Annotated in this window: 53 protein-coding genes and 1 pseudogene (1 of these 54 only partly in view); 30 read left to right on the forward strand and 24 right to left on the reverse strand. The window is 65.8% G+C overall.

The window, feature by feature from the left end; all coding sequences use genetic code 11:
* Positions 1–155: 155 nt before the first annotated feature.
* Together CKO40_RS15020 and CKO40_RS15025 are read right to left on the reverse strand one after the other, a co-directional pair.
* Entirely contained in the window at positions 156–2,123 is a 1,968-nt protein-coding gene (locus CKO40_RS15020) for a sensor histidine kinase (protein WP_200347069.1), read from the reverse strand.
* Between the two features lie 36 nt (positions 2,124–2,159).
* Entirely contained in the window at positions 2,160–2,312 is a 153-nt protein-coding gene (locus CKO40_RS15025) for a hypothetical protein (RefSeq protein ID WP_200347070.1), read from the reverse strand.
* Here CKO40_RS15025 and CKO40_RS15030 point away from each other — a divergent pair.
* Positions 2,311–2,943: a LysE family translocator gene (locus CKO40_RS15030; protein ID WP_200347071.1), complete on the forward strand. Its 633-nt coding sequence runs from the start codon at positions 2,311–2,313 to the stop codon at positions 2,941–2,943. The two genes, CKO40_RS15025 and CKO40_RS15030, sit on opposite strands and share 2 nt — an antisense overlap.
* A gap of 145 nt (positions 2,944–3,088) precedes the next feature.
* On the opposite strand, the gene CKO40_RS15035 is transcribed toward CKO40_RS15030, so the two are convergent.
* The 5 genes from CKO40_RS15035 to nrfH all read right to left on the reverse strand — a co-directional run bounded on the left by CKO40_RS15035 (position 3,089) and on the right by nrfH (position 9,185).
* Positions 3,089–4,561: a hypothetical protein gene (locus CKO40_RS15035; protein ID WP_200347072.1), complete on the reverse strand. Its 1,473-nt coding sequence runs from the start codon at positions 4,559–4,561 to the stop codon at positions 3,089–3,091.
* The gene (locus CKO40_RS15040) at positions 4,558–5,883 is read right to left on the reverse strand and encodes a KGGVGR-motif variant AAA ATPase (RefSeq protein WP_200347073.1); all 1,326 of its coding nucleotides are present in this window, start codon (positions 5,881–5,883) and stop codon (positions 4,558–4,560) included. Before CKO40_RS15040 ends, CKO40_RS15035 begins: the two co-directional genes overlap by 4 nt.
* 3 nt (positions 5,884–5,886) lie before the next feature.
* Positions 5,887–6,267, reverse strand: a complete 381-nt coding sequence (locus CKO40_RS15045; RefSeq protein WP_200347074.1) for a hypothetical protein — start codon at positions 6,265–6,267, stop codon at positions 5,887–5,889.
* Positions 6,268–6,722: 455 nt separating this feature from the next.
* Entirely contained in the window at positions 6,723–8,516 is a 1,794-nt protein-coding gene (locus CKO40_RS15050) for an ammonia-forming cytochrome c nitrite reductase subunit c552 (protein ID WP_200347076.1), read from the reverse strand.
* A gap of 144 nt (positions 8,517–8,660) precedes the next feature.
* Positions 8,661–9,185, reverse strand: coding sequence for a cytochrome c nitrite reductase small subunit (gene nrfH, locus CKO40_RS15055; RefSeq protein WP_200347078.1), 525 nt, complete (start codon positions 9,183–9,185; stop codon positions 8,661–8,663).
* A gap of 565 nt (positions 9,186–9,750) precedes the next feature.
* Here nrfH and CKO40_RS15060 point away from each other — a divergent pair.
* The 3 genes from CKO40_RS15060 (at position 9,751) to CKO40_RS15070 (ending at position 14,958) form a co-directional block, all read left to right on the forward strand.
* Entirely contained in the window at positions 9,751–11,232 is a 1,482-nt protein-coding gene (locus CKO40_RS15060) for a SulP family inorganic anion transporter (RefSeq protein ID WP_200347080.1), read from the forward strand.
* A 47-nt stretch (positions 11,233–11,279) separates the two neighbouring features.
* A complete protein-coding gene (locus CKO40_RS15065; protein WP_476702804.1) occupies positions 11,280–12,155 on the forward strand; it encodes a universal stress protein in 876 nt (291 codons plus the stop codon).
* Positions 12,156–12,327: 172 nt separating this feature from the next.
* A complete protein-coding gene (locus tag CKO40_RS15070) occupies positions 12,328–14,958 on the forward strand; it encodes a sensor domain-containing protein (protein WP_200347082.1) in 2,631 nt (876 codons plus the stop codon).
* 19 nt (positions 14,959–14,977) lie between these two features.
* Here the strand turns inward: CKO40_RS15070 and CKO40_RS15075 are convergent, their stop codons facing one another.
* A complete protein-coding gene (locus CKO40_RS15075; RefSeq protein WP_200347084.1) occupies positions 14,978–15,574 on the reverse strand; it encodes an SAM-dependent methyltransferase in 597 nt (198 codons plus the stop codon).
* 148 nt (positions 15,575–15,722) lie between these two features.
* Between CKO40_RS15075 and CKO40_RS15080 the strand changes: the two genes are divergently transcribed.
* The 6 genes and pseudogenes from CKO40_RS15080 (at position 15,723) to CKO40_RS25400 (ending at position 18,194) form a co-directional block, all read left to right on the forward strand.
* Positions 15,723–15,962, forward strand: coding sequence for a hypothetical protein (locus tag CKO40_RS15080; protein ID WP_200347085.1), 240 nt, complete (start codon positions 15,723–15,725; stop codon positions 15,960–15,962).
* Between the two features lie 154 nt (positions 15,963–16,116).
* The gene (locus tag CKO40_RS15085) at positions 16,117–16,350 is read left to right on the forward strand and encodes a DUF433 domain-containing protein (protein ID WP_200347087.1); all 234 of its coding nucleotides are present in this window, start codon (positions 16,117–16,119) and stop codon (positions 16,348–16,350) included.
* Positions 16,347–16,751, forward strand: coding sequence for a DUF5615 family PIN-like protein (locus CKO40_RS15090; RefSeq protein WP_338074188.1), 405 nt, complete (start codon positions 16,347–16,349; stop codon positions 16,749–16,751). The genes CKO40_RS15085 and CKO40_RS15090 overlap by 4 nt, the downstream gene beginning before the upstream one ends.
* A 190-nt stretch (positions 16,752–16,941) precedes the next feature.
* A pseudogene (locus CKO40_RS25390) lies at positions 16,942–17,637 on the forward strand (DNA methyltransferase); the annotation flags it as partial.
* A 187-nt stretch (positions 17,638–17,824) separates the two neighbouring features.
* On the forward strand, positions 17,825–18,004 hold the full coding sequence (locus CKO40_RS25395) for a hypothetical protein (protein ID WP_200347093.1): 180 nt from the start codon (positions 17,825–17,827) through the stop codon (positions 18,002–18,004).
* Positions 18,005–18,029: 25 nt separating this feature from the next.
* The gene (locus CKO40_RS25400) at positions 18,030–18,194 is read left to right on the forward strand and encodes a hypothetical protein (RefSeq protein ID WP_200347094.1); all 165 of its coding nucleotides are present in this window, start codon (positions 18,030–18,032) and stop codon (positions 18,192–18,194) included.
* An 86-nt stretch (positions 18,195–18,280) separates the two neighbouring features.
* Here CKO40_RS25400 and CKO40_RS15110 read toward each other — a convergent pair whose 3' ends face one another.
* The 3 genes from CKO40_RS15110 to CKO40_RS25175 form a co-directional block, all read right to left on the reverse strand.
* On the reverse strand, positions 18,281–18,703 hold the full coding sequence (locus CKO40_RS15110; protein ID WP_200347095.1) for a PIN domain-containing protein: 423 nt from the start codon (positions 18,701–18,703) through the stop codon (positions 18,281–18,283).
* Entirely contained in the window at positions 18,693–18,911 is a 219-nt protein-coding gene (locus CKO40_RS15115; protein ID WP_200347096.1) for a hypothetical protein, read from the reverse strand. Before CKO40_RS15115 ends, CKO40_RS15110 begins: the two co-directional genes overlap by 11 nt.
* Before the next feature lie 64 nt (positions 18,912–18,975).
* Positions 18,976–19,059, reverse strand: a complete 84-nt coding sequence (locus CKO40_RS25175) for a helix-turn-helix domain-containing protein (RefSeq protein ID WP_338074190.1) — start codon at positions 19,057–19,059, stop codon at positions 18,976–18,978.
* A gap of 405 nt (positions 19,060–19,464) precedes the next feature.
* Here CKO40_RS25175 and CKO40_RS15120 point away from each other — a divergent pair, with 405 nt between their 5' ends.
* The 3 genes from CKO40_RS15120 (at position 19,465) to CKO40_RS15130 (ending at position 21,500) form a co-directional block, all read left to right on the forward strand.
* Positions 19,465–19,977: a hypothetical protein gene (locus CKO40_RS15120; protein WP_200347097.1), complete on the forward strand. Its 513-nt coding sequence runs from the start codon at positions 19,465–19,467 to the stop codon at positions 19,975–19,977.
* A gap of 231 nt (positions 19,978–20,208) precedes the next feature.
* Positions 20,209–20,496, forward strand: a complete 288-nt coding sequence (locus CKO40_RS15125; protein ID WP_200347098.1) for a sll1863 family stress response protein — start codon at positions 20,209–20,211, stop codon at positions 20,494–20,496.
* A gap of 17 nt (positions 20,497–20,513) precedes the next feature.
* Positions 20,514–21,500, forward strand: coding sequence for a universal stress protein (locus tag CKO40_RS15130; RefSeq protein WP_200347099.1), 987 nt, complete (start codon positions 20,514–20,516; stop codon positions 21,498–21,500).
* Positions 21,501–21,580: 80 nt separating this feature from the next.
* On the opposite strand, the gene CKO40_RS15135 is transcribed toward CKO40_RS15130, so the two are convergent.
* The 4 genes from CKO40_RS15135 to CKO40_RS15145 all read right to left on the reverse strand — a co-directional run bounded on the left by CKO40_RS15135 (position 21,581) and on the right by CKO40_RS15145 (position 27,782).
* On the reverse strand, positions 21,581–23,296 hold the full coding sequence (locus CKO40_RS15135) for a cation:proton antiporter (RefSeq protein WP_338074189.1): 1,716 nt from the start codon (positions 23,294–23,296) through the stop codon (positions 21,581–21,583).
* Positions 23,297–23,410: 114 nt separating this feature from the next.
* The gene (locus tag CKO40_RS15140; RefSeq protein WP_200347100.1) at positions 23,411–24,211 is read right to left on the reverse strand and encodes a BON domain-containing protein; all 801 of its coding nucleotides are present in this window, start codon (positions 24,209–24,211) and stop codon (positions 23,411–23,413) included.
* Positions 24,212–24,459: 248 nt separating this feature from the next.
* A complete protein-coding gene (locus CKO40_RS24960; RefSeq protein WP_276570822.1) occupies positions 24,460–24,582 on the reverse strand; it encodes a hypothetical protein in 123 nt (40 codons plus the stop codon).
* A gap of 191 nt (positions 24,583–24,773) precedes the next feature.
* Entirely contained in the window at positions 24,774–27,782 is a 3,009-nt protein-coding gene (locus CKO40_RS15145; RefSeq protein ID WP_200347102.1) for a transketolase, read from the reverse strand.
* A gap of 544 nt (positions 27,783–28,326) precedes the next feature.
* On the opposite strand from CKO40_RS15145, the gene CKO40_RS15150 reads away from it, so the two are divergent.
* The 4 genes from CKO40_RS15150 (at position 28,327) to CKO40_RS15165 (ending at position 33,385) form a co-directional block, all read left to right on the forward strand.
* A complete protein-coding gene (locus CKO40_RS15150) occupies positions 28,327–29,316 on the forward strand; it encodes a DUF2333 family protein (RefSeq protein WP_200347104.1) in 990 nt (329 codons plus the stop codon).
* 300 nt (positions 29,317–29,616) lie between these two features.
* Positions 29,617–31,074, forward strand: a complete 1,458-nt coding sequence (locus tag CKO40_RS15155) for a hypothetical protein (protein ID WP_200347106.1) — start codon at positions 29,617–29,619, stop codon at positions 31,072–31,074.
* A gap of 211 nt (positions 31,075–31,285) precedes the next feature.
* Positions 31,286–33,055 (forward strand): B12-binding domain-containing radical SAM protein, encoded by a 1,770-nt coding sequence (locus CKO40_RS15160; RefSeq protein ID WP_200347108.1) that lies wholly within the window; start codon positions 31,286–31,288, stop codon positions 33,053–33,055.
* A gap of 177 nt (positions 33,056–33,232) precedes the next feature.
* On the forward strand, positions 33,233–33,385 hold the full coding sequence (locus CKO40_RS15165) for a DUF2256 domain-containing protein (protein WP_200347109.1): 153 nt from the start codon (positions 33,233–33,235) through the stop codon (positions 33,383–33,385).
* Between the two features lie 699 nt (positions 33,386–34,084).
* On the opposite strand, the gene CKO40_RS24425 is transcribed toward CKO40_RS15165, so the two are convergent.
* Both CKO40_RS24425 and CKO40_RS15175 read right to left on the reverse strand, forming a co-directional pair.
* Positions 34,085–34,855 (reverse strand): fasciclin domain-containing protein, encoded by a 771-nt coding sequence (locus CKO40_RS24425; RefSeq protein ID WP_242477074.1) that lies wholly within the window; start codon positions 34,853–34,855, stop codon positions 34,085–34,087.
* Positions 34,856–35,069: 214 nt separating this feature from the next.
* Positions 35,070–37,256 (reverse strand): patatin-like phospholipase family protein, encoded by a 2,187-nt coding sequence (locus CKO40_RS15175; protein ID WP_200347110.1) that lies wholly within the window; start codon positions 37,254–37,256, stop codon positions 35,070–35,072.
* Between the two features lie 77 nt (positions 37,257–37,333).
* Here CKO40_RS15175 and CKO40_RS15180 point away from each other — a divergent pair, with 77 nt between their 5' ends.
* Entirely contained in the window at positions 37,334–38,158 is an 825-nt protein-coding gene (locus tag CKO40_RS15180; RefSeq protein ID WP_338074191.1) for an AraC family transcriptional regulator ligand-binding domain-containing protein, read from the forward strand.
* On the opposite strand, the gene CKO40_RS25405 is transcribed toward CKO40_RS15180, so the two are convergent.
* Positions 38,082–38,273, reverse strand: coding sequence for a type II toxin-antitoxin system RelE/ParE family toxin (locus tag CKO40_RS25405; protein ID WP_420827385.1), 192 nt, complete (start codon positions 38,271–38,273; stop codon positions 38,082–38,084). The two genes, CKO40_RS15180 and CKO40_RS25405, sit on opposite strands and share 77 nt — an antisense overlap.
* 521 nt (positions 38,274–38,794) lie before the next feature.
* On the opposite strand from CKO40_RS25405, the gene CKO40_RS15190 reads away from it, so the two are divergent.
* The 7 genes from CKO40_RS15190 to CKO40_RS15220 all read left to right on the forward strand — a co-directional run bounded on the left by CKO40_RS15190 (position 38,795) and on the right by CKO40_RS15220 (position 45,676).
* Positions 38,795–39,043, forward strand: a complete 249-nt coding sequence (locus CKO40_RS15190) for a type II toxin-antitoxin system prevent-host-death family antitoxin (protein ID WP_200347113.1) — start codon at positions 38,795–38,797, stop codon at positions 39,041–39,043.
* Positions 39,043–39,468 carry a type II toxin-antitoxin system VapC family toxin gene (locus CKO40_RS15195; protein WP_200347114.1) on the forward strand — a complete coding sequence of 142 codons (426 nt, stop codon included), beginning with the start codon at positions 39,043–39,045 and terminating at the stop codon, positions 39,466–39,468. The genes CKO40_RS15190 and CKO40_RS15195 overlap by 1 nt, the downstream gene beginning before the upstream one ends.
* 795 nt (positions 39,469–40,263) lie before the next feature.
* Positions 40,264–40,539, forward strand: coding sequence for an AbrB/MazE/SpoVT family DNA-binding domain-containing protein (locus tag CKO40_RS15200; protein WP_207173670.1), 276 nt, complete (start codon positions 40,264–40,266; stop codon positions 40,537–40,539).
* 4 nt (positions 40,540–40,543) lie between these two features.
* Positions 40,544–40,906, forward strand: a complete 363-nt coding sequence (locus CKO40_RS15205; protein ID WP_200347115.1) for a type II toxin-antitoxin system PemK/MazF family toxin — start codon at positions 40,544–40,546, stop codon at positions 40,904–40,906.
* 401 nt (positions 40,907–41,307) lie between these two features.
* Positions 41,308–43,263 carry a DUF4914 family protein gene (locus CKO40_RS15210; protein WP_200347117.1) on the forward strand — a complete coding sequence of 652 codons (1,956 nt, stop codon included), beginning with the start codon at positions 41,308–41,310 and terminating at the stop codon, positions 43,261–43,263.
* Between the two features lie 11 nt (positions 43,264–43,274).
* Positions 43,275–44,222 (forward strand): hypothetical protein, encoded by a 948-nt coding sequence (locus CKO40_RS15215; protein WP_200347119.1) that lies wholly within the window; start codon positions 43,275–43,277, stop codon positions 44,220–44,222.
* Positions 44,219–45,676, forward strand: coding sequence for an L-lactate MFS transporter (locus CKO40_RS15220; RefSeq protein ID WP_200347121.1), 1,458 nt, complete (start codon positions 44,219–44,221; stop codon positions 45,674–45,676). The genes CKO40_RS15215 and CKO40_RS15220 overlap by 4 nt, the downstream gene beginning before the upstream one ends.
* 102 nt (positions 45,677–45,778) lie before the next feature.
* Here the strand turns inward: CKO40_RS15220 and CKO40_RS24430 are convergent, their stop codons facing one another.
* Positions 45,779–47,209, reverse strand: a complete 1,431-nt coding sequence (locus tag CKO40_RS24430; protein ID WP_242477075.1) for an amylo-alpha-1,6-glucosidase — start codon at positions 47,207–47,209, stop codon at positions 45,779–45,781.
* The gene (locus CKO40_RS15230; protein ID WP_200347123.1) at positions 47,206–47,760 is read right to left on the reverse strand and encodes a superoxide dismutase family protein; all 555 of its coding nucleotides are present in this window, start codon (positions 47,758–47,760) and stop codon (positions 47,206–47,208) included. The genes CKO40_RS24430 and CKO40_RS15230 overlap by 4 nt, the downstream gene beginning before the upstream one ends.
* Before the next feature lie 815 nt (positions 47,761–48,575).
* Here CKO40_RS15230 and CKO40_RS15235 point away from each other — a divergent pair.
* The 4 genes from CKO40_RS15235 (at position 48,576) to CKO40_RS15250 (ending at position 52,462) form a co-directional block, all read left to right on the forward strand.
* Complete coding sequence (locus tag CKO40_RS15235; RefSeq protein WP_200347125.1) at positions 48,576–49,004, forward strand: YeeE/YedE family protein; 429 nt, start codon at positions 48,576–48,578, stop codon at positions 49,002–49,004.
* Complete coding sequence (locus CKO40_RS15240) at positions 49,004–49,456, forward strand: DUF6691 family protein (protein ID WP_200347127.1); 453 nt, start codon at positions 49,004–49,006, stop codon at positions 49,454–49,456. Before CKO40_RS15235 ends, CKO40_RS15240 begins: the two co-directional genes overlap by 1 nt.
* Positions 49,449–50,282 (forward strand): MBL fold metallo-hydrolase, encoded by an 834-nt coding sequence (locus tag CKO40_RS15245; RefSeq protein WP_200347128.1) that lies wholly within the window; start codon positions 49,449–49,451, stop codon positions 50,280–50,282. The genes CKO40_RS15240 and CKO40_RS15245 overlap by 8 nt, the downstream gene beginning before the upstream one ends.
* A 146-nt stretch (positions 50,283–50,428) precedes the next feature.
* Complete coding sequence (locus CKO40_RS15250) at positions 50,429–52,462, forward strand: diguanylate cyclase (RefSeq protein ID WP_200347131.1); 2,034 nt, start codon at positions 50,429–50,431, stop codon at positions 52,460–52,462.
* 37 nt (positions 52,463–52,499) lie between these two features.
* Here CKO40_RS15250 and CKO40_RS15255 read toward each other — a convergent pair whose 3' ends face one another.
* Positions 52,500–53,006: a GNAT family N-acetyltransferase gene (locus tag CKO40_RS15255; protein WP_200347133.1), complete on the reverse strand. Its 507-nt coding sequence runs from the start codon at positions 53,004–53,006 to the stop codon at positions 52,500–52,502.
* Positions 53,007–53,011: 5 nt separating this feature from the next.
* Positions 53,012–53,284: a type II toxin-antitoxin system TacA family antitoxin gene (locus CKO40_RS15260; RefSeq protein WP_200347135.1), complete on the reverse strand. Its 273-nt coding sequence runs from the start codon at positions 53,282–53,284 to the stop codon at positions 53,012–53,014.
* Between the two features lie 68 nt (positions 53,285–53,352).
* On the opposite strand from CKO40_RS15260, the gene CKO40_RS15265 reads away from it, so the two are divergent.
* Positions 53,353–53,754, forward strand: coding sequence for a sensor histidine kinase (locus CKO40_RS15265; RefSeq protein WP_200347137.1), 402 nt, complete (start codon positions 53,353–53,355; stop codon positions 53,752–53,754).
* A 38-nt stretch (positions 53,755–53,792) separates the two neighbouring features.
* On the opposite strand, the gene CKO40_RS15270 is transcribed toward CKO40_RS15265, so the two are convergent.
* Both CKO40_RS15270 and CKO40_RS24435 read right to left on the reverse strand, forming a co-directional pair.
* Positions 53,793–54,797, reverse strand: coding sequence for a hybrid sensor histidine kinase/response regulator (locus CKO40_RS15270; protein WP_338074192.1), 1,005 nt, complete (start codon positions 54,795–54,797; stop codon positions 53,793–53,795).
* Positions 54,709–56,922, reverse strand: the 3' portion of a protein-coding gene (locus tag CKO40_RS24435; RefSeq protein WP_242477076.1) for a CheR family methyltransferase. 576 nt of this gene lie beyond the right edge of the window; only the last 2,214 of its 2,790 coding nucleotides appear in the window; the start codon falls outside the window, past its right edge; its stop codon occupies positions 54,709–54,711. Before CKO40_RS24435 ends, CKO40_RS15270 begins: the two co-directional genes overlap by 89 nt.

A 56,922-nucleotide genomic window follows, 5' to 3' on the forward strand; every position in this document is an offset into this window, starting at 1 on the left:
TCTTTTCGCTCGCCTTCTTCGTCGCGCCGCCGGTCACATAGCCCGGCTATGCTCCCGGCGACGCTCCTCGAAGGCAAACGACAATCCTGCGCAATTCGGTACGAGCTTTTCCGGCAATCGCCTAAGTCCACCTGCCGCTCGCAAGCATCGGCGCTTCAATCGATCCAGCGCGGCAGGTCGATCTCGATCGTCGTGCCCGCCTCCACGCTCGAGCGAATTGCGAGCCGACCGCCATGCTGCTCGACCAGCCGCCGGACGATGGCCAAGCCCAGACCGGTGCCGTTCGATTTCGTGCTGAAGAACGGCTCGGTGAGGCGCGGCAGGAGCTCCGACGGGATCGGCTCGCCCTGATTGTGCACCGAAAGCCGTACCTCCCCGGGCTCGTCATCGGTTCCCAGATCGACGAGACGCCAGCGGATCACAGCCCCCTCGGGTGCCGCCTCGCAGGCGTTGTCGGTCAGGTTGGTCAGCACCTGTCGCAGCCGATCGCGATCGGCCATGACTTCCAGCTCGCCTGCGGGTGACGCGCACTCGAGGCGGTAGCCGGGGTGACGCTCGGCGGCTGCGGCCACGTGCTCGGCCAACAGTGCTCCGAGCGCGAGCGGGCGCAGCTCCAAGCTCAGCGGCTTGGCATAGAGCAGGATATCGTCCAGCAGCCGACGCATGCGCTCGGCCTCGCCCACGGCCAGATCGACGCGACGCTTGGCCCGCGGCTCCTGCTCGTGCTCGGCCAGATAGCCGAGTGCCATGGCGATGGTCGTCAACGGCGAGCGTAGCTCGTGCGCGATGCCGGAGGCGAACTCCCCGATGGCGGCTAGCCGGGCCTGCTCGGCCAGGCGCGCCGTGCGGCCGACGCCCTGGGTGAGCAGTTGGGCGATGTTGCCGAGCAGACGCCGCCGGGCGCCGCCGAAGCCATCCGGATCACGGGTCGCAAAGACCACCACCGCAGGCACCGGGGTCTGGGTCTGGGGCGTCAACGGCAGGAAGATCGCGTCCTGCATCCCGAGCGCAACCAGGTGGCGCAGCAGCTCATAGGCCGGGTTCTCGCGTGCGCGCTCGACCATCCCGTTCACGTGCAGCGGCGCCTCTTCGGCCAGGACCTGCTCGAGCAGGGTCCCCTTGAGACGATAGCGGCGCTGATCACCGGGCTGGGGTGCGCCATCGAGCCAGCTGGTCTCGACGCGGGCGTTGGCGCGGCGCTCGTCGATGAACAACAGACCGCTCCAGTCGCAGCCCAGCAGCGGCCGGAACTCGGTGTTGAGCAACCCCATCAGCTGATCCAGGTCCTGTCCCTGCTGCAGCCCCTGGATCAGCCGATAGAGCAGATCGAGCCGCTCCGAGAGGCGATTGAAGCTGGCGGTCAGATCCTGGATCTCGGTGGTGCCGGCAACCGGCAGCCGGTGGCCGAAGTCGCCGTCGGCCACGCGCTGGAACCCGGCCGTGGCGCGTCGCAGCGGCCGCAGCACCTTCCATTGCAGCAAGGCGAGCAGCAGCACCGCGATCACCAGGGACACCGCGGCGACGACGAGCGTGCCCTGCGTCATCACCCGGTACTCGTCCTCGGCCCAATCGCGCAACGCCTGAGCGAAGGCGTCGACCGCCGCCATCAGCCGATTGTGCGCCTCGATCACATGCTCGGCCGCCCACTCGAGGCGCGGCTCGTCTTCGTCATCGCCCAGTGCCGCAAACAGCTCGGCGCGCCATTGCTCCCAGGTGCGCTCCAGCGCAATGGTTGCCGCTTCGGCCTTCGCCCCCAGATGCGGCTGCAGCCAGCTCGGCAGCCACATCGGCAGTGCACCGCGGAAATCACCGCTCATGAAGGTGGCAACGATCGCGTCGATCGTCTCGACCTGAGCCAACAGGTCCTGATAGTAGAGTCGGACGTCGCGGTAATAGGTCGGATAGTCACGGGGGGCGTTCTGCCAGTAGTTCATCCCCTGCGCATGCATCTGCTCGACCGTCAGTTCCAGCTGCGCGGCCTGATTCACCAGCCCGATCGAGCCCAACTGACGCTGGAAGGCGCCGATCGTATAGAGGCCGGCCGCAGCCAACAGGAGGCCGAGCGCGAGATAGGCCGCGGTGACCTGTACGCTCAAGCTCGCCAGATAACGGGATAGCAACATGGTGATTGGCGGCTACTCTGCGAGCGCGAAGCAGACCTATTGGTCATCTTGGTCGTGCAGATCGGCTGACGCCGGGATCTCTATCTCGACCAACGGCCCTGCCCCCTTTGCCATCTCTTGAGCGCTGACCACAGTACCTGCGGCATACTCGAACGGGCGCTGATGCAGGAACCGGGGTTGCACGAACATGTTACTGGAAGCCTGGCTCTCGCTTGCGCTGCTCTGCTTGCTTGGCGCCATGACGCCGGGCCCGAGCCTGGCGGTGGTGCTCGGCAGCATGCTGCGCAGCGGGCCTCCGGCAGGGCTTGCCGCCGCCATCGCCCATGGGCTCGCGGTCGCGCTCTACGCGGCGCTCACGGTGGCCGGACTGGCGGCACTGCTCACTGCATCCCGCACCCTCTTCGCCTTGCTGCAACTGGCTGCAGCCGGCTATCTGTTCTATCTCGCGCGCGGCGCGCTCCGTCAGCGTGCCGCCACGCGGGCGCCGAACGGCAGGACGCGCAGCGATGCCGGCATCGGCGCGGCGGCCCGCGACGGCTTCATGATCGCCTTCCTGAACCCGAAGCTCGCTGTATTCATGCTGGCGCTGTTCGCGCCCTTCATCACCCCCGATCAGGGGCTAGGGACCAAGACCCTGCTGGTGCTCACCATCGGCAGCATCGACGCCCTCTGGTATTCGAGCGTCGTGTTGGTGATGGTTCGCACCGGACTGCTGGCAATGCTGGAACGGCACGCCGTCTCGGTCCAGCGCCTGTATGCAGCGCTGCTGACGGCGCTGGGCCTGTTCGTCTCGAGCCGCGCCCTATCCACCTTGCTGTAGTTCCCTAGTGGCCTTGCTGGTCGATCACCTGGCTCCAACGCGGCGACATCCAGAGTTTTGACTTTGAACGGACTCATCGTGCGCGAGTGTCGATACAAACCACGATAACATGCATACGCAGCTGGACTGATTTGCAATTCGGCTTTTACCTGGGGGGGCGTACCCCCCCTTTACGACGGATTCCAAAGCCCACACGAAAGATATCTGGGATGTTGATGCGGCCGTCGTCGGTTCGATAGAGGACGCCGAGCGCCTCTAGGTCGCCGACGAGAAGTTCAATACTTCGACCGTTCTCCGCCGTAGACGCGTAGCGGCGCGGCGGCAGCTTTTCATTCGAGACCCGCAGCACTTCATGTAAGACCAAGGTCGTCCATTTCTCTCCCAATTCGCGGATCTCTAGCGGGACCGCCATACCGTGCAGCTGCCTCAGTAACGGTGCCACCCAGGGGTAGTCCTCCCGGCTCAGCTCGTCGACACGGATCGCGGATGCCTCGGCCACGCCGCGCTTGATTGCCTCATAGTGCAAGGGATGGTCGTGCCCCGAATGCTTTTCGTGGGTGATATCCGCGGCCTTGCGAAGGGCAAGCAACAGACTACGCGGGGCGATTCGGCCGTAGGCGTCGGCCAGATGGCCCGTGATCCAGGTATAGGTATAGCCACGCCGGGGGTTGGTTCCCATATAAGGGCCGGCAATGGCTTCCAGGATCGGCCGTTGGTTCTCCTCGTTGCCCCTCATCGCATCCGGCGCCCGCCAAAAACCGTCCGCCGACTTCCACCGCAGTCTAGTGATTCGTTCGGCCAACTGCCGGAAGTGATCGCCCGCGGAGCCATTCGCCAGGGTGTGGAAGAGCAAGCCGTAGAGATCCACCGGCCGCCAGACGAGATCTACGCGATTGTGCCGAAGTTTTGAGCTATCTCGGACGTCGAAGACCCCCTCGTCCTCCTCCATGTCGGGACGGATGAAGAACTTCAGCCGAATGTTCGGGTACGGCCGGCAGGCCAAGGCAACTTCGAGTGCTCCACGTGCCAGGGCGCGGACCTCCTTCCAGCTCCCCGGGACCGTCGTGTCGAGGGAATCGAAAATCAGGAGCAGGTACCTCCCATTCTGCTTCAGGGAAGTCGCCGCTTTGCCGAGCAGTTCGTTGAAGGACTCGGGGTCTTCCCGTGCCCATTGAGCTGCCTGATCGAAACGATTGGACGAGAACGGAAGTCCACAAACATCTGCCAACTGCCGCGCCAGTACACCGCGCCAAATATGCCGGGGCTCCAGCCCTCGGTCCAGCAGCATGCCCAGACTCTCCGAGTCGGGATGCCCCCCCTGATACGGATCATTACTGAAGCCGACCCGAACATGGGTATCCTTCAGCGTTTTCGGAGCCCCGGCGCCCACCAAACGCTGCCGAGCCGCATCGTCGAACAAAGCCGCCGTCCACACCGACTTGCCGGCCCCCCGCATACCAACCACCACGGTGGTGTCCAGGTTGAGCGCCTTGGTGTGACTCTCGGGCACATAGAGCTCGCCGGGCCCGGGCGGTGTCAGGCCCTCTTGCGCAGAGACATCCGGCAGCTCACCAATAGCGGCACGCAGCGCGAGACCGGCATCGCGATCGGGTTTCATGGGTTGCCTTCCCCATCATCCGTGAGCAGTTGCCGCGTCGCGGTGTCGAAAAAGCCCTCAAACGCACGCTCCATCACATGCCGCGCCGGCGCCAGGTCTGGTTCCTGGAAGGATGCCCCACGCAAATCGTCGACCGAATACACCGGCAGCGGCCAGTGGGGCATACCCTCGTCGGTCTCTTCCGGGGTTCCCGGAGTCGGCTCCTGCTCCTCATCGTAGAGCGATTGCCAGGTGGCATAGGAATGCCCCCGCAGCGCATCGAAATCGCGCTCCATCCCCCCTGACATGGCGCCCACCGTGGTCAACCGCCAGCGCAGATCGCGGTCCGGCATGCCGTATTCCACAGCCGGAGACCACCGCAGGTGCTTGAACAAGTGATCGTAGGCGGTCCAGGTCTGGGAATCGTCCCGAGCGAAGAGAAAGGCATGGGCTCCCAGCCGCGTGACCGCCGCCGCACCGATGTCGTGCATACCGGCCCGGGCATCGAGTAAGGCCACATCGAAGGGCTCGGCCCGGCCCTTTCCGGCCTTCAACAGTTCCAGCACCGCCTCCGCGAAGCCCCGCTCTGCACCGTCCGCGCCCATCACCGGCAGGTAGGCACGGCCCAGCTTAGCCACATAGTCCCGGGTTTTCTTGCCGAAGGCCGGAATTACTCGAATCTCCCCGGGGGTGCCCGGCGCCAGGTCGACTCTGCCGAGCATTTCCTCGAAAAGGTCGGGGTCGGCCTGTCCGACGCGGCCCTCCACCAACCAATCCACCACGCCGTAGTCGGGGCGAAGATCTCGGCGGGGGTCCTCCGGCGCCTCGCGCAATAGCAGGCTCTGCAGGCCGGGTGCCTCCAGGTCGAGATCGACGACGAGCACCTTGTATGCCAGACCCGCCAGGTAGTGCGCCCACGCGGCAAAGGTGGTGGAGCGTCCCACTCCTCCCTTGAGGCTGAACGCCACCGCGGTTGGCAGCGGCGCCCGATCTACAAGCGGCGTTCGCAGCCAGTCCTGGTTGTTCATTAGGCGGTCCACGAGATAAACCGCCAACGGCTCATCATCAAGGCGGATCGACTCGCTGCCCCCAAAAATCTCCTCCGGCAGGAGCAGGTCATCACGGGTTTGCACTGCCTCGTCCGGGCCTGGGCCGAAGGCGCCGAGGCTGTGATGCAAGGCCTCGGACAGGGTGGCTCGTGCTTCCAGGTGCGCACGGGGAACATCGACAGCGACCGAGACCCGACCGACCAAGTCACGGATCAGGTAGACGGGGCCGAATCCGGCAAGCTTCTCCTTGGCGAAATCCCGCGCGATATCGAGGGCGTCGTGAAAGCGGACCATAAGCTATCCTCGGAAAAGGCCCACGGCGCGCAACAGGCGATGGGCACAGTCCCGATGAACCTTGATAGCTTCCTCGGTTACGGCGCCATCACCGTGATAGCGCTGCTCCACATCCCAATCGTCGAAGCGATTGCTACCGGCAAGCAGCCCTACGAGGCCGGGAAACCGGTGCTGAAAGGCCGTTGCCTGCATCCTGTTCCACAGCACATTGATATGCTTACGGTGTGCCTCCTCGCGAAAGTACCCCATAGCCTGCAGCGCCGACTTCAACGCGCACTCCGCCGCGAAGCCGTAGTGGTGATCGGCGTTTTGCCGCCTTTGCTCCCGGTCCAACAGCTGGGCATCCGCCCAGTGGCGCCTGGCTGCCGCAGTATAGTCCTCCATAATGATGCCCCCTACTCGCGTGCTCTCCATCCACTTCGTGAGAAACGAAAACCGAGCAAAACTCCGGGAAGCCTCCAGGCATTCCTCGCCTTGCGGTCACATGTACTCACATGGAATCGCGGTCGTCCGGACCTGGAGGGCGCTGACAGCTTGGACACGAAACCACCGCTCAGGCGCACCGACTGCTCTCTTCACCAACATGGACGCACCCGCCGGGAGAGTGAATGCGCAGCTATTGGCGAGGCTCCCGTCTAACGTTCATGGCACGGCGCCACCCCGGACGATGAATTCCGCGTGATCACGGTAAACGTTCAGCACAGCTTCTGCTGCTGAGCAAGGTCACCGACGACCGCATGCCACCAGGTTCCCACAGGATTGGATGCGGCGCCAGACCGCGCGCCGGGTCAGGGGGCGGGAAGTCGATCACGCCGAGCAGCTAAGAGGAGCTGGCTCCCTCACTCGCTTCGCACCGGCGCCTGCTCGGTCGGCGTCACCCCTTGGACCGGCTCGGTCGGCAGGGCCTCGGTGCTCGGGGCGGCGGGAGCACGCAGGCGCAGGGCCGCGGCCTGGGCCTGGCGGCTGTAGTCGATCGACTCGGCGAGCAGCCGCGCCGATTCCTGATCGGCATGGAAGCCCTTGGAGTTCTCGCTGCTGATGTAATCGAGCCGCCACATCGCCTTGCGCTGAAGCTCGAACACCTCGTCGAGCTCGGCCTCGCCGGCACCGCCGGCCTTGGCCTCCATGATCGCATCGAGCATCGCGGTCATCGCCTCGCCGGCGCGCTCGGTCAGCGCCATGGTGCGGCTTTGGATCGCACCGACCCGGGCGCGTAGCTCGGCCTCGGGCACGTTGTGGCAGGTCTGGCAGGCGCTGTTGATGTTCTCCATCGGGCTGCGCACGTTGTGATTGCTGACCTTCATCGCGCCTTTGCGCTCATAGGGCATATGGCAGTCGGCGCAGCTCACCCCGCTGCGGGCGTGGATGCCCTGGCTCCAGAGCTCGAACTCGGGGTGCTGGACCTTGAACACCTCGGCTCCGGTCTCGCCGTGCTGGTAGTCATAGAAGCCAGTGCCGTCCGGGAAGGTCGCCTCCTCCCAATAGGCCTCCGCGTCGTCGGCGCTCAGCCCCTTGCCCCAGGGGAAGGTTAGGGTGTCCCGGTTAGCGCAGTAGTACTCGACGTGGCACTGGCCACAGACGAACGAGCGCATCTCCTGCGGCGTCGCCAATTCGTTGGGGTCATAAGGCTCGCTGCGGCTGCCCTGGCGCCACTGCTGGATGCTCGGCAGGTGCGGCACCGCGCCCTCGCCCGCGGCCAGCTCGGCGACACCGAGCAGGAAGCCCGGGCGGGTCACCCGGATCTGCATGGTCTCGGGATCATGGCAGTCGATGCAGCTGACCGGATGCGCCTCGCCGAGCATCTGCGCATGCTCCTCGGAGATGGCCTCACCGGCATACTCGCCGGTGTATCCGCCGGGCGGCGCCTGCGGAAACACCGGCTCGTTCTCGCCCGGGGTGCCGTCCGGCGTGGCATAGAGCATCGCCAGCACCTCCTGATAGGGCTCCTGGCTGAGTTCCTTGAAGCCGCGGATCACCGCTGGCTGATTGAACTCGGCAGCGAGCTTCTCGTCGGTGATCTCCTCGCCCATTGCCTCCAGACCGACACGACGGTAGAGCACGTTCATCGATGCATGGCAGTGGAGGCAGGCGCCCGCCTGCGGCTTCTGGGTGACGCGTTCGGTCACACCCTGATCGTAGAGCATGTAGGCGTGGCCGCGGGCCTCGCGGTAATCGATACTGAAGGCGTAGCCGGCATAGAGCCGCTTGAGCCAGGGGTGGGTCTCGAGCTTGCTCTGCGGCATCGCGCTGCTGCCGCCATAGAACTCGCCGCCCGAGGTCGACTTCCAGCCCGCGAACTGATGCGGCCAGTTCTTGCCCCAGGGCTCGGGATCGGTCGTCAGCTCATCGACCTCGACCACCCGAACGAACGGCTGGCGGGCGTCCTGCTTGTGCGTGAACATCGTGATCAGCACGTAGGTCACGATGAGCGTCGCGACGGCGGCACCGACGAAGACCAGGCCAAGGACGAGCGCGCGGCCTGCTTGCGGGCTGCGGCGGGCCCGATGCCGCCCCGAAGCGAGCAAAGGCTGCCGGCGCGCCGGCCGGCGGCCTGACCCGATGCTTGGGCGGATGCGTGGAGCCTCAGCATGCGGATGCGCCGGTTGCTCGGTGTCGTGGGAAGGCGGCGTCATCATGAACCTCTCAATCGGTTGATTCAGGATAGATTGCGGCCCGCTTTGCGGCCGATCAGCAGCAAGTCCGTGATCGACAGCGAGTGACCGTGAAACCACGGCGACGAGCGCTTCATTCTCCAGCGTGGCGCGCCGCTATGGTCGCTAGCGCCGCTGCGCATGGCCAACGTCACTGTGACAGTGGACGCATTGCTGCATCCCGGCGCCTGGCTCGGCCGGAAGCAAGTGATCGACGAGCGCGCGGTGGCAATGCAGGCACGCGGCCTGCGCGACCCGCTGATTGCGCGCCTTGATCTGGATCGGCTCGTGGAACGCGCCGGTGGTGAAGGCCAGCGCATGGAAGAAGCCGTTGTCGGCCTTGGTCAGCCATTTACCGATGAAATCATGGGGCAGATGGCAGTCGTTGCAGCCGGCGACACCGTGGTGGCTCGACTTGACCCAGGCATCGTAGTGGTCCTGCATCACGTGACAATTGATGCAAGCGGTCGGGTCGTTGGTCAGATAGGACAGCCCGTTGCCGTAGCCGAGCGTGAACAGCCCGACACCGCCGAGCACGCCGAGCATCGCGGCGACGCCCACAGCGAGCGCACCGCGTTGCGTGATCGAGTGGCCGCGGTCGGACTGGGGGCTTTGGCTGCTAAGGTCATTCCGGCGGCGGTGCGTCTTCATCGACCTGTCTGGCGGACCTATGGGCTGAGGGTGCTGCCCCGAACTCCAATGCGAGACGGAACCCTCAGGATAGCAGTGCATCCGACGGCTCGCTGGCAGGCGCCCCGGACGCGACCGACGAATCGTTCAGCGCTGCCGCCTGCAGCGCCATCTTGCTCGGCTAAACGACCAGCTGGATCAGCATGCGGCGCTCCCCGCCGGCCGAGGGACTCGCGCCTGAGCGTTCACCCAAGACTTGTTCCTGCGGCATCCAATCCCGCCTATTGCTGCTGACGAAGCCTATGAGCCGACCATCAGGTCTGCCCGGAGCCGGCCGGCGCCGTTTCAACCGGAGGCGGTTCCCTGTATACTCGCCACCCGTTTCCCAAGTCGGACCACCAGACCGCCCGCCGGAGAGACCCCGCCGATGTAGGCACCAAGCGCCACTCGAGTCCGTCGGACTCCCGCCGTTACCCCACCGCGATGCCGCGCGCTTGATGCTGACGTCCTCGTCTTAGCCGTACTCCACGGCTCTTGACCCTTATTCGCAAGCCGCATTGCCGTCGCGACTGATTCCATTGCCGCTATGAAATCACTTCGCAAGGACTGGCTTTCCAACATCCCCAACGACCTGCTCGCCGGACTCGTCGTCGCGCTCGCGTTGATCCCAGAGGCGATCGCCTTCTCGATCATCGCCGGCGTCGATCCCAAGGTCGGGCTCTACGCCTCGTTCTGTATCGCCGTGGTCACCGCGTTCGTCGGCGGACGGCCGGGCATGATCTCGGCGGCGACCGCAGCGATGGCGGTGCTGATGGTCGATCTGGTCGCCGATCATGGCCTGCAATACCTGCTCGCCGCGACCGTGCTGACCGGTGTGCTGCAGGTGCTGGCCGGCTGGCTCAAGCTCGGCAATCTGATGCGCTTCGTCTCGCGCTCGGTGATCACCGGCTTCGTCAATGCGCTCGCGATCCTGATCTTCATGGCGCAACTGCCCGAGATCACCGGCGCGAACCTGACCTGGGAGGTCTATGGGGTGCTCGCGGCCGGGCTCGCGATCATCTACCTGTTCCCGTACCTGACCAAGACCATCCCGTCGCCGCTGGTCGCGATCGTCGCGCTGACCGCGGCAGCGCTCTACCTGGGCCTGGACATCCGCACCGTCGGCGACATGGGCCAGATGCCCGATACCCTGCCGGTCTTCCTGATCCCGGACATCCCGCTCAACCTCGAGACCCTGCAGATCATCCTGCCGGTCTCGGCGACCATGGCCGTGGTCGGCCTGCTCGAGTCGATGATGACAGCAACCATCGTCGATGACCTGACCGACTCCAAGAGCAACAAGAACCGCGAGTGCGTCGGTCAGGGCACCGCCAATGTGGTCACCGGCTTCTTCGGCGGCATGGCCGGCTGCGCGATGATCGGCCAGACCGTGATCAACGTGAAATCGGGCGGCCGCGGGCGCCTGTCGACCCTGACCGCCGGTGTCTTCCTGCTGATCCTAGTGGTCTTCGCCAATGACTGGGTCGCGAAGATCCCGATGGCGGCGCTGGTCGCGGTGATGATCATGGTCTCGATCGGCACCTTCAACTGGGCCTCGTTCAAGAACCTGCGTGAGCATCCGTTCGACGCCAACATCGTGATGCTCGCCACCGTCGCCGTCACCGTCTTCACCCATGACCTGGCCCAGGGCGTGCTGGTCGGGGTGCTGCTCTCGGGCTTCTTCTTCGCGCAGAAGGTCAGCCGAGTGCTCTATGTCGGCTCCACCCCGACGCGCGAGGGGCGCGAGCGCGTCTACCAGGTCGTTGGCCAGGTGTTCTTCTCGTCGGCCGATCGCTTCGTCGCCGCCTTCGACTACAAGGAGGTGATCGAAAAGGTCGTCATCGACGTCAGCCGCGCGCACTTCTGGGACATCACCGCGGTTACAGCCCTCGACAAGGTCGTGCTCAAATTCCGCCGGGAGGGCACCGAGGTCGAGGTCGTCGGGCTCAACGAGGCCAGCCGCACCCTGGTTGACCGTTTCGCAGTGCATGACAAGCCCGATGCGGTCGAGAGCCTGATGGGCCACTGATCGGCCGCTGATGGACCCTTAACCGGCGCGAACGAGGACCGATCCCGATGCAAGACCCCATGCAGGCACAAGACAAGGTGTTGGCCTGTGTCGATCATTCGCACTTTGCCGATTACGTCACCGATGCCGCGTCCTGGGCGGCACGGCAGATGGGCGTCCCACTGGAGCTGCTGCATATCCTCGACCGCGACGCCGAGGTTGCGATCGGGAAGGATCACAGCGGCGCCATTGGCGTCAATGCCCAGCAAAACCTGCTCAGCGAGCTAGCCGAGCGCGATGAATCGCGCAGCAAGGCCAACCGCGAGCGCGGCCGCGAGCTGCTCAACAGCCTGCGCGAGCGGGCGATCGAGCTCGGCGTCGAGTCGCCCGATGTGCGCCAGCGCTACGGCGATCTTGAGGAGACGCTGGTCGGCGCTCAGGACCAGGTCAGGTTATTCGTGCTCGGGCGCCGCGGCGAGTCGGCCGAGACCACCCAGCGCGACCTCGGGCGCAATGTCGAGCGGATGATCCGCTCGCTGAGCAAGCCGATCCTCGCCGTCACCGATCAGTTCAGCGAGCCAGAGCGGGTGCTGATCGCGTTCGACGGCGGCAGTATGACCAGGCGCGGCGTCGAGATGGTCGCCGCGAGCCCGCTCTTCCGCGGCTTACCGGTGCATGTACTGATGAGCGGCAAGGCCCGCCGCGACAGCGAGAAGCAGCTCGACTGGGCGCGCAACACGCTGGAGCAGGCCGGGCTCGAGGTCACCGTCGCGCTGATCCCCGGCGACACCGAGCGCGTCATCGCCCAGTATGTGCACGAGCAGTCGATCGACATGCTGCTGATGGGCGCCTACGGCCACTCACCGCTGCGCAGCCTGCTGTTCGGCAGCAAGACGACGGACCTGCTGCGCTCGGCGAAGGTACCGACCTTGCTGTTGCGCTGAGCCGAGCCGAGCGAGGCGCTGACCGCGCGCCCGAATAGGCCACCCGGACAGTGCGCCCGGATAGCGCGCCCGGATAGCGCCCACAGGCAATCGCTTCGAGGAAGCGGGCCGGGCATGCACCGATGTGCTGCGGCATAATGTTGCCGGACCCACTGCCAACGGAACCCTGGGCATGCGTTGGAATAGCTCCCCGGCATGGATCATCCTGGTCTATCTCGCCTTCGGCAGCCTCTGGATCATCCTCTCCGACTGGCTCCTCGGCCTGCTGGCGCACGATGCAGCGCAGCTGGTGCAATGGCAGCAGTACAAGGGCATCGCCTTCATCGCCGCCACCGCCCTGCTGCTGTACGGCATGCTCGCCGTGCGCCAGCGCCAGCTCGCCCGCAGCGAGGCACGCTTCCTGGCAACCTTCGACCAAGCCGCTGTCGGCATCGCGCAGGTGGCCCCGGATGGACGCTGGCTGCGGGTGAACCGGAAGCTCTGCACGATCCTCGGCTACTCCGCCGATGAGCTGTTGGCGCGGTCCTTTCAGGACCTCACGCATCCCGACGACCTCGATGCCGACCTCGAGCTGATGCGCGCGGTGTCGGCCGGAGAGCGCGACACCTATGCGCTCGAAAAGCGCTACCAGCACAAGGATGGCCATCTGTTCTGGGCCAATCTGACGGTATCGCTGGTCCGCGACGCCCGCGGCCGGCCCGACTATTTCGTCTCGGTGATCGAGGATATCGATGCACGTGAGCAGGCCGAACGGGCGCTGCAGGAAAGCGAGGCCCGACAGCGGCTGTTCATCCAGCACGCGCCCGCAGCGCTGGCGATGTTCGATGACGAGATGCGTTTCATGATGGTCAGCGACCGCTGGCTCAAGGACTTTTCCCTGCCCGACGCGGATCTCCGGGGGCGCGGCCATTACGAGGTCTTCCCCGAGATCCCGCAACGCTGGCGCGCGATCCATCAACGCGCCCTGCGCGGTGAGGTCTTGCGCGCTGACAACGATTTCTTCGTCCGCCCCGATGGCCGCACCCAATGGCAACGCTGGGAGGTGAGGCCCTGGTACAGGGCGGATCAGTCGATCGGCGGTATCGTCATCTTCACCGAAGACATCACCCGGCAAAAGGAGGCGCAGCGGGAGATGCGCATCGCCGCCACCGCCTTCGAGACCCGTCAGGCGATGGTGATCACCGATGATGCGCAGCACATCCTGCGCGTCAATCGGGCCTTCTGCGAGACCACCGGCTACCGCCAAGACGAGGTCATCGGCCGGACCCCCGCGCTGCTCAAATCGGGGCGCCACGATGCCGCCTTCTATCAGGCGATGTGGCAGGACTTGCGCGCGCACGGGCAATGGCAGGGCGAGATCTGGAACCGGCGCAAGAACGGCCAGATCTATCCGGTGTGGCTGCACATCTCGACCGTGCTCGATGAGGCCGGCCGCGTCAGTCACTATGTCGGCGCCTTCGAGGACCTCTCCCGGCACAAGCAGGCCGAGGCCCAGATCCACAGCCTCTCCTATTTCGATGTGCTGACCAAGCTGCCCAACCGTCGGCTGTTCATCGACCGGCTGCAGCAGGCGCTGCGCACCAGCGAGCGCGCCCGCCGCCACGGCGCGGTGTTCTTCATCGACCTCGACGACTTCAGCGCGCTGAACGACACCCAAGGCCATGATGTCGGCGACAAGGTCCTGCTCGAGGTCGCACGCAACCTGGTTGCCGCAGTCGGTGGCGATGACACCGTCGCCCGCCTCGGCAGCGACGAATTCGTCGTCATCATCGAAGACCTCGATGCCCAGACCGACCCCGCGCTGCTGCAAGCCAAGGAGGCGGGCGAGCAATTGCTCGCGGCCATCCGCCAGCCGATTCAGATCGGTGGCAGCGACTACGTGATGACCGCCAGCATGGGCATCAGCCTCTTCGACGGGCGCTCCGACAGCGTCACCGCGCTGCTCAAGCGCGCCGATGCGGCGATGCTGCAGGTCCGGAAGATCGGCCGCGATTGCCTGCATTTCTTCGATTCCGGCATGCAGCTGGCGCTGGAGCACCGGGTAGAGCTGGAGGCCCTGCTGCGCAAGGCGATCCCCGGGCAGCTCCAGCTCCATTATCAGCCCCAGGTGGACGCCGAAGGCCGAACCCAGGGGGCCGAGGTGCTGGTCCGCTGGCAGGACCCCGATAAAGGGCTGATCTCGCCAGGTGATTTCATTCCACTGGCCGAGCAGTCCGGCCTGATTCTGCCGATGGGGCAATGGATACTGCACAGCGCCTGCGAGCAGCTGGCCCGTTGGGCGCATGATCCGGTCTCGCGGCGGCTCAGCCTCTCGGTCAATGTCAGCCCGAAGCAATTCCAGCAGCCGAATTTCGTCTCGCTGGTCGCCGATACCCTGGATGCCTCCGGCGCGGACCCGGCGCGGCTGAAGCTCGAGATCACCGAGAGTCTCCTGTTCGACGACCTGGATCGGGTCACCGAGACCATGGCGCAATTGAAGGCGCGCGGGCTGCGATTATCGCTCGATGACTTCGGCACCGGCTTCTCATCGCTCGCGTATCTGCGCTCCTTGCCGGTCGATGAGCTCAAGATCGACCAGTCGTTCGTGCGCGAGCTCTCGCCCGAAGGCAGCAATGCCGCCATCGTGCGCACGATCACCACGCTGGGGCAAAGCCTTGGGCTCGACGTCATCGCCGAGGGCGTCGAGACCGAAAGCGCCCGCCAGTTCCTCCACGCACAAGGCTGCAGCTATTATCAGGGGTTCTATTTCGCCCGACCCATGCCGATCGAGGAGCTCGAGCACTTCCTGCATTCAGCGAGCTGAAGGCCGCGTGGCTCAAAGCTCAGCTCGGCTTGCGCGCGACCAGGTCGATCAACGCCGCGTGCCCGGCATGGCCACTGCCTTCCTGGAGCTCGAGCTCATACTCGTCGAGTGTGAGAATCTCCATCTCGGCGAACGCATCGCGCAGCAGCTCGGGCGTGTACAGCAGCTCGGCGCAGGGCGGACCGCCGGTGCCGTAGGCAAGCTGTGCTGGGGTGAAGCCGTGCAGCAGGAGCAGGCCACCGGGAGCCAGGGTCTGCTGCATGCCGGCGAAGATCGCGGCCCGCAGCGCAGGATCGGCGAACTGGATGAAGATGGCCACGACCAGGTCATAGGCACCGGGCTCCCACTGCCAATGGGCCAGGTCGGCGTAGCGGAAGTCGACCGCCACCGCGCGCTCCGCGGCGAGCCGCTGCGCCTTCGCCAGGGCCACCCGGGAGCTGTCCAGCGCCGTGACCTCGAGTCCCTGCTGCGCCAGATAGACGGCATTGCGGCCCTCGCCCTCGGCGATCACCAGCGCGCGCTGCCCCGGCCGCAGCCGATCGCGCTGCGCCACCAGGAACTGACTCGGCTCGGTGCCGTAGAGATAGTCGTCGCGGTCGAAGCGTTGGTCCCACATCTTGGGCTGTACTCATGCGTGGTATTCGTAGAAAGCGGTTGCGCCCAGTCGAAAACTGAGAGCACTGCATCGCAGCATACCTGACGGTCGCAGCGGCCTCGATAGGGCCCTCGCCTCAAGTAGGTTTCCAGCACGACGCCAAGACTCATTGAGCGCTTTTCCGCCGAACTCGCACTGCCATCCGGATCTGGTCCCCAGCCTTGACCGGCGTCTGGCCGATCGGCTCGGGTTGCCGTTCTCGGCGATCATCGACGAGGCCCGCGGCCACGCGCCGCCAAAGCACAAGTACATCTACTGCCTTGCGGATGCGGGGCTCGCGGTGTATGCCAAGCTGGTCCAACAAGAGCGAAGCTGCTGTGAGGCGCCATATAAGGAGTTCCTGATGTAGCACCTCCGCACCCCTGGAACTGTAGGATATTGGCTCTCCCACGATCCAAGACGACCTCGGCCACCGCGACCCGAAACACACGGCCATCTATACGCGAACGCCCGCCAAACGGTTTGAGCGCTTTTGGCACTGATCACTAAAGGAAGGAGGCACCATGAATACACCATTTGATCGAATCACCATCGATCCGGAGCAGATGAACGGGCAACCATGCATCCGCGGTATGCGCCTGACCGTGCGCCGCGTCGTGGAGGCGACAGCTCTGTATCCGGATCGTGCAGAGCTCAAGCGCGAGTACCCGGAGCTCGAGGACGATGATATCCGCCAGGCACTCGAGTTCGCCGCCTCGAACCTCGACGATCAGATCGTCCATCTGGGTGCTGCGTGACCCGGCTGCTCCTCGACCAGGGACTGCCGCGCAGCTCTGTGCAGCGCCTCGCCGATCAGGGCATTGATGTCTGCCATGTCGCCGACATCGGCTACAGCCGGTCCACCGACGAAGAGATCATGACATTGGCGCTCGAACAGGAGCGCACAGTTGTGACCCTCGACTCCGACTTCCATCGCCTCCTGGCCATTAGCGGCGCCAGCAAACCTTCGGTGATTCGCATCCGCCGCGAAGGCCTGCGCGGCCCAGAAGCCGCGATGCTGATCGCACAACTCTTGGAACAGCTCCGAGAGCAGATCAAGGCCGGTGCCATGGTGACGGTTACCGAGCGGGCGGTGCGGTTGCATCGGCTGCCTCTGCGGAAGGTCGCCTCGAAGCCTTCCCGCGGCGAACGGCATTAGCCGTTACTTATATGGCACCTCACAGCAGCTTCGTTCTGGTTGGGCCAAGCTCGCTGAGGCGTTCGCGCTCAGCAAGACCCAGGTCAACCAATGGGTCAAGCAGGCGGTTGCCGAGAAGAAGCTCAGCAAGTTTTCCAGACCGGTGCGTTATGGGGCGCCGAACGCCGCGCAGGGGGCGCTGAGAAAGGAGGTCGAGCCGGCCATCTTCGGCACCCTGCTCGAGCGCGCGCTGGACCCGATCGAGCGCCACAAGCTCGGCGCCCACTACACCCCGCGCGCCTACGTCGAGCGCCTGGTGCTGCCGACCGTGATCGAGCCGCTACGCGCCGACTGGGCCAACGTCCAGGCCAGCGCCTTCCAGCTCGACCAGGACGGCAAGCGCGACCAGGCCATCGACGCCGTGCGCGCCTACCACCGCCGGCTGTGCACCGTGCGCGTGCTCGACCCGGCCTGCGGCAGCGGCAACTTCCTCTATGTGACCCTAGAGCATCTCAAGCGGCTCGAGGGCGAGGTGCTCGCGGCCCTCGGCGATCTCGGCTTCACCCAGCAGTGCCTGGAGCTGGAAGGCGGCACCGTCAGCCCGGAGCAGATGCTCGGCCTCGAGACCAACCCGCGCGCCGCGCGCATCGCCGAGACCGTGCTCTGGATCGGCTACCTGCAATGGCACTTCCGCACCTTCGCTAAGACCCCGCCGCGCGAACCGCTGCTCAAGGACGTCCACAACATCGCCAATCGCGACGCGGTGCTCGCCTGGGACGCGATCGAGTATGCGCGCGACGACCAGGGCCGCCCGATCACCCGCTGGGACGGACGCACGCTGAAGTCGCACCCGGTCACCGGCGAGCCGGTCCCGGACGAGCAGGCCCGCGTGCCGGTAGAGGTCTACCAAGGAGAAGACCCTCCACGACCAGGGCCTGGTCTCGCTGCTAGCCCAGCTCCACGACGAGCTCGACGCCGCTGTGCTCGCGGCCTATGGCTGGGACGACCTCGCCCCGGCGCTGATCGGCCGCCCCGGCGGCACGACCCCGCTGCCGGACAAGCCCGCTGAGCAGGCCGCCGCGGAAGAGGAACTGTTGAGCCGGCTGGTCGCGCTCAACGCCGAGCGCGCCGCCGAGGAGGCTTGCGGGCGCGTGCGCTGGCTGCGGCCCGAATTCCAGAACCCGGATGGCCAAGGCGCCGACGGGCTCGCCGTCGACGGCGGGGCCGGCACCGCGCCCGAGCCGGCCGCGGCGGCCAAGCGCCCCTGGCCCTAAGGGCCTGCCCGACCAGTTCCAGGCGGTGCGCGAGCAATTGGACCAGCACCCCGGCCCAGCCAGCGCGGAGCAGATCGCGCGCCTGTTCAAGCGCGCGCCGACGAAAAAGGTCGCCGAGCTGCTGCAGACGCTCGCGACCCTGGGTCAGGTGCGTCAGGATGATCGCGATCGGTTCAGCAACGCCTCGTAGGCCTCCGCCGGCACACGGCAGAACGCCGGTTGATTGCAGTTGAGGATCGGGATAGCGAAAGCCGTCGATGCTGCGGCCCTTCTTCTTCAGTTCCTATCTCCTGCGGATGAAGCAGACCAAGGATTGATGATCGTGAGTCCAGAGGCGAGCACCTGTCCGTGCTGCAGATCCTCTGAATAGACTCGAGTGCAGCCGGCTTCTTGCGCCGCGGCCAGGATCTGGCTGTCGTAGTACGAGAAGCCGTAGCGTTGCGCGATGTCTAACGCGAGCAAGATGGTTGATGGCGCGACCGGGTGCAGCTGTGCGGTTCCCATCAGCCGCAACAGCACGGCTCGAATCGCTTCGAGCTCGTAGCCGAGCTTGCGCCGCATGACGTTCGCCACCTCACTCAGAACCTGGGTGGAGATCACCGCTTCAGCAGCCAGCAGCGCGAGCGCCCTGTGCTGTTTGGCATCGTCCTTGGCCAGGCTGTAGAGGACGATGTTCGAGTCGAGGAAATCAGCGGGCATTGGCCTCGTCGCGGTCGAACATGAAGCCGCTCAGGTCCTTGCGGTAAGGCGCGAAGAAGGCCGTCAACTCAGCGAGACGCTGCTCGGCATCTGGGTTGCGCTCGACGGGATGGCGGGTCTTAAGGTAGCCAATGAAGTCGAGCACTTCAGCGCGCTGTGCGTCGGCGAGATCCGCGGCTTCGCGCACGATGAGATCAAGGTGTTGCATGGGATGACTCCCCCTCGGCGTGGCGGGCCTGCTGCATCGCCAGGGCCTCGTTGAAGACGACGCGTCACGAGCCCGCAAGGCGGCGCATGTCCCGGTCTTGGGCGCCATTGGGCATCAGTTCGAACCTGAAGGCTTGGAGACACAGCATCGGTCAATGATAGCTGATGCGGCGGCGCACCGATCGCCATCCTGCGCCAGTCCATCGAACCGCAGCAAACGCCGCATTAGACCCCAACCCCGGCATCGAGCCGGCGCTGAGGGGTCGCGCTCTTTGGTCACTCGCTCAGCTCCGCCGCGAGCAGCGCGATCGAGGTATCGAGTTCCATCATGAGGGAACGGTGCGGGCGATCGCCTTCTGCTTAACCTGCCCGCCTTCCGCCGACCTTCCCGATCCCCCACCTTGGGAATCGCGTCGAACGCATGCAGAATAGCATCGCGAATCGGATTCTCGGATCACCGAGCAGCCGGTCATGCTGCGCCGCGTGCCGAGAGGCCATCATCCGGCGTTCGCCTCCCAGCAACAACACCATCAACAATCAAAAGACACCTTATCATGCAGAACACCCCGCTTTGGCTGCCGGCCCTGCTCCTAGCGCTCCTCCTCCCCGGCCTCGCCAGTGCCGAGAAACCCAGCACTGAGAAACCCAGCGATACCCAGTCCCTAGCCGGCGTCAGCGCGGGCAAGATCGCCTGGGACATCAACATGGCCAGTCCGAAAAAGCTGCTGCTCTATCTCAAGGTCATGGACGAGACCTACGAGGACCTGAAGCGCCAGGGCGTGGAGCCGGACATGGTGCTGACCTTCCGCGGCCCCTCGGTGCGGTTGATCACGACCGAGCACGCCGAGGTGTCGCTCGATGAGGAGGTCCAGCGCGAGGGCATCGCCGCGCAGCTCGCGGCGATGCTGGCAAAGCCGAACGTGCGCGCCGAGGCCTGCTCGGTGGCGACGCGCCTGAACAACGTCGACCCGGAGACGCTGCTGCCGAGCATCGAGCACGTCGGCAACACCTTCGTCTCGCAGATCGGCTATCAGGCCCAAGGCTACGCCACGATTCCGATCATGTGACCTCGCCGGGCTGCAGCACCGCTCGCACGCTCCGGCCACGGGCAAAGCTCATCGTCGCGGTGCTGTCCTATACTGACTTATATCAACCCAGCGTATCACCGTTCGCGATGCCCTGCCCGAAGGACGGGCAGGCTCGGGACGGGCGGATGCGGACGGGCGCCGATGCAGTAACTGAACACTGAACAGGCCGCCCACGCAAAGCGCAGCAAGCCAACCGAGGAGGACCCAACGATGACCGAGAAGAACGCCTACATCGAGAAGACCAAGGCCCAGCTCGACCAGTGGAATGCCGAGATCGAGAAGCTCAAGGCCAAGGCCGATGAGGCCCGGGCCGACGCCAAGATCCATTACCAAGAGGAGGTCGAGAAACTGCGCGAACGCCGTGACCACGCCCAAGAGCAGCTCGCCAAGCTCCAGGCCGCCAGCGATGAGGCCTGGGATGATGTGAAGGACGGCTTCGAGCACGCCTGGCACAGCCTGAGCGATGCGCTGCACAAGGCGCGGGAGCGCTTCAAGTGAGCCTGCTCTAGAAAACGATGCAGCCCTTCGACAACATCCTCTACGTGGTCGAGCGCGACGCGAGCCCGGCCTGCGGTCTGGAGCGCGCCGCGGCGCCGGCGCGCGCGAATCAGGCCCGGCTCACCGTCACCGAGGTGATCGAGCCGCTGCCGCCGGGCACGCGGCTCGAAGGGCTGGAGCTGACCACCGATGCGCTGCAGGAGGCGAGCCGGCGCGAGCGCGCAGCGACGCTGCAGCAGTTGATCGCGCCCTATCAAGACGGGCTGCGCATCGAGGCCCAAGTCCTGACCGGCAGGCCGTTCCTGGAGCTGATCCGGGATGTGCTGCGCCACGGGCGGGATCTGATCATCAAGTGCGTCAGCGGTCAGCCGCAGCGAGGCTCGCTCTTCGGCAGCACCGATCTGCACCTGCTGCGCAAATGTCCGTGCCCGGTCTGGCTCAGCCGGCCGGATGCGGCCCTGAACTTTCAGCGCGTCCTGGCGGCGGTCGACGTCACCCCGGTCACCGAGCGCAAGGAACAGCAGCAGCAACAGGCACTGAACGCCCGCATCCTCGACCTGGCCGCAGCGCTGGCGGTCTCGGAATTCGCCGAGCTGCATGTGGCGCATGCCTGGCAGGCATTAGGCGAGCCGCTGCTGCGCGGCGGCCTGATCGCCACCCCGGCCGAGACCAAGATCGATGCCTACATCGAGGCCGAGCGCCGCCGACATGCTCAGGCGCTCGAGCAGGCGCTCGTGGACCTGCAGAGCCGGATCGGCCGCGAGGCGAGCGATTGGCTGAAACCGGTGCGGCATCTGCCCAAGGGCTCGCCGCGCGTCGAGCTGCCGGCCGTGGCGACCCGGATCGAGGCCGACATCCTGGTGATGGGCACCGTGGCCCGCACCGGGATCGCCGGGCTGCTGATGGGCAATACCGCCGAGACCATCTTGCACCGGCTCGATTGCTCGGTGCTGGCGGTGAAGCCGGACGGCTTCGTCAGCCCGGTGACCCTTGAGCAAACCTAGCCAAACGGCCCACCGGCATGCTGGCTCACAAGCCGCTGAATGCGATGGCCCTGAACGCAGGTTTTAGGGTCTCCGATCCGTTAGCCACTGCTCGCTGGCATCCCGCCCAATGCCCTTGAGTCATCCGCCGCAACGCGCTTGCGGTGGATGGCGATGATGTTGTCGGCGGCGAAGTCGACCGCATCGCGGAACGGATAGAGGATGATCGGCGCCCCGGCGCGCCAGAGCTTGGCGCCGCGCGCCTCGTCGCGGGCGACGACGGCGATCTCGCCGCTGAAGCGGCGCTCCGCCAACGCATGGAGCAGCATCCGGTTGGACTCGATATCGGGCAGGGTGCTGATGACCCACTGCAGCCCATCGAGCGGCAGGGCATCGAGGAAGGCCGGGTCATGGCCGTCGCCGAAGCAGACCGGCAGCTCGCCCTGCTGCGCCAGCGTGCGCACCAGCTCCGGATCGCAGTCGACCCCGAGCACGCGCAGCCCGCCCGCCTGTAGCCGTTTGGCCATGCGCAGGCCATAGCGCCCTAGACCCAACACCAGCACCTGCGGCCGCAGATCGGCCGCGACCTGCTGCTCGGCGGCGATCTCGCGCTCCGGCCGTGCGCGCTCGAAGACACCGAGCACCGGCGCCAGCAGCCGATACAGCGGCTGCGAGTAGAGGATCATATAGGTCGACAGGGTGATGGTGACGATGCCGACCAGGGTGGTCAACCCGAGCGCCTCGAGCCCGATATGGCCGAGCCCGATCCCCATCGCGATGAAGACGATCGAGAACTCGCTGATCTGGGCCACCGTCAGCCCCGCGAGGAAGCCGGTGCGCTTGCGATAGCCCATCACCCCCATGATGGCCATCACGATCAGCGGGTTGCCGATCAGCACGAACAGCGACAGCAGCACCGCCGGCCAGACCTCGGCGCCGAGGGTCGAGAAGTCGAGCTCGGCACCGAGATCGACGAAGAAGAACAGCAGCAGGAAGTCGCGGATGCCGCTGAGCCGGGCGCTGATCGCCTCACGATAGGCGGTCGAGGCGAGCGAGAAACCGGCGAGGAAGGCGCCCGCCTCCTTCGAGAACCCGACCCATTCGCCCAGTGCCGCCAGCCCCGTCCCCCAAGCGATCGCGAAGATCAGCAGCAGCTCCTGCGAGCGCGCCATGCTGCGCACCAGCGGCGGGATCAGGTAGCGCATCAGCACGAACATCAGCACCGCAGCGCCGAGGATGCGCCCTGCGAGCGAGGCGACCACCTCCCAGGGCGGGGCCTCGCTGCCGGCGCCGAGCGCGCTCATCGCCATCATCGCAATCACCACGGCGATGTCCTGCACGATCAGGAAGCCGATCGCGATGCGCCCGTGCAGCGCATCGAGCTCGCCTTTATCCGAGAGCAGCTTGACGATGATGATGGTGCTCGAGAAGGTCAGCGCGACGGCGACGTAGAGCGCCTCGACCACGCCCTTGCCGAGCGCCAGGATGAGCAGGAAGCCGAAGACGATGGTGAAGGCGAGCTGGCCGAGGCCGGTGGCGAGCGCCACCTTGCCGATATCGCGCACCCGCGTCAGATCCAGCTTGAGGCCGACCACGAACAGCAGCACCGAGACGCCGATCTGCGCCAGCACGCTGACCTGATCATGGGATTTCACCAGCTCGAAGCCCGCCGGCCCGACCGCGATGCCGACGATGATGTAGGCGATCAGCACCGGCTGGCGCAGCTGCACCGCGATCGCCCCGGCCGCGGCGGCGATGACCAGCAGCATCGCCAGCTCGGCGAAGGGATCGATGATGACGCCGGAGAGGGTTAGCACGGGGCAACGACTCCAAGATGAGGGACCCTGTCTTCGCGGCCGAGCCACCAGGCGGCCCGCGCCGAGGGCAGATGCCGCCCTCCGGGCCGCACCGTTGAGAACAACGGGCCTCGGTCAGCGTGGGCGCTCGATGATCAGCCGCGAATCGACATCGGTCACACCAGGCACGTCGGCGGCCAGGGATTCGGCCACCTTGCGTTCGGCCGATGAGGTCACTGCGCCACTCAGGATCACCGTGCCCTCGCGCGCCTCGACCTCGATACTATGGGCATTGACGGTGGTGTCGAAGCGCAAGAGCCGCCGCAACCGGCTGGCGATCCAGGCGTCGTCCCGCTCGACGGCCGCGAGCTGCGCCTGCTGTTCACGGATCGCCGGGATGCGCGCCGGATCGACACTGATGTAGTTGAAGACCTCGTCGACCCCTTCAGTCGTCGCGGTCAGCGCGGCGATGCGGTCTTTGGTCGCTGTGGTGCCGACCTCACCGTTCAGCCGCACGGCGCCGCGGTTGACCTCGAGCTCGATACCGAGCCCTGCGGTATCCTTCTGCCAGCTTAGCGTCTGACGCAAGCGTGCCGCAGTGGTCAGGTCTTCTGCGTCGATATAGAGACGGCTCGGCGCATCGGCCAGCTCGGCATCGACGCGGATGGCATTGTCCAGATCGCTGCCACCGGCCACCAGTGCCGCCAAGGCCTCGGCCAGCTTGCGCTCGGACGGATCAGCCACGGCACCCTGCAAGCGCAAGCGGCCGTCTTCATCGGTCAGGCGAATGTCATAACCGTTCAGCAGCGGGTTGGTCTCGATCAAGGTCTGCGCCCGAACGTCGATGTCGGACTGCGCCTGCGCGGCGCCGACGGACAGAAGGAGCGCCAGTGAAGAGCCAGCGAGCAGAAAGCTGGCCGCATTGTGCTGAGACATGGAAGGATTCCTCTTCTCGGGCTTGGGTCGGCAAGGCCGCTGCGCCGCTGTCAACGAGAACAGCAGAGACCATTGGTGCCCAGCATACCGTTCCCGAGGCCTGTATTGGTGACTGGTTTCGGGGCCGAGGCCCACTCAGACCGGTGCACCGCAACCAGCCGGCCGTCCAAGTACAGGATGTCCAAGGCCTTCCGCAGCAGGCCCAGTCAGGAAGGCCCGCTTAGGAAGGCCCGCTTAGGAAGGCCCGCTCAGGATTTGGCGGCCTTGCGCTCGTCGAACCGGCCCTTCCCCTGCGTGTCGGCCTCCTCCTGCTGTTCCAGAAAGGCGCGCTCGGCGCCGGTGATCAGTGACGCGTTCTCTTCGTCGACCAATGAAAGCCTCGGGGCGATCGCCAGGCCCAGTCGCTGGGCCCAGTCGCTGGGCCCAACGATCCTCGTCGGTGGTCTGCAGCGCCTGCGTTGCCTCTGAAGCGCAGCAGTCCGCTGCATCCGCCGGAGACGGCGATTGCTTTTCCGAGCTGAAGGTCAAGACGGGGGATCAAGATTGAGGATCAAGACGGGGGTCAAGCCGCCACTGCGAGCGCTTCGCGCTCGATCTCCTGACCCGAGATCCGGTGACGGTCCATGAGCGTCTCCGGTTCACCGGAGCGTGGCTCGCCGGTCACACCGAGCCGGAAGACCCGGCCGAGCCGGCCGACTTGCGAAGCGACCGCATCGCCGAGACCGCCGTCGCGATTGTGGTCCTCGATCACCAGCAGGGTGCCGGTCTCCTCGGCCGCGCGCTTCAGGGTCGGCACGTCAAGCGGCTTGACCGAATAGGCATCGATCACCCGGGTGCAGACCCCCTGCTCGCGCAGCCGGTTGCTGGCCTCGAGCGCCGTATGGACGGTGATGCCGGCGGCCACCAGCGTGAGCCGGTCCTCGGTCGATTCGGCGAGGGTCTTGCTGCCGCCAATCTCGAAGGGCTCGTCGGACTGGTAGAGCACCGGCGTCTTGCCGCGGGTGGTACGCAGATAGACGATACCATCATGCTCGAGACCGGCCTCGGTCAGGCGCTCGGCGCTGACGGCATCGCTCGGATAGAGCACCGTGGTGCCGTTGAGCGCCCGAAACATCGCGATGTCCTCGAGCCCCATCTGCGATGGCCCGTCCTCGCCGATCGAGACGCCGGCATGGCTGCCGCAGATCAGCATGCGCGGCTGCTGCGAGTGGACCGCCATCCGGATGATGTCATAGGCCCGGGTCAGGAAAGCGGCGAAGGTCGCGACGCAGGGCCGCTTGCCGCTGGCCGAGAGGCCGAGCGCCGCACCGAGCATATTCTGCTCGGCGATCTGCGCCTCGATGAACCGTTCGGGGAACGCCTTAGCGAACTGCTCGGTCTTGGTCGAGTTCTTCACATCGCCGTCAAGGACGACCAGGTCATCGAAGCGGCTGCCCAGTTTCTCGAGCGCGTTGCCGAAGGCAGCGCGGGTGGCCACCTCGGCACCGAGCTCATAGTCGACCTGCAATGGGGCCTGAGTTTGCGCCTGCATGCGCTCGCTGGCCGCCTGGGCCTTGGCCGCGGCCGTCGGCTCGCCGGCCGCCAGCCGGCGCGGCTCGACCAGCACACGCACATCGGGCTCGGCGATCTCGGCGAGGGCCTGAGCCAGCTTGTCGTCGTCGAGGGCCTTGCCGTGCCAGCCCTCGGCACCCTCCAGGAAGGACACGCCCTTGCCCTTGACGGTGCGGGCGATGATCGCGGTCGGACCCGGTTCCCGCGTGGCCTTGAGCGCCGGCAGGATGGCGCCGAAGTCATGGCCGTCGATCTCCAGCGTGCGCCAGCCGAAGGCACGAAAGCGTCCGGCCAGCACCGAGGTGTCCTGTCCGTAGGGGGCCGGGCCGCTTTGCTCGAGGCCGTTGGCATCGACGATGGCGACGACCTGCTGGAGCCGCTGATCCGCGGCGAACTGCGCGGCCTCCCAGACCGAGCCTTCGGAGCACTCACCGTCGCCGAGCAGGCAGAACAGCCGAGCGCCGATCCCGTCCAGCCGGTCCGCCAAGGCCATCCCGTTGACCGCGGCGAGGCCCTGGCCCAGTGAGCCGGTCGCGACCGGAATCCAGGGGTTGCGCGGGGTCGGATGGCCTTCGAGATCACTGTCGACCTGCCGCAGGGTCAGCGGGTCGGAGTCGATCGCGCCCGCCTCGGACAAGGCCGCCCAGAGGATGGGCGCGGCGTGGCCCTTCGAGAGCAGGAAGCGGTCCTGATCCCGGGCACCGGGCGCGTTCGGGTCCCAGCGCATCTCGTGGAAGAACAGGGCAGCGACCAGATCAGCACAGGATAGCGACGAGGTCGCATGGCCGGAGCCGGCGCGGCTGGTCATCCGCAGTGCCTCGGCGCGCAGCCGGTTGGCGGCGCCGACCAGCGGCGTCGCGCGCTCGGCCTCCTCGGTCCGCTCGATGCGCTGGGTGAGTCGCTGCAATAGCTGGTCATAGGGGTCGATGAACTTCTGCACCCCTTCGGCGACCAGCTGATGGGTGATCGCATCGAGGTCGATCTCGAGTGTCCGCTGCAGTCGCTCCAGCACCGCAGCCGCCTCGTCGGTGCTGCCCGCCGCCGAGACCTCGATCCAGCCGTGATCGTCGAAGGCGTCCGCGGTCGCCTCTGGCATGGTCGAGATGGTCTGCGGCAGGATCAGCGACTCGATGTAATGGGTATCCGACAGGTCCGGGTCCTTCGTGCCGGCGCTGGCCCAGACCAGCCGCTGCGTGCGCGCCCCCGCCTCGGCCAGACGCTGCCAGCGCTCGCTCGCGGTCAGCTCGACGAATCGCGCATAGGCCATCTGGGCGTTGGCCACTGCGGTGCGCCCGAGCAAGGACTCCGCCTCGGTGACGATGCGCTCATCGACCTGCGGATCGATGCGCTGACGCAGCTCGCGGTCCACGGCGGTATCGATCCGGCTCAGGAAGAAGCTGGCGACCGACGCGACCGTCTGCAGATCCTTGCCGTCGCGCAGACGCTGCTCCATGGCCCTGAGATAGGTCTGCGCGGTCTGCTCGTAGGCATCGAGCCCGAACAGCAGCGTGATGTTGACGTTGATCCCATCCACCAGCAGCGCCTCGACGGCATGCAGGCCCTGCGGCGTGCCGGGCACCTTGATCAGCAGGTTCGGACGTCCGACCCGGTCCCAGAGCTCGCGCGCCTGACGCAGCGTTGCGACCGGATCGTAGGCGAGGTGCGGCGAGACCTCGAGGCTGACGAAACCATCGAGCCCGTCGGTCGCCTCATAGACCGGCAGCAGCAGATCGCACGCATCGCGCATGTCATCGGTCGCGAGCCGCTCGTAGACGGACTCGGCAGCAACCGAGCCGTCGTCGTCCGCGAGGGCGTCGATCGCCACGGCGATACGGTCGTCGTAGGCAGAGGAATCGCCCATGGCCTTGGCGAAGATTGCAGGATTGGAGGTGATCCCGGAGAGACCCTGCTCGCGGATGCGTGAGGCAAGCCGGCCGTCGTCGAGCATGTCGCGGGATAGGCTGTCGAGCCAGAAGCGCTGGCCGTGATCGTTGAGCTTGGCGAGTTGACGATTCGGCATTCCGCACCCCTCGATGATTCGAATGACAATGACTAAGGCGATTTCTGTCAAAGCTCATACCGCCTTGCTGGTCTTGTCGCTCGCCTTCTTCGTCGCGCCGCCGGTCACATAGCCCGGCTATGCTCCCGGCGACGCTCCTCGAAGGCAAACGAAAATCCTACGCAATTCGGTACGAGCTTTTCCGGCAATCGCCTAACGAGTCGGGATGAGCGGGTTGGCGCTCTAGCGGCCAGCCCCGCCCGAGTCCAGGATGCCAAGCAAGACGAAGGCCACCTCGCTGGAGGGACCAAGGCTCAGGGCGATCGCGAGCAGGTCCGTAAGATTCCGTAAGATCCAGGGCATCAGTGGGGCCAATGCCCCAACCGACGGTGCATAGCGCCCGCTGACGCACAGGCTGCTGATACGCGGAGTCTGTAGTATGTTCTCGTTCGCTTGTGTTCTAGTTCGCTTGTGTTCTAGTTCACCCTGTTCTGAGCGCATGGTCTGAGCAAATGCTGTGATCGAAGCGCTCGATTTTCCTCAACAGCCCAAAGGAGGCTAGATCGTGACGGAAGCGAAGAAAAGCCCGCTCAAACGGTTCCTAGCATGGTTCGGCAAACAGACGGTGCTCTGGTCCGGTCTGATCATCGGCATCCCGGTGCTGCTCGCGGCGCTCTGGATCGGCGTGCTGATCTGGGTCTGGGATACCCCCACGATCAACGAGCAGTTTCAGGACCCGGACAACGCCAACCTCAATCGCTCCGAGAAGGGCGCCCTGCTGGCCGAGGCCATCACCTATCAGTTCCGGCGGCGACTGAACGAGCAGGGCGGCTGGGTTCCCAACGATCTGATCATCTTCTTTGAGCGCAACGCCGCTTGTGCGGCCGGAATCAAAGGTGAGCCGGGCGGCATCTGGTATGTGACCACCGAGATCTTCGAGGTCTTCGCCGACCGCACCGCCCGCACCGGCGGCTCGTCGCAGGACGACCCGCGTTTGACGAACGCCGCCAAGAAGTTCAACTACGATCCGCGGCGCTGGGGAATCTCCTGGCTCGGCGGCGCCGACTCCGAGCACGAATATGCACTCGGCTTCGAAGACTTCGACAGCTACGTCAACGACCTCCGGGCCGGTCAGGCTGTCAGCAATGTCCGCCCGGACGATTTGGCCGCGCTGCTCACCGAGCTCGGCGGTCAGAACGGGGCGATGGACAAGATCTATTCGCGTCTGAATGACGCCGCCAAGGTACCGCCCGAGGAGCGCCGCCAGCGGGTCTATTCGGCCATCTGCGCCTCGGCGGTCTCGGCGGACACGCTCGCGGCCATTCGGTCCGCCTACGGGCCGGATTTCGACCAGGATGCGCTAGTGGGGCTCGACGAGGCGATCCAAGAGCTCTACCGCGTCTCGCAGCTGTATCCGCCGATCGTCCTGAACGGCGCCGACGACAGCCTCTGGCTCGTCAACCATGCCCGCAACATCGCTGCGATGATGTCGGCGACCTTCGACCCGATCCTTGACACGGCCCGCTCGCTGCCCGGCGGCGAGGTCGCCCGCTAGCGGCAGCGGAAGATGAGCACCACAGGCCCCTGGAGGCCGATGGCCATCTGCGCTGTGAAGTCAGACAGGACGAGCTGATCGCTCAATACCCCGCCGAGAAGCGGGAGGGTGTAACCTTCCGGGCAATGATGCACCTTGCCGCGTGAGAGGTGAGATCGAGGAGAGCAACCGATGGGCCGGTGCAGAGACACCGGCTCCTTCTGCGAAGGCGGCGGCGGCATGTGTTCCGAAGGCAGCCTTGCTGTTCCTGACGGAACCGGTGACCCTCGCTCCTCGCCGCATACTGTTCGGAGGGCGGCAGTGGACCCGCGGGACGCCGTCAACCCACCTTCTGCACCCCCTGCAACGGGCGCCACCCCATCCGACTCGGAGACCACCGCTCGTCAGGCCATCGATATCGGCCTGATCGCGGTGATCTGCGCCTACATCATCACCGCACTCGTCGGACTCCCGCTCTTTCAGGACGGTGCCTGGTACTTTTTCAAGATCGCCACGCTTGGCGTAGCCGAGCCCCCCAACCTGCGTTACACGGCGCTGCTGCCCCAGTTGCCGACCATCTGGACCGCGCCCTTGCTCGACGACGCGGTGATGCTGCGGCATCTGTTCTCGCTGAGCTATGTGGCATTGCCACTCGCTTCTTTGCTGGCTTGCTGGCTACTCGTTCGGCGCCGGGCACCGGCGCTGATGCTGTTTCCGCTGCTCTGGTTCCTGCTCAACCTGGTCAATTTCTCGGGTGTCTCAGAGCTGTTGTCGAGCCTTTATCTGACTTGGCCCTTGGTGCTGGCGATGCTCCTCGCCCCCGAGCGGACCTGGACCTGGGTCTACGCCGGAGTCACTGCGCCGATGCTCACAGCCCTGCATCCGCTCGCGTTTTTACCGGCGTTTGCATTGGCCTTGCTCGCTGCTGCGATCGCCTGGCTGAGGCCGCGCCTGCGACGGCCTTGGGGGCCGCTCGCCGGTCTGCTATTGGTCACCGGGTCGTTCCGACTGATGTGGACGGCTATGGGCGCCAACAGCTACGAGCGCGGACGATTACAGACCGATTCCGCGATCAATTACCTGATGACCGAGACCCCGGCCCAGCATCTACTGCTCGCGGCAGTGTCGTTGCTCGGCGTCCTGCTGGCAGCAGGGATGCTCGCAAACGGTAAGGTGCGTGACGGGTGTCTGCGGATCGCTGGCGCGATTGCCTGGCTGTTGCCGGCGGTCGTGGTCCTGATCGCTCTGGAAATCCTCAATGGAGAAGGCATCAAGCTCAAGGCGGGCCTGAGCTTCGTCGTCGGACTGGTGCTGATGGGCCTCGGCTCGGCGGTCGTGCTTGCGCCTTGGCTACCCCGAGGTCCCGGCATCACGGCCACCGAAACGCTCCACAATGGCCGAATCAGGATCGCCGCGCTCATCGTCACCTGCATGGTCACGCTGCTGTTGGCCAAGTCCGCCGCATGGTGGACCGCGACCCGGGGGCTGCAGAACCTATTGGGCGAGGCCGACACGGACTGCATTACGCTGAGCGCGACCGAGCCCTTTGGACTGCAATGGCCGTGGATGGCCATCATCGACGATTGGGCCACGCCGATGAATGCGCTGGCGTTCCGTCCCTACCTGGTACTGCAGCCCGAGCGGGGTATCGAGCCGGTGCCGCTGCTGCTCCGTCATGACCGTTGCGATATCGCCCGAAAGACCGGGAAGGTGTATCCGACCTCGTGGATCGAGCGCGACATCGAGGTCGTGAACGCCCGATTTGGGCCGCTCCGATAAGAGCTCAGCTCAAGGCTACTGGGGTTCCGTGTCGACGCCACCGAAACTGGCATAACAGGAGCCGCTTGCCTAAAGAAGGGCCGCCGACTACTGTTCGTGAACGCCTTTGGGCCGTCGCGAGCCCGAACCAGGATCATCGCACCTTTACAGCTGACCACGACGATAGGACATCTCATGCAGAAGAGCTTAACGAAACGCTGCTGACCCCGTCATGTCGACCTCCCGAGCCGGTACCTTCAGGCTGCTGCTGATCAAGCCTTCCCATTACGATGACGATGGCTACGTGATCCAATGGTGGCGATCGTCGCTGCCATCCAACAGCCTTGCCACCATCTATGGCATCGCGCTGAACTGCATCGCGCAGCAACCACTGGGCCCCAAGGTCGAGATCGAGCTCCAAGCGATCGACGAGACCAACACCCGCGTCAGGCCCGGGCGCATCACGCGCAGCATTCGGCGCGCCGGTGGACAAGCCCTGATCTGCCTAATCGGCGTCCAATCCAACCAGTTCCCCCGCGCCCTGGACCTGGCGCGGCAGTTCCGCGCCGATGGTCACCCAGTGATCATCGGCGGCTTCCATGTCAGCGGCTGTCTGGCCATGCTTCAGGAAACGCCGAGGGAATTAATCGACGCTCAGGAGGCGGGTGTCAGCCTCTTCGCGGGCGAGCTGGAGGGGCATCTTGGGAGGCTGGTTCAAGACGCAGCCGCGGGCGCGTTGAAACCCGTTTACGACCACCTGAACGATCTGCCGGACCTAACGGATCAACCGACCCCTTACCTGCCGCCGGAACGCGTCCAGCGCACGATGGGCAAGCGCGCCAGCTTCGACGCCGGGCGAGGCTGCCCTTATCTGTGCAGCTTTTGCACGATCATCAACGTGCAGGGCCGCAAGTCGCGCCATCGTTCGGCGGATGACGTCGAACGGCTGATCCGCGCGAACGCCGAGCACGGCATCGATAACTTCTTCATCACCGACGATAATTTTGCCCGCAACCGCAATTGGGAGCCGATCTTCGACCGGATCATCGCCCTGCGCGAATCCGGCATGCCGATCCGGCTGGTGATTCAGGTCGACACTCAATCCCACCGCATCCCGCGCTTCATCGAGAAGGCTGGCAAGGCCGGCGTCACCCGCGCCTTCCTCGGCATGGAGAGCATCAATCCAGACGCCCTGAAGCAGGCGCGCAAGGGTCAGAACAAGACCGCTGACTACCGCGCCCTGCTCCAGGCATGGCATGCCGCCGGCGTGCTGACCTACGCCGGCTATATCCTGGGATTTCCTGACGATACCCCGGACAGCATCCGCCGCGACCTCGAGATCATCAAGCGCGAGCTGCCCATCGACATCATGGAGTTCTTCATTCTCACCCCGCTGCCCGGGTCCGCAGATCACAAGCGCTTGGTGGAGGCCGGCGTCGCGCTCGATCCGGATATGAACAACTACGATACCCAGCATGTGACCATGGCACATCCGAAGATGACCAAGGAAGAGTGGGAAGGGATCTACCGCGAGGCATGGGACATCTACTACACGCCTGAGCATGTCGCCAGGATTCTACGACGAGCCCGCGCCTGGGGCTACGAGCCGAAGCAGATGATGGACAAACTCTTCGCCTTCCACGCACCGGTGATCCACGAGAACGTCCATCCGCTGGAGGGGGGACTGATCCGACGCCGCTGCCGCAAGGATCGGCGTCCCGGATTCCCGCTGGAATCGCCTCTAGCCTATTACCCGAAGCAAGCCTGGGAATTCATGACGAAGTACTCGCGCGTGCTGCGAATGCATAGCCGCTACAAACGCATCATGGAACGGGTCATTGCGGAGGAATGCCTTGCGATCCAGGATGACGTCGCAATGCTCCCCGTCTGTGCTGGCGGGGAGAAGAGCCTTCAACTGATCGCTGCCCCGGCAGCTGAAAGACAGGGCTCATGGTCCCCAGTGTCGCTGCGGGTGCAGGCCGAACGAAAACAGGACGGTTAAGCCTGCGGCGGCTGCCGTAGCGCAGGGGCGCATGCCGTCGGTCTTTGCGCCCCCTAGTATTGCCAGGGGAGCGTCCAGACAGAAGGCTGGGCGATTTATTTTCAACGATCACGGCAGCCGCCGTGTCGCGCCTCAGGGCTAGCGTCAAGATCGGAGACGCGCGCCGGACCCATGATCATGAGCCATCGCAAGCCGCACTTACCCAGGAAGGTCTGCCTGCATTGCGGTCGCCAGTTCACCTGGCGACGACGCTGGGCACGTTGCTGGGATGAGGTGCGCTACTGCTCGGAGCGTTGCCGTCGCGGACGCCGACAAAAAGACTCGAGCTAGCGCTCACCACCGATACCTGACCTCGAAACGGATCGTTTTCGTCGGCTTTGAGCAGCCGCTGATGGCTGCAGCGACAAGCGATGGTATGGCGTTGGCTGCTGTGCCGCCGGTCAAAGTATCAAGATCCATAGTGCAGCGAGGATCGCGAGCCACTGCGCCCCGTTTAGGCGATTGCCGGAAAAGCTCGTACCGAATTGCGCAGGATGTTCGTTTGCCTTCGAGGAGCGTCGCCGGGAGCATAGCCGGGCTATGTGACCGGCGGCGCGACGAAGAAGGCGAGCGAAAAGACCAGCAAGGCGGTATGAGCTTTGACAGAAATCGCCTTATTGCGACACTCAACCCGTGCAGGCGCTTGAAGCGAACGCCGGCGCCAGGCTCACCAGCGAGATCGGCGTCGCGAGCGTCGTTGATTTTTGGCATTAACACTTGCCGCGCCAGCACGAATCCGAGCAACGCGAGGGCACTGAGGACCGCGGCCCACCCGACTCCGCTACCGATTCCAGGTAGCAGAAGCAATAGTGCAAGCTGCCGGAAACCGTTCCGATGTCTCGCTCGTTGGGAAGCCGCACCTCGATGAGTCGGCGACCTTGAAAGACTCTGCCGAATCCGTTTCAGCTCCGACCGATCGCCATAAGCCGTGGTCGGCCGCAGAGCAGCCGACCAGGTGTTGTCGCCCCCCTGTAGCGGAAGGGAGCTCGCCTATTCCGGCATGAGCACGGTATCGATGACGTGGATAATGCCGTTGCTCGCCTCGACATCGGTCGTCACGACGGTCGCATCGTTGACCTTGACGCCATCTGTGGTGTCGATCGAGAGGTTGCCGCCCTGCACCGTCGTCGCGCTGTTCAGAGCCGCAACATCGGCCGCCATGACCTTGCCCGGGACCACGTGGTAGGTCAGCACTGCTGTCAGCTTCGCCTTGTCGGCAAGGAGTGCATTGAGCTGGTCCTGGGGGATCTTAGCGAACGCGTCATCAGTTGGCGCAAATACCGTGAACGGGCCCTCGCCCTTCAGTGTATCGACCAGATCGGCCGCCTCCAGCGCCGCGGCCAGCGTGCCGAAGCTGCCGGCGCCGACGGCGACGTCGACGATATCGCCTGGGGCATCGCCGGCCGCTTCAGCGGTCGAGGTCTTCACGAGGCTGGGCTGCTGTGTGCCCCAGTACATCGCCGGATGGGCAACTATCGGCCGCCTCATCGGCATGCCATTGTAGTGATCGTACCCACTGGACTCCGTCAGCATGCGGCCGTGAGGATGACCTTGGTAGCCAGCAGCCATGTTGCCGCAGTGGCTGCCTGCAGCGGCCTGCTCAGCAGTTCCGACGCTAAGGCCGAGAGCGAGTACGACACCAACAGTCAGTGTGGTCTTTCGAAGGGTCATTTGCGATTCTCCGAGCAAGGTGAGTTGAAGCGACTGGAGGCGAGTCGCATTCGCCTGCCCGGAAGTTTTGTTCATGTTTTTATAAAGCAATACCTACCCGTTCCAGTTTTTGAACATAATTCCCATCGCATCTGTCGAGGTTCTGAGCCGGCCCCGAGCACAGCGGGTCCGGCCCGCAGGGAGCCGGAAAGCGGTTGGAGACCGACTGAGCGTTGCCGCCGGAGGCCCTTCCGGCAGCCTGACCGAAGGCGATTTTCACCTCATGCCGAGCTTGCATGGGGCGAGCATACGGACAGCGAATCGGTTATGGCTTGCCGAGGATAACGTAGCCTGAGGTATCGCCCTCGCCCGAGAGCCCAAACCCCAGGAAGAAGGGGCCGAGCCAGGTGTCGGCTCCGAAGAAGAGACTGCTGCCGTAGCGGGTCTCGCTAGGGTTGAGCTCATCGACGACGTCCCACTGGCGCCCGACCTCCAGTGATCCGCCGACATAGAGGCCCTTGCCGAGCGGCGGGGTCAGCGTGGCCAGCTGATGCTGAACCATCAGGCTGCCAAAGGCGTAATCGTTGCCGCGGAACTGCTCGTTGGCGTAACCCGAGAGCTTGAGGAAACCACCAAGCGGGAACTGATCGTAGTATGGCATCGCATCGCCAAACGCCGTTCCGCCTCGCAGGTTCAAGGTCAGTGTGTTGGGGCCTTGGCTGACGGCCGTGCCGGCCTTGATCTCGGTTCGGAAGTACTGCTCATCCGCTCCCAGCGATTCGAGCGGCGCGAACAGGCTGGCCTCGACGAAGTCTCCACTGCGCGCCAGCCCGCCACTGTCGCGGGTGTCGTAGAGCAGACGGCCGCGAAGACCGGTCTCGTTGTTCTGCACCTCCGGGACCAATGGGGACCCGGTGTCCACACTCGCATCGACCTGGCCGGCCATCAGGCCGAGCCTGAGCTCGGCGAAGCGGCCGAGGGTCGCGCCCAAGTCCAAGCCGATGCGATAGCGAGCCACGTCGTAGCGGGCCACCCGATCGCCACCCAGGAAGACGCTGAGCGGCAGCTTGCCCAAATCGATGTAGGGCGCGACGAAGATGCTACGTGCGTCATTGAACGGCTGATAGAACTCCGAGAACAGTTGGGGCTCGTTGCCCAGGTTGATGGTGCTCAGCCATTCGCCGCCCAGCGTATTGATCCAGGTCTGGCGATAAGTCGCGCGCAGCCCAAAACGGTTGTCGCCCTCGAAGTCGCTGGTGAGGCCGAGGCCGAAGCTCAGGTACCCCGGGCCCCATGCCTTCTCGACGGCATCGACGATCAGCAGGTTGCGCCCGTCCTCGCGCTCGATGCGGTAGTTGATGCGCTCGAAATCCCCGCGTCCGTAGAGGCGGTTGAGGTCGCTCTCGAGCTGGGAGCGATCAAGCGGCTTGCCCCGGTGCCTCTCGACAATAGGCTCAAAGAGATCCGCGCCGACCCGCTCCAGACCGACGACACGGACCTCATCGATGCGCTCGACGGGCTGTCGGCGACGCTCCACCGACCGACGCCAGGCAGCATACTCCTCTGGGCTCACCCCAAGGCAGGCGAGCTGGTCCGAGACCCGGCGCGCGGCCTCGACGCCGGTTGCGATCGCCTCGCGCCCGCGGTTGAAGTCGCCGGAGCCGATATCGCCGAGCTGCGGTCGGACCAGGATGTCCCGCCTGGGATCGATCTCGGTCAGCGAGCGTTCCTCATTCTGCGCGAACACGAAATTGATCATCTGCCCGATGCTGCCGAGCACCGTACTCAGTTGCTCTCGGGTCGGCGGGTCCGAGTCGAGCTTGACCACGATGAGCCTATCGACCCCCATCGCACGCGCGATGTCGACGGGGAGGTTGCGCACCAAGCCACCGTCGACATAGATCCGACCATCGGTTTCCAAGGGCGCGAACACGCCTGGTACGGCCATGCTGGCGCGCATGGCGAGCGGCAGAGGTCCCTGGTCCAGCACGACCATCTCACCGGTCTCGAGGTCCGTGGCGACGGCCCGAAATGGGATCGGCAATTGATCGAAGTGCTCGACACCCTCGGCGCCGTTGGTGAGCTGGCTCAAGTACAGGAGCACCTCCTGACCTGAGATCGCCCCCTTGGGTAGCCTGAACTTCCCATCGCGCCGGCCAATGGAGAAGCCGAAGGTCGGACGCAGACTCTCTTCCTTACGGCGCATCGGCCACTCGGCCCGCGGTGGGTCATCATCGAAGAGCTGGTTCCAATCGACAGAGGTGACCGCTTCATCCATCTCGGCGGCGGTGAGACCGGATGCGTAGCCGCCGCCGACCAGCGCCCCCATACTCGTACCGGCAATCGCGGCGATCGGGACACGGAGCTCCTCGAGGACCTGGAGTACACCGATATGGGCCGAGCCCTTGGCGCCACCGCCGGCCAGCACGAGACCGATCCGGGGGCGTGAGCCGTCATCCGCGGCAGCTCCAAATGCTGCCACCAAACACAGTGTCGCGAAGGCGCGTCTCATGATCTCTCCTGTCCAACTGCAGCGTCCCAGGCTGGACCTGCCCCACTGCATTATCGCAGCGAATAGGGGATGCGGAGATCAGAAAACGCGCGGGCACCCGCCCGGAGTTGCTTCAGCAAACGGCCGCGGGCATCCCGTTCAAGCGGGCCTCGCGCCGAATCGAGCTCACCGGCCAGTCTCTGGACACCGAACAGCTCGGCTTTCAGGTCGGCTGCCTCACACCGATCGACGTCCTCGGCCCCTATGGCCGAATACTTGCGAGGGCTCTGACCCTTCACCAATACCTGCAGCAGGGAATCGGACTCTACCGCTCAATTGTGACAGGACAGACGGTTTGGTTATCGGCGAATGGCAACCGCGTCCGGGTCAACCTGATGGCACCTTGGACGCTCAGCCCTGGCGATTGTCAGGCACGTTTGAACTTCCTGGCTATCACCATCGCCAACATTAGACGCTTCACAGGTCCGCTCTGGAGCCCAAGCGAGCTCTGCTTCGGCTTCAACCCCCGCGAACCGCTCCCCATGGACGTCTTCGGCGACTCGCTCCTGGTCTATCGGCCGGGACGAACCTACTTCGAATTCCCGCGCACACTGCTTCATCTAAGAGCTCGAAACAGTAAAATGCGGCCGCCCCCAGGGCCTGCTGACCTGCCCGAGCCCTTGCCGAGCGATCTCGCGGGCCTGGTGGAGCTGCAGATCGCGTCTTTGCTCAGCGGGCGTGCACCACCCGTGGACCTCATCGCCGAGTCGCTCGGGACGAGCCGGCGCAGCCTGCAGCGGGGCCTCGCCCAGCAGGGCATCAGCTACACCGATCTGCTGACCAAGGTCAGGCTGCGCCGGGCAGCAGAGTGGCTGGAGCGCAGCGAAAAGCCAGATAGAAGATCAGATATGCCGACTGCTTGATCGGCCAGCTGCGCAGCCCGGGGATGCCCAGCAGGTCCGCGTAGCGCCGAGAGCCGATGGCCGGATGCGTCGCGAGGGGGCGCAGTGCGTCTTTGAGCTGCTCGGCAAACTCCATGGCCAAGCGCGGTCCGCCTTTGGCACGCAAGTACGCAAGGATTGCGTCGATAACTTGGCAATCCTTGCCAAGGCTAGCACGGATCGTCGCTCGCCGCGCCTTCCGGACCGTCCATGGATTGATCTTCGGGCGCCCAACGCCGGTCCCTTGCGCGCCAAGCGGTGGAGTTTGGGGAGCAAAGCCCCGGGCACGAACTAAGGCGATTGCCGGAAAAGCTCGTACCGAATTGCGCAGGATTGTCGTTTGCCTTCGAGGAGCGTCGCCGGGAGCATAGCCGGGCTATGTGACCGGCGGCGCGACGAAGAAGGCGAGCGAAAAGACCAGCAAGGCGGTATGAGCTTTGACAGAAATCGCCTAATGCCCCCTGCGATGGGCAGCATCGTTGCTCTCGTCTCCATGGTCCCGCCCTGCGCGGGATACCTGGGTCTAAGGCTTCGGCCGGTCGGGTGAACCCGACATTTGCCCACGATTGCCGGATGTAGTAACGTAGCTACAATGGACCCTGCCTCAGAGGTGAGCCCGTGACCCGCATCACCAGCCGCGAATTCAATCAAAGAACCAGCGAGGCAAAGCGGGCGGCCGACCGTGGTCCTGTGTTCATCACGGTCCGAGGACGCGCCAGCTATGTCCTGCTGTCTATCGAGGACTATGACAGGCTTGCCCGAACAGACCGCAACATCGCCGATCTGCTGTCCATGCCCGGCGTAGAGGAGATCGATTTCGAGCCGCCGCGGCTGCTTGATCGCCCTGAAACGCCCGACCTGGACTGATGTTCCTGCTCGATACCAACGTCGTCTCCGAGTTGCGCAAGGTCCGCTCCGGCAAGGCCGATGCGAACGTAGCGCAATGGGCCGAGCAGACCCGGGCGAACGCACTGTTTCTGTCAGTCATTTGCTTGCAGGAGCTGGAGATCGGCGTCCTGCTGATCGAGCGCAGAGACGTAACCCAGGGGAGGCTGCTGCGGGCTTGGCTCGACACGCATGTCCTCCCGGCGTTCGCCGGCCGAATCCTCCCCATCGACCTGGCCGTTGCCCGGAGCAGTGCCAAGCTCCACATTCCGGACCCGCGACCGGTGCGCAACGCCCTGATCGCCGCCACCGCGCTGGTTCACGGCATGACGGTCGTCACCCGAAACGTCATCAACTTCGCGCCGACCGGCGTGCCAATCCTCGATCCTTGGTCGACGAGGGCATAGGGCGGATACCGGTTCGGTTTCGTCCAGCCGCTCCAGACAGGCGCCGGATCGCCCTGTCGCGCGCTCGAAGAGTTGCGGTCGAGGAGCGGCTCCGGGCAGCTGTGTGCGCTCGCAGCCAAGCCAGTCGAGCGCCTCCCCTACCTCATGCGCACCTGTTCGGTGATGGTGGCGACGGCCTCCGGCGTCAGGTCAGCGGCGGCGCGAAAGCGTACGGATTGCAGGCCGTCATCGGCCTCCTCGACCGGCTCGATCACGCCGTCGATGACGCAGCAATGACCAATCCGCCGGGAGCCGATTTGGGCGTCCGATAGGGCGTGCGAGGCGCGCGAACCCGGATGGTCTCGTCATAGTCAACATGGCGGTTGAGGGAGGCTTTGAGGCGGGTGTTGTCTCCGTACCCCGTGCAACCGAGCCCGTCCCAGACCCGGGTGGGGCAAAAGGCTTGGCGGCGCGCAATATCAGGGCATCGCCGTGATCCGCGATGATGAGTTCGGGGCCGGGCCCACAGTGGTGGCGCGCCCGCAGCTCACTCCGGATCACGATCTGGCCCTTCGTCGACAACCGCGCAGTATCCCTTTTCCAGGTCCTTGGTAAGACGTGGAAAGACCATGCTAGAACCAGCCATCACAACCCCCCGTCACGCCGCGATCTGGGTCATTGCGCTTGGCGGTCCCCGTTGCACGGGGAGATGCTCGACGCCCAGACCGGTGGGGCATGGTGATCCAGGCCAGGCATTCTTGGCCCTCGAGCACCTCCAGTGTTTGTGCGGGTTAGGGCGTCCAGCGAGTGGGGGCATTGACCCGGCCGCAAGCCGCAGGTACCGTCGACAAGGACTTTCCTTACCGGAGCGATGTCGTGATTACGAGCAAACTAACGAGCAAGGCGCAGACGACCATTCCGCAGGCCGTCCGCGCCGCGTTGAATCTGCACGAGGGCGACGAGCTGGAATACCGGCTGGAAGCGGGTCGGGTGATCCTGACCAAGCGGGCCAATGAAACCATGGACGACCCCTTCCGCACCTTCGACGAATGGCACTCGAACGCAGACGCAGAGGCTTACGCAGAGCTTTGAGCCGATGCCGACGTTCATCCAGGGTGATGTCGTCAAGGTGCCGTTCCCGTACACCAGCCGCCCGACACGTCAATCGCGCCCGGCACTCGTCATTTCCGCGGGCGCTGTCACAGATGGCAATGCCACCGGCTTCCACCTCATCTGGGTGCTGATGATCACCAGCGCGCAGAACCGCGGCTGGCCCGGTGATGTCGTGCTCGACGATCTGTCCGGCACCGGGCTGCCCGCCCCGTCCGTGATCCGCACCGCCAAGATCGCCACCATCGAGACCAGGGACGCGACCCGGCTCGGGTGCATCGGCGACGCCGTGCGCGCCGAGGTCCTCGGGCGACTCCGCGACCACCTCGGCATCGGTCCAGCTCCGTGATGGCGCACGCCTGAAGCGGCGGCACAGGTACGCTCAAGCGCCAGCGGCTCGGGATCGCCTGTATCCGACCTGGGTCCGGCGCCGACGTCCCTCGAGGAGGAAGGGGTCGCCTGGCGGGCGCCGATCTACTATGGCAAACCGCACACCGCGCGGCTAACGAAGGCACTACGTGTTGGTGCTGAGCAACACATCGAGAAATACGAAGCTTTGGAAGACTTTGTCGAAGTACTTGACGCCTCACCGGGCGACGCCGATCGATATGATCGGGACTAGCCCACCTTTCAGAGACGCGACCGGGACCGCCGTTCAACGGCAGCCCAGCATGGGCTGGTCTTCCGGGGACTGCGGCCCGCCACCTTGCCTTGTTCCGATCGTGCCTGCGTCCACCTTGGAGCCCAACTATGTCGCCTTCTGATCTACCGCCACCGCACCCGAACTGGTCTGCGTCGATGACGCCTCAGGCGCGCCGGCTGCTTGATCTGCCCCTGCCGCCCGAGACGCGATCACTGCTCTCGGCCGCTCCGAGCGTCACCCTGGCCGGGTCGCACGAGGACCTCATTGCCCTCGCCGTGCGTGATGCGCGCGACGACGGAATCCATGAGGTCGACTACGAGGTACCGGGGATTGGCCGCGTCGTCGAGGCCAATGTGTGCCAAACCCGCAATGGCATCTCGGCGAACTACATCGAGCCCTATATGCGTCGGCGCGACCCCGATTGCATGGTGATCGGCGATGATCGCCCGACCGACAAGACCACCTATGTCGAGCGCTTTGGGGCAGCTTTCGATCCGGTGCGCGAGGAGACCTTCGAGTGGCTGAAGACCCAGCGGCTCGCGGTCTTCGCCTTCTATGCCGGCTTGCCGAGCCCGGCGACCCAGGCGCTGGTGATTGCCCCGGACAATGCCGGTTTCTTCGCGCTCGGACTCGCGTTGCTGCAAGGCATCGTGCCGGTCGAGGACCTACCGGACGACTTCCAGCCTAAGGCCGTCATCTATGTCGCACCGCCGTTTCGGCACACCCATTTCGAAGGCCGTCAGGTCGTGGTCCACAACCGTCGCGACAGTCTGCACGAGGTCTTCAGCTACAACCTCTACCCCGGCCCGAGCGCCAAGAAGGGCGTCTATGGCGTGCTGCTCAACATCGGCGAGGAAGAGCGTTGGGTCACCATGCACTGCGCGACGGTGCAGGTGGTCACGCCCTACGAGAACAAGGTGGTGATCTCGCACGAGGGCGCCAGCGGCGGCGGCAAGAGCGAGATGCTCGAGTACGCGCATCGCCGCCCCGATGGCACCCTATTGATCGGCCGTAACCTCGAGACCGGTGAGAAGCGCAAATTCACCCTGCCCAAGGGCTGCGACCTGCGTCCGGTGACCGACGACATGGCCCTCTGTCATCCGTCGCTTGAGAAGGGCAACGGCAAGCTCACGCTGATCGATGCCGAAGAGGCCTGGTTCGTGCGCTGTAACCATATCGACCGCTACGGCACCGATCCCCATCTCGAAGCGCTGACGGTCCACCCGCCCGAGCCGCTGCTGTTCCTCAACATCGAGGGCCGCCCCGGCGCGACGACGCTGCTCTGGGAGCACATCGAGGATGCCCCGGGGGAGCCCTGCCCGAACCCGCGCGTGGTCATCCCGCGCAAGATCATCCCCGACGTGGTGCGCGGGGCCGTCGATGTGGACGTCCGCAGCATGGGCGTGCGCACCCCACCCTGCTCCGCCGAGCGGCCCACCTACGGCATCGTTGGCCTGTTCCATCTGCTGCCGCCGGCGCTGGCCTGGCTCTGGCGGCTGGTGGCCCCTCGCGGCCACGCCAACCCCAGCATCGTCGAGACCGCCGGCATGACCTCCGAAGGCGTCGGCTCCTACTGGCCCTTCGCAACCGGCCGCATGGTCGATCACGCCAACCTGCTGCTGAACCAGATCATCGAGACGCCCGAGGTCCGCTACGTGCTGATCCCGAACCAGCACATCGGCGTCTGGGAGGTCGGGTTCATGCCGCAGTGGATCGCCCGCGAGTATTTCGCGCGTCGCGGCGGCGCCCGTTTTGCCGCCAACCGGATGCGCCCGTCGCGCTGTCCGCTGCTGGGCTACAACCCCGGCAGCATCATGATGGAGGGCAGCACGATCGGGAACTGGTTCTTCGAGGTCGAGCACCAGCCCGAGGTCGGCCCGCAAGCCTATGACCAGGGCGCCGCGATCCTGACCGAGTTCTTTCACCGCGAGCTCAAGGCCTTCCTCGGGCCGGACCTGCTGCCGACCGGGCAGCGGATCATCGAGTGCTGCCTCGAAGGCGGCAGCCTCGAGGACTACCAGCGGTTGCTCGATCTGCCCTTCCTGGAGCCGGACGAGACCTGAGGGGCGTCTGGTTGGAGCAGTTCGATTTCAGGCTGAACCGGCACCAGCCCCGCACCTTCGATAACGCACCCGAGACCCTGAGGCGACGTGTCCTTGGGGTCGATTATCTGCATCTGCGCGGCAAGCAGTCGGGCGACCTCTATGTGACCCGCCATGGATGGCCGGTGCTGGAGTCGATCGTCCCGTCCCAATGGTTCGTCGGCGACCGGCTGCGCAAGGTCGGCCGCCAGCTTGCCGGGGCGACCGGTGCGGTCTATCGGGTGCCGGTCCCGCACAAGGCACGCTCCTGTTTCGCCTTGGTGGTCAAGTTCAGTCGCTTCGCTCAGGAGGCACTGGTCTCGATCGAGCCGGACGAGCCGCTGGATTGGGCCGAGCGCGATCGGATGGCCGTGAGCGAGTTCCTCTCCCCGTTCGAGGAGATCGCGAACCTGGAGCACTTGCGCGCCGCTGCCGGCGTGCAGATCCCGACCAAGGCGCCGCTCGCGATCTACTCCCCCGCCACCCGCTATCTCGACTGGCAGCTCGGCCGCATCGATCACCGTCGCTGGTGGTACGATCGCGTCCTCGCCGAGGATCAGGCCGAGCAGCCCGAGGACGCACGCGTGGCCTACGACTGGGAACGGCTCTACGTGCTGCTCTATCGCTGGATCGACGGTATCGATGCCGAGACCGCCTGTCAGCAGGGCTATCTGACGCGTTCCGAGCTGCGAGCGCTCTACCAGGAAGCACGGGACGCGATGCGTGAGCGCGGCTGGGACGTGCTCGATCATAAGGCGCGGCATGTCATCGTGCGCCCGGATGCGGAACCGGGCCGGCTGGTCCGTCGCCGCGGCCGGACGCTCTGGGCACTGGTCGATTACGAACTGCTCGTGCCTTATCCCGCACCCGGCGCGCAGACCCTGCAATCGCAGCAGAGCCAATGCGCCTCGGACCAATCACGACAGGGGGACACCGCATGACAACAAGACCGGGCGACAACCGTTGGGTGGTCGTCGCCGGCGCGCTGATCATTCAGATGAGCCTGGGCGCCGTCTACATCTGGAGCGTGTTTCAGACGCCGCTGCTGGCCCAGTTCCCAGGCTGGTCCGAGACCCAGGTGACGCTGCCGGCCCAGCTCGTCATCGCCGTGTTCGCGGTCGCCGTGATCCTCGGCGGGCGCCTCCAGGATCGGCTCGGGCCACGCCTCGTCGGCACCGTCGGCGGGCTGATCCTCGGGCTCGGGCTCATACTTGCCGGGCTGACCAACGATTTCGCTGAGGGTCCGGCACTGGCTTGGCTGGTCGGCACCTATGCGGTGCTCGGCGGCCTCGGCATCGGCATGGCTTATGTGTGCCCGGTCGCGACCTGCGTGAAATGGTTCCCGGACAAGCGCGGGCTCATCACCGGCCTGGCGGTCGCCGGCTTCGGCGCCGGCGCCTTCTTCTTCGCGCCCTTGGCGCGGGCGCTGATCGGCGGCGGCGACTACGAGCTGTTCGGGATCGCCCTCTTCCCGCTGCCCCAGGCCGGCGTCTTCGACACCTTCATGGTGCTTGGCGTCATCTTCCTGACCGCCGTTGTGCTGGGCGCTCAGCTCCTGCGCAATCCGCCGGCGGGCTATTGTCCGGAGGGCTGGACGCCGCCGGCAGCCACCAGCCCGACCCCGTCCCAGACCGATTTCTCGCCCGGCGAAATGCTGCGCACCCCGACATTCTGGCTGCTGTGGGTGACCTATCTCGCTGGCAGCACGGCCGGGCTCATGGTGATCATGAAGGCGGCCCCGATCTGGGAGGCCTTCAGCCTCTCGGCCGTCGCCGAGGTGCCGGTCTCCTACGAGCGCTTCGCCACCATCGCCTCCGCCGCCGCGATGGCGGTGGCAGTGCTCGCCCTGTTCAACGCGGCCGGGCGCATCCTCTGGGGACGGGTGTCTGACACCATCGGTCGCAAGCAGACCTTGATCCTGATGTTCGTGCTCTGCGCGCTGGTCCTGTTCGCACTCGATTGGATGCGCCTCTACCCGTTGTATCTGCTCGGGGTCTCGCTGGTCGCGCTCTGCTTCGGCGGGTATCTGGCGCTCTACCCGGCGATCACGGCCGACTACTACGGCACCCGCCACATCGGTGTGAACTACGGCCTGCTGTTCACCGCCTACGGCAGCGGCGGCCTGCTCGGTCCGTTCCTGGCCGCGGTGCTGCTGGAGACCGCCGGGGGCGTCGAGTATCAAGCGCTGGATGCGGGCGGGGTGCTCACCACCCGCGTCTTTCAGCTCGGGGAGTACGATGCCGCCTTCCTCGCTGCCGGGCTCCTCTGCCTCGGCGCCGCGGTGCTGACGCTAGCATTGCGGGCACCCGCACGCGGCGACTCGCGTCTGGGCACCGCGGAAGCGACTGCAACGAGCGGAGCACCCCCCGGCGTCCCTGCCTATGAGCAGTCCTGATGGTGGCTTGCATTATGATTCTAAGAAGCCCTAACAAAATGCCCTCTACGGCCTAGCAAATCAGCAGCTTGTGCAGGCTAGCCGGGCATCTTGGTCGGGCCTCTAAGCGCTAGCCCCTTCGACCAGTTCGAGACAGAACGGCGCCTGCCCATCGAGCGCATGCTGGCCAATGATCGCGGCGGCCGCGCTCCAGCCCTGATGGCGTGTGCCGCCGGGTGTCAGGTCGCGGCCGTGGATGTACTCAGCGAAGCCCCAGGGCTCTCCGTCCATCGGCAGCGCATTGGCGCAGTTGATGCCATCGAGAAACCGTCGCGCCTCGTGCTGCAGACCGCGCCGCGCCAGGTCGCAGACGTAGAAGGCCGTCACCATCGGCCAGAGCCCGCCGTTGTGGTACTCGTAAGGCGCGTTCTTGAAGCTGTACGAGAACATCATCTGCAGGTCCTCCCAGTCGTCGTCGACGGGACGGATGACCGGATGGAATGCCGGCAGCAAGGCTGCCCCGCTGCCGCGCCAGCCCTGGTCGCCTTTCTGGTCGCGGTTTTGATCTCTGTGCTGGTCCTTGCGGTCCTTTTTCTGGTCGCTGTCCTGGTCAATCTTCTGGTCAATCTTCTGGTCGATCTCCTGCTTCTGGTCGATCTCCTGGGCAATATCATCGGCGATGTATTCATCCACCCGCCGCCGCTGGGTGTCGTCGGCGACGTCGAGCAACGACGCCAGCACATTGGCCAACGAGTCGAAACGGTAGCTATAACCGGCCGGCGAGAACGACGCCATCCAATGGCGGTCGCGGCAATGGGTCGCGGCCTTGAGCCCCTTGCGGTAGAGGACCTCATGATAGAGGTCGTCCGGCAGACTGCCGTCGTCGTCCGCCGCGAACCAATAGTTGCTGCGAATCAGGTGCCGCAGCCGGCTGATCCGGTCCACCAGCGCGTGGTCGGCTGAACCGTGCACCGACTCATGGACCCTGGCCAATGTCTGCTGTGCCTGGAGATAGAGCAGTTGGTCGTAAAGCACATAGCCATTATGCAGATACTCATCCGCCCAGTCCCCGGTGAGCGGGACATAGAGCAACCCACGGTTGTTGAATTCCCAGGCGCCGAGCAGGAACCGGACCTTCTCAATCACGGGCACCAAGCGATTCAGGAAGCCCTCATCGCCGGTCGCACGCCAATACTCGCCGCAGCCGATCAGGAACCAGAGATTGGCGTCGATCCGCCCGGCCGTGCCGCCATAGCTGACGCGCCGGGCGACAGGGTCGACGTTGCTTGGGATCTCACCGTGCGGACCCTGGTGGTCGGCCAGCGTCACGAAGGTCTTGCGCGCGGTCTCGCGCAGCTGCGAGTCGCCGCTGAGCAGCGCCGCCAATGCGAGGATGGCGCCGTCCCGCGCCCAGATCCGGCGATAATTGTGGCGCTCGGTCGAGGACGCGACGAACCCGTGCGAGCTCCTGCAGGCATGCAGCAGCTGCAGTGAGCGCTGGTAGGCGTCGGTCGATCGTTCGTCGATCGGCGGCGGTGGCTGATGCTTGATCAATCCTTACGCTTCTCGATCGGGCCGCAGGCGATGCGTGGCCCGGCGGCGCCCGAGGGCTGGGACTGATAATCATCGGCGCCCTCATGGATCACCAGCGCGGCACCATCGCTGTCGAAGAGCTGCGCGTCCATGTCCGAGACACGGGTCATGACTTCGAGCTCGAGCCGCCCCGTTTGCGGAACGTGGATGTTGGGCATGTCGCCCAGGTGCGGGCCGTCTTCGCGCAGATAGCCGTGGGCGTTGGCGTCCTCAGCGGTGAGATGACCGCCGGCGGAGTCGAACGGCGGCTCGCAGGCGCCGGTCTCGTGGATATGGAAGGCGTGGACGCCGGCCGGCAGCCCGCCGAACCGTCCGTGCAACAGCACGCCGTTCGGGGTCTCGCTCAGGAGCACGGCGCCGACGGTGTTGCCGGCGCGGTCCTGCATCATGCTTTCACCGACGTTCGGCTCAGCAGCGAGCGGTAGGCTCAGTACGCCCCCGATCAAGGCCATCGGCAGCGCGAGCGAGGTCTTGCTGAGAAGGCGGACAGGGGCGGAATCAGTGCGGGGCATCGGAAGGTCTCCGTGTCGGTTGAGTTCAGGATCGGTTCGTATATTGAGAGCGGCTCATCGGCACCGGCGGCCCACTCGAGCAAGCGCCGGCCGATCAGCGGCCGATCAGCCGCGTTAGCCAAAGCAATCCCGATGCCCGCCTTGTCGACCCCCGCCTTCTCGATGCCGGTCTTGTCAATACCCGCCTTATCAATGCCGGTCTTCCAACAGCCTGTCGCTGCCCGCAAGGATCGCGGGGTAGGAGCCCGCTTGCGGGGGATCTTCGCCGCCGCAAGCGCGGCCTGGTCGCCCGCAAGCGGGCTCCTACAGCGTTGAGCGCCCAGGTGGCAGCATCAGGTGGCAAGATCAGGTGGCAGGAAAAGGTGGCAGGAAAAGGTGGCAGGAAAAGGGTCTCGGTATTGCTGACGCGATGCACGAGCTGCTCGGCTCCCTGACTGGTCTGCCTCCTACACCGATTGCTTATATCCACCATCAGCGGGGGATTTTGACCCAAGGGGAGCTGGCCGGGAATCACGCCATCCCCGGACCACCCTGATCGTCACGCCCCACCTGCTCGGCCCCTATCGGCCCCTGTCGGCCCCTGTCGGCCCGCCGACAGTCAACTCTAGACAGCCCAATTCGGCGGCCCAACCTCCTGGCAGCCCAACCTCCTGCCGGCCCGACCTCCTGCTAGCCCGGCCTCCTGCCAGCCTGAACGCTTGCCAGCCCGACCTCCTGCCAGCCTGACCGCTTGCCCGCACTGGCCCGCTTATTGCTCGAGCTGACATCAGGTAATTGCGAGTAACTGAGGTTCCGCCAACCGGAGGTTGTTCAAGATGCAAGGCTTCACGCCGATCCTGTCGACGCTCGGGGGAGTGCTCATCGGCTTCGCGGCGATCGCACTGCTGTACTTTAACGGCCGCATCGCCGGCATCAGCGGCATCATGGGCGGCGTGCTCCGACCGCAGAAGGGCGACACCCTCTGGCGCGCGGTCTTCCTGGCCGGACTCATGACCGGGGCCTTACTGATCCTGCTGCGACATCCGGCGGCGATGGATCTGCGCTTCGATGTCTCCGATTCCACCATCATCCTCGGTGGCTTCCTGGTCGGCATCGGCACCCGCATCGGCACTGGCTGCACCAGCGGCCATGGGGTCTGCGGTGTCGGTCGGCTAGCGCCGCGATCGCTGGTCGCGAGCGCGGTCTTCGTCGGCTTCGGGATCGCAACCGCCACGCTGGTCCGCCATGTCTGGGAGGGGTTCTGATGCTCGGCTATCTCGTCGTCTTCCTCTCCGGCACCCTGTTCGCACTCGGGCTCGGGATATCGGGCCTGACATTGCCGCAAAAGGTCATCGGATTCCTCGACCTCGGCGGCGACTGGGACCCGAGCCTCGCCCTCGTGATGATCGGCTCGGCCGGCGTCTACCTGCTGTTCTACCGCTGGATCAAGCAGCGCTCGAGCCCGCTGTTCGATACCGAGTTCCATATCCCGACCCGCACCGACATCGATCAGCGGCTCCTGCTCGGGGCCGGCCTCTTCGGCATCGGTTGGGGCTTGGTCGGACTCTGCCCCGGTCCCGCCATGACGGCGCTGGTGAGCGGTCATCCCGAGGCGCTGATCTTCTTCACCGCGATGGTGACCGGGATGTATGCCCACCGCACGGTCGACCTACTCGCCGAGATCCAAACCCCGACTGGGACCACGAGCGATGGATGACGCCCGCCAGCGGTCGCCAAGCGGCGCCACGCCCAACGGACACCCATCCGACGCCGGCCATCAGGTGCGGATGCTGCAGCTCGGCCCGATGCAGAACCTGGTCTATCTCATTGGCGATCGCGCCAGCAGCCGCGCCGCGGTGGTCGATCCGGCCTGGGACGCGACGGCGATCCTGCACAGGCTCGCCGAGGCGGAGCTGCATCTGACCGATGTTCTCATCACCCATGGCCACGACGACCATGTCAACGCCCTCGCGGCACTGCTCGGCCGCACCGCACTGCCCGGCCACCGACCCGTGATCCATGTACTGGCCGAGGAGGCCGACTTCTGGCGGCGCGCCGTATCGAGCGCGATCAGCGCCCCGGTCCCGGAAGATCGCCAAAGCGAGATCTGGGCGTCCCCGCCGCCGCCGCAGCTACACCGGCATCATGACGGCGACCGCATCAGGCTCGGCGCCACCGAGATCACCTGTCTCGCCACCCCCGGCCATTCGCCAGGCGGGGCCTGCTACCGGCTGCCCGGCCAGCTGATCACCGGCGACACGCTGTTCGTCTACGGCTGCGGCCGCTGCGACCTGCCCGGAGGCGATCCGGAACGCATGTTCCAGTCCTTGCAGCGGCTGAAGGCGGAGATCCCGGACCAGACCGCGCTGTTGCCCGGCCATCACTACGCGGCCTCGGCGAGCTCGACCATGGGCGAGCAGCGCCGGGCCAATCCGTTCCTGCACTTCGACGATGCCGAGGCCTTCTGTGCGTTCCGCGCCGAGCACAACAACCATCGGCATCCGCCCTACAAGCCGGTGCCGCGCGGCTGGAGCGCCTGGTGAGCGGGGTGCGTTCAGACGCCACCTATCGGTTCAAGATCCCCCGCTCTCGCGCACCTGGATGACGGGGCGCTGGCCGGACTCGCACTCGTGACGCTCGCGGTGATCGCGCTTATCATCCCTCTGATATGGTCGCTGGAAGGTGGATGATGCGTAAGCAGAACCTGTTCGTAATCGGCCTTGACGACTTCAGGCTGCAGCAGCTCCGGCGGCTACCGCAAGCGGAGCACTGCGCCTTCCATCCGCTGCTCGAGGTCGAGGCGATCCGCGACGTCGCCCACTGCGACCTGCGCGCGCTGCTCCACGACGCCGCCAACACCCTCGCCGGCTTCCAGGGCAGCGTCGACGGCATCGCCGGTGACTGGGGCTTCCCGGCCAGCGTGCTGGTGCCGATCCTGGCGGCCCGCTTCGGCCTGCCCTCAGCGTCGCTGGAGGCGGTGCTCAAGTGCGAGCACAGCTATTGGAGCCGCTGCGAGCAGGCCGCGGTGGTGCCCGACCAGGTCCCGCGCTTCCAGGCGTTCGACCCGTTCGATGACCAGGTCGCCGAGCAGCTCGGGCTGGAGCCGCCGTATTGGATCCAGTCGTTCGAATCATTCCGCTCCGACCGGATCTTTCCAGTCCATCAGCCACAGGACCTGCGCTCGGCGCTCGCCCAGATCCGGGAGGAGGAATCGGTCCTGAGCACATCCTTCCGCTGGCTGCTCCAGAACTTCGAGGTCCCAGCCGCGATCGCGCAGATGAAGGAGAGCTGCGTAGCCGAGGCGATGGTCGGCGGCACACGCTGCACCCTCGAAGGCTATGTGTACGACGGCAAGGTGCAGGGCCAGATCCTGAGCGCGCTCGCGTTGGGCGGGCCGGATTCGTCCTTTGTATGCCGCGACGACCAGGCCGGCTCGCTGCAACCGCAGGTCGAGCCTCAGGTCCTCGCGATCGCGCGCGTGCTGCTGAAGCGGATCGGCCTCGACCAGTCGTTGTTTAAGCTGGAGTTCTTCTACAACCAGCGCAGCGGACAGATCTGGCTACTCGAGATCGCCCCCCGCCTCTCGCAGGGCCGTGCCGAGCGCTTCGAGCAGGCGTTCGGCCTCTCGCCGCTCGGCGTCATGGTCGACCTCGCCCTCGGCCGCGAGCCGGCGGCGCGGACACCGCATGGCAAGCCGCCGTCCCCCGCGCTCCGGCCGGCTGCCGATGACGAGCGCGCCGACGAGTCTTCGCTCGTATCACAGACCGAGATCAGCACGCTCGCGGGCTCCGGCCGGCCCGTGCGCGCCGACCTGGAGGTGGCCGGCAGCCGCATCCTGGTGGTCGACGATCAGGAGCACAATCGCACCACCCTCGAGACCATGCTGCGCGATGCCGGGTTTCAGGTCGATCTCGCGGGTGACAGCGACGAGCTGTTCGCGCGGCTGCGCCATGCCAAGCCCGATCTGGTCCTGCTCGATATCCGGCTGCCCGGGGACGATGGCTTCCAGATCTGCGAGCGCCTGCAAGCGGCCCCCGAGCAGGCCGAGATCCCGGTCATCTTCGTTACCGCGATGCACAAGGACGCCGCGAGCATCGCCCGGGCCTTCGCCGCCGGCGGGGTCGACTTCATCACCCGCCCGTTCTTCCCGGAGGAACTGACCGCGCGGGTCCAAACCCACCTGCGCCTGAAGCGCTACCGCGAGCACCTCGAGGCACTGACCCGGGTCGACCCCTTGACCGGCCTGCTGAACCGTCGCGCGATGTGCGAACACCTCGAAGCGGAGAAGCGCCGTGCGCAGCGCACCGGCCTGATTTACGCGCTGGTGATAGCCGATATCGACCACTTCAAGCCGGTCAACGACAACCACGGCCATCGCTGCGGCGATCTCGTGCTCACCGGTCTCGCGCAGCTCCTGGGCGAGCGGGTCCGGCGCAGCGAGCGCGTCGGCCGCTGGGGCGGCGAGGAGTTCCTGCTGCTGCTGCCGGACACCGACGCCGCAGGCGCCGCGGTGCTGGCCGAAGACCTGCGCCAGGTGGTGGCCGCAACGCCTTTCTCATGCGGTGAGCGGACACTGCAGATCACCCTGAGCTTCGGCGTCATGGCCGACAGCGGGGAGCGTCCGCTCGACGCCTGCCTCAGCAAGGCCGACGCCGCCCTTTATGCAGCGAAGAACGCGGGCCGCAACTGCTGTATCACCCATGCCGATGCGGCCCGTTGCTAGGCGCTGCGACCGCTTTGTCGCTTGCTGAGCAAGCAGGTTACTGGCGCTTGAGCCGCGCCGCTATCCCCTTCAGCGGGATGAACAAGGCCCGCCCCGCCCCTTCCAGATCGAGACGGGAGAACCCATGATGCTCATAGAAGGCGACGGCCTGGTCGTCTTTGGCATCGACGACCAGAGCGAATGCGGCGATGTCCGACTCGATCACCCTGCGGGCGGCATCCACCAGCATTGCAGAGCCGAGCCCCTGGCCTCGACATTCCTGATCAACCGCCAGGCGGCCGACCCGCACGGCGGGGATGGCGGGATAAGGCGGAAGCTTGCGTGTTGTCTCGGCAGGAAGGTCCGGTAAGGCGATATGACAGGCCGAGAGCGTGTAGAAACCGCAGATACGCTCGGAGTCGCTGCAGAGCGCGACGTAGCATGCCGTTAGGCGGCGGCGGATGTCCTGGGTGACCTGGCGGTGAAAATAACGGTCGAGCGCCTCGACCCCGCAGCAGAACGGATCGCGAGCCCTGTTCCCCAGTGGCTCAGTACGGAAGGACACGGCATTCAAGCCGGCCCCGCCGTGCGTTTGTAGCGATCAATCGCCCGCTCCATGGCGGACGCGAGAGGCGGCGGATCGATCAGCGCCTGCGCAAAGCGCAACTGGTCCTCATAGGACAAGGTGATCACGTCGGCTTGAACAACCGTCTTTTCCGCGGCTTGACGCGCTGCGGTGACCACGAAATCCGACAACGACCGTCCCTCGATCTCCGCCGCCCGCTTCAAAAGGGCGTGAACGTCAGGACTGACTCGCGCCTCCAATCTTGCCTGTTTGCCCATCGTCGAACCTTGCTCGAAACGCCGACTCTTCGCCAAAATGTACGGTATTATTCCGTACATCACAAGAAATGACCGCATCGAAGCATCGCAGACCGCCCCCTCTGGACGAGCTGACCCGGTTCAACGAGGCCGTCGACGAGTCCCTGCATTGCGACTCTTCCGGTCTCCCGATCGAACTGCAGGCGCAGGCCGAGGACGAGCAGGTCGTCGTCAGGGTCTACAACCAGGGGCCAGCCATCCCGCACGAGGCCCAGCGCCACCGGTTCGACCCGCCCACCCGCGTCGCGGTCACCCAGGACAAGCGCAACGCCACCGGCCTCGGCTTGGGTCTCTATATCGCCGGGCAGATCGCTGAGGCCCACGGTGGCACCATCGAGTTGACCGCCTCCCCCGACGAGCAGGGCACGACCTTCACCGTCACCCTGCCGAGCGAAAGCACCCCGGAGGCGGAGACCACGGGTCTGGTCTGAGACGGCGGCATCCGCCGGACCGCCTCGGCCGGCTGGCGCTAGTCGGCGGCGTCCTCCCCGCCCTGTGCGCCGGGCTGCCGCCGTTTGTCCAGCACCGCGAGCAGGTCCTTGATGCGCGCCGGCTTCGGCAGATGATGATCGAAGCCGGCGGCGTAGGCTTGCTCGCGGTCGCTCGCCTGGCCATAGCCGGTGACCGCGATCAGCACCGCCTCGGCGGTCTGCGGCTGCTCACGCAGCGCCCGCGCGACCTCATGACCGTCCATGTCCGGTAGGCCGATGTCGAGCACCACCGTATCCGGTTCGAAGCGCGCGGCCACCGCCAGCGCCTCGCGGCCGCTGTGCGCCTGCTCGACCGCATGGCCCGCGCCCGTCAGGGCCATCGTCATGCTGGTTACGATATCCGGGTTGTCATCGACCACCAGGATGCGCCGCGCGCCGCCGGTGCTGTCGCCGCTCCTCGCCTCAACTGGGCCGCTCGCAGCGTGCACCGCACCGCCGGTGCCCGAAGCCCCACCCTCCGTCTCAGCGCGCTCGGCGGCCGCCGACCCGGGATTGGACTCAAGCCCGGGCTCGGCTTCGGCTTCGGCTTCGGCTTCGGATTGGGACGCAGCCTCATCACGGGCATCGGCGCGCGCCTCGGCCAGCGCGGCGGCGGCCTCGGCCGAGCGCGGCAGGCACAGGATCAACTCGCTGCCTGTGCCGGGGCCGTCGCTGCGGGCCTCGGCGCGGCCCCCGTGCAGCTCCATGATCCGGCGCACCAGGGTCAGGCCCAGGCCGAGGCCGCTCTTGCCCTGGCCGGGAAGCTGCGGTCCCTGAGTGAAGAGATCGAAGATGCGATCGATCAGCTCGGGCGCCAGACCGATACCGGAGTCGCCCACCCGCACCTCGGCCTGGCCGTCGATCAGACGGGTCCGCACCTGGATCGCGCCGCCGTGCGGGGTGTACTTGATGGCGTTATGCAATAGGTTGGTGACGGCCTGGATCAGGCGCACCTGGTCGCCCTGCACCGGCAGCGCGACCTCGGCCTGCTCCACGCTCAGCACCTGACCGGCGGCCGCGATCGCCGCGCGCAGATTGTCGGTCGCAGCGGCCACCGGGTCGCGCAGGTCGAGCGGCGCGCTGCAGGCTGATGCGGCCCGATTTGATTCGCCCCATATCCAACAGGTCATCGACCAGCCGGGTCAGGCAGCTGAGCTGGCGCTCCTGGATCTGCACCAGCTCGCGCAGCTCGGGGTTGGCCGGCAGCCGTTGATTAAACAGATCGACCGCGGTGCGCAGCGGTGCGAGCGGATTGCGCAGCTCGTGGCCGAGCGCGGCCAGGAACTCGTCCTTGCGCTGGTCTTCGGCAAGCAGCTTGGCCTCGGCGCGCTTGCGCTCGGTGATGTCGGTGCACATGCCGACCCAGCCGCAGAGGGAGGCGCCGTCGTTGCGCAGCGGCACCGCGCGCAGATGGGTCCAGCGCCAGTCGCCGCTGACATGGTGCAGGCGCAGCTCGAGGTCCAGCGGCGCCTCCTCCTGAACGCAACGGCGCCAGCCTGCGCGCGCCGGCGCCTGATCCTCCGGGTGCACCGCATCAAGCCAGCCCTCGCCGCGGCGGGCGGCCTCGGTCTGACCGGTGAAGGCGCGCCAGGACGGCGATTCGTCGACCACCCGGCCCTTGGCATCGGCGGTCCAGACGATCTGCGCCGAGGCCTCGACCAGCGCCCGGAAGCGCGCCTCGCTCGCGCGCAGCGCCAGCTCGGCCTGCTTGTGCTCGGTGATGTCGACCAGGGTGATCACCACGCCCTGGATCTGATCGCTGGTCGAGCGGTACGGAAGCACGCGGGTCAGGAACCAGGTCCCGTTCTGGCCCGGGATCTCGCGCTGTACGGGGGTCAGCCGCTCCAGCACTGTGCGCGCGTCCTCCTCGAGCTGCTCGTAGGCGACGAGGCGATGCAGATCGGTCAGTGGCCGACCGCGGTCGCAGGCGCGGATGTTGAATAGCTCGCCGGCGCGCGGGGTCACCCGCACGATGTGCAGCTGCCGATCGAGGAACAGGGTGGCGATGTCGGAGGCCGCCATCAGGTTGTTTAGGTCCGAGCTTAGCTGGGTGAGCTCGGCGACCTTGTGGCGGTTCTCCTGATTGACCATCTGCAATTCCTCGTTCATCGACTGCAGCTCCTCCTTGCTGGTCTCGAGCTCCTCCATGGTCGAGCGCAGCTCCTCGTTGGCGGACTGCAGCTCCTCGTTGGAGCCCTTCATCTCCTCCTGCGATGCCTCGTACTGTTCGATGACCGCGCGCAAGCGCGCGCGGGTGCGCGCGAGCTCGGCGGCGTCTCCCTCGGCCGGCTCGGCGGGCGGCTCCAAGGCGCTCGGCGCCTGCCCGGCGGGCAGCTCGTCGAAGATCACCAGGCTCAGGCCACCGAGCGCGGGGTCCTGCGAGGGACGCACCTGCATAAGCACCTGGCGCGGCTCGCCGTCGAGCTCGAGCGCGACCGGTGCCGTGCGCTGCGGCTGGCCGCGCTCGCGCCCCCGGTGCAGCGCTGCCTGCAGCTCCACGCGCAGTGCCTCGCGAATCAGCTTGAAGAGATTGGCCGATGGCTCACCGCCGGGCACGTGCAGATAGCGCCCGGCGTGTTCGGAGCAGTGCACGACCTTCAAATCCTGATCCACCAGCACGCTCGGCGGCGCGAAGCGCTCGACCATGCGCTGGTGCAGCAGGCCGTAGCTGGACGCGGGCTCGGCCGACCGGCCGCCGTCCTGACCGTCCGCGAGCGTCGTGCGCCAGGTGTTCGGGAACACCGGTAGGCTGGGCTCCGGCGCCGGGACGTTGCGGCGCTTGTGCAGCGCGTGGCGCTTGTCCTCGACCTCGAACAGGCCGGCGCGGTCGATGGTTTCGGCCGGACCAAGCCACAGCCAGCCGTTCGGATTCAGCGCATAGTGGAACAGCTCGATGAACTTCTCCTGGGTCTCGCGCTGCAGATAGATCAGCAGGTTGCGGCAGACGATCAGGTCCAGATGCGAGAACGGTGGGTCCTTGAGCAGGTTGTGGCTGGCGAAGATGACGATCTCGCGCAGCTGCGGGTGGACGCGATAGAAGCCGTCCTCGTTGAAGAAGAAGAAGCGCCGCAGCCGCTCGCCGGAGACGTAGCCGGCAATCGAGTCCGGATAGAGGCCCTCGCGGGCGCG

Origin of the sequence: Halochromatium glycolicum (assembly GCF_016584085.1) — a bacterium.
In the GTDB taxonomy this organism is placed as follows: domain Bacteria; phylum Pseudomonadota; class Gammaproteobacteria; order Chromatiales; family Chromatiaceae; genus Lamprobacter; species Lamprobacter glycolicus.

What these genes read in the sequence shown, in the direction of transcription:
- CKO40_RS15020 (WP_200347069.1), bottom strand. Translation starts at nt 2,123, where the DNA reads ATGTTGCTATCCCGTTATCTGGCGAGCTTGAGCGTACAGGTCACCGCG.
- CKO40_RS15030 (WP_200347071.1), top strand. Translation starts at nt 2,311, where the DNA reads ATGTTACTGGAAGCCTGGCTCTCGCTTGCGCTGCTCTGCTTGCTTGGC.
- CKO40_RS15025 (WP_200347070.1), bottom strand. Translation starts at nt 2,312, where the DNA reads ATGTTCGTGCAACCCCGGTTCCTGCATCAGCGCCCGTTCGAGTATGCC.
- CKO40_RS15035 (WP_200347072.1), bottom strand. Translation starts at nt 4,561, where the DNA reads ATGAAACCCGATCGCGATGCCGGTCTCGCGCTGCGTGCCGCTATTGGT.
- CKO40_RS15040 (WP_200347073.1), bottom strand. Translation starts at nt 5,883, where the DNA reads ATGGTCCGCTTTCACGACGCCCTCGATATCGCGCGGGATTTCGCCAAG.
- CKO40_RS15045 (WP_200347074.1), bottom strand. Translation starts at nt 6,267, where the DNA reads ATGGAGGACTATACTGCGGCAGCCAGGCGCCACTGGGCGGATGCCCAG.
- CKO40_RS15050 (WP_200347076.1), bottom strand. Translation starts at nt 8,516, where the DNA reads ATGACGCCGCCTTCCCACGACACCGAGCAACCGGCGCATCCGCATGCT.
- nrfH (WP_200347078.1), bottom strand. Translation starts at nt 9,185, where the DNA reads ATGAAGACGCACCGCCGCCGGAATGACCTTAGCAGCCAAAGCCCCCAG.
- CKO40_RS15060 (WP_200347080.1), top strand. Translation starts at nt 9,751, where the DNA reads ATGAAATCACTTCGCAAGGACTGGCTTTCCAACATCCCCAACGACCTG.
- CKO40_RS15065 (WP_476702804.1), top strand. Translation starts at nt 11,280, where the DNA reads ATGCAAGACCCCATGCAGGCACAAGACAAGGTGTTGGCCTGTGTCGAT.
- CKO40_RS15070 (WP_200347082.1), top strand. Translation starts at nt 12,328, where the DNA reads ATGCGTTGGAATAGCTCCCCGGCATGGATCATCCTGGTCTATCTCGCC.
- CKO40_RS15075 (WP_200347084.1), bottom strand. Translation starts at nt 15,574, where the DNA reads ATGTGGGACCAACGCTTCGACCGCGACGACTATCTCTACGGCACCGAG.
- CKO40_RS15085 (WP_200347087.1), top strand. Translation starts at nt 16,117, where the DNA reads ATGAATACACCATTTGATCGAATCACCATCGATCCGGAGCAGATGAAC.
- CKO40_RS15110 (WP_200347095.1), bottom strand. Translation starts at nt 18,703, where the DNA reads ATGCCCGCTGATTTCCTCGACTCGAACATCGTCCTCTACAGCCTGGCC.
- CKO40_RS15115 (WP_200347096.1), bottom strand. Translation starts at nt 18,911, where the DNA reads ATGCAACACCTTGATCTCATCGTGCGCGAAGCCGCGGATCTCGCCGAC.
- CKO40_RS25175 (WP_338074190.1), bottom strand. Translation starts at nt 19,059, where the DNA reads ATGCTGTGTCTCCAAGCCTTCAGGTTCGAACTGATGCCCAATGGCGCC.
- CKO40_RS15120 (WP_200347097.1), top strand. Translation starts at nt 19,465, where the DNA reads ATGCAGAACACCCCGCTTTGGCTGCCGGCCCTGCTCCTAGCGCTCCTC.
- CKO40_RS15125 (WP_200347098.1), top strand. Translation starts at nt 20,209, where the DNA reads ATGACCGAGAAGAACGCCTACATCGAGAAGACCAAGGCCCAGCTCGAC.
- CKO40_RS15130 (WP_200347099.1), top strand. Translation starts at nt 20,514, where the DNA reads ATGCAGCCCTTCGACAACATCCTCTACGTGGTCGAGCGCGACGCGAGC.
- CKO40_RS15140 (WP_200347100.1), bottom strand. Translation starts at nt 24,211, where the DNA reads ATGTCTCAGCACAATGCGGCCAGCTTTCTGCTCGCTGGCTCTTCACTG.
- CKO40_RS15145 (WP_200347102.1), bottom strand. Translation starts at nt 27,782, where the DNA reads ATGCCGAATCGTCAACTCGCCAAGCTCAACGATCACGGCCAGCGCTTC.
- CKO40_RS15160 (WP_200347108.1), top strand. Translation starts at nt 31,286, where the DNA reads ATGTCGACCTCCCGAGCCGGTACCTTCAGGCTGCTGCTGATCAAGCCT.
- CKO40_RS15165 (WP_200347109.1), top strand. Translation starts at nt 33,233, where the DNA reads ATGAGCCATCGCAAGCCGCACTTACCCAGGAAGGTCTGCCTGCATTGC.
- CKO40_RS15175 (WP_200347110.1), bottom strand. Translation starts at nt 37,256, where the DNA reads ATGAGACGCGCCTTCGCGACACTGTGTTTGGTGGCAGCATTTGGAGCT.
- CKO40_RS25405 (WP_420827385.1), bottom strand. Translation starts at nt 38,273, where the DNA reads ATGGAGTTTGCCGAGCAGCTCAAAGACGCACTGCGCCCCCTCGCGACG.
- CKO40_RS15195 (WP_200347114.1), top strand. Translation starts at nt 39,043, where the DNA reads ATGTTCCTGCTCGATACCAACGTCGTCTCCGAGTTGCGCAAGGTCCGC.
- CKO40_RS15205 (WP_200347115.1), top strand. Translation starts at nt 40,544, where the DNA reads ATGCCGACGTTCATCCAGGGTGATGTCGTCAAGGTGCCGTTCCCGTAC.
- CKO40_RS15210 (WP_200347117.1), top strand. Translation starts at nt 41,308, where the DNA reads ATGTCGCCTTCTGATCTACCGCCACCGCACCCGAACTGGTCTGCGTCG.
- CKO40_RS15220 (WP_200347121.1), top strand. Translation starts at nt 44,219, where the DNA reads ATGACAACAAGACCGGGCGACAACCGTTGGGTGGTCGTCGCCGGCGCG.
- CKO40_RS15230 (WP_200347123.1), bottom strand. Translation starts at nt 47,760, where the DNA reads ATGCCCCGCACTGATTCCGCCCCTGTCCGCCTTCTCAGCAAGACCTCG.
- CKO40_RS15235 (WP_200347125.1), top strand. Translation starts at nt 48,576, where the DNA reads ATGCAAGGCTTCACGCCGATCCTGTCGACGCTCGGGGGAGTGCTCATC.
- CKO40_RS15240 (WP_200347127.1), top strand. Translation starts at nt 49,004, where the DNA reads ATGCTCGGCTATCTCGTCGTCTTCCTCTCCGGCACCCTGTTCGCACTC.
- CKO40_RS15245 (WP_200347128.1), top strand. Translation starts at nt 49,449, where the DNA reads ATGGATGACGCCCGCCAGCGGTCGCCAAGCGGCGCCACGCCCAACGGA.
- CKO40_RS15250 (WP_200347131.1), top strand. Translation starts at nt 50,429, where the DNA reads ATGCGTAAGCAGAACCTGTTCGTAATCGGCCTTGACGACTTCAGGCTG.
- CKO40_RS15260 (WP_200347135.1), bottom strand. Translation starts at nt 53,284, where the DNA reads ATGGGCAAACAGGCAAGATTGGAGGCGCGAGTCAGTCCTGACGTTCAC.
- CKO40_RS15265 (WP_200347137.1), top strand. Translation starts at nt 53,353, where the DNA reads ATGACCGCATCGAAGCATCGCAGACCGCCCCCTCTGGACGAGCTGACC.